Genomic DNA, 57,671 nt, shown 5'->3' on the forward strand with positions numbered 1-57,671 from the left:
TTCTCGGTCCGTCGGCCCTCTCGTCCGTCAGTCTTCCGACTTCGCGGACGGGAGCTTCTCCGAGATCAGGTTCATCACCGTGCTGTCGGCCAGTGTGGTGACGTCGCCGATGCTGCGGTTCTCGGCCACGTCGCGCAGGAGACGGCGCATGATCTTGCCGGAACGCGTCTTGGGCAGCTCGGGCACCACCAGGATCTGGCGCGGCTTGGCGATCGGCCCCAGGGTCTTGGCCACGTGGTTGCGCAGGTCGGCGGCGATGTCGTCGCTCTCCTCCGCGGTGCCGCGCAGGATCACGAACGACACGATCGCCTGGCCCGTCACCGGGTCGGTCGCGCCCACCACGGCCGCCTCGGCCACCTTCGGATGGCTGACCAGGGCGCTCTCCACCTCGGTGGTGGAGATGTTGTGGCCGGAGATCAGCATGACGTCGTCCACGCGGCCGAGCAGCCACAGGTCGCCGTCGTCGTCCTTCTTGGCGCCGTCGCCGGGGAAGTACATGCCCTCGAAGCGGCTCCAGTAGGTGTCGATGTAGCGCTGGTCGTCGCCCCAGATCGTGCGGAGCATGGAGGGCCACGGCTCGCGTACGGTCAGGAAGCCGCCCCCGCCGTTCGGGACACTCTGGCCCTGCTCGTCCACCACGTCGGCGACGATGCCGGGCAGCGGGCGCATCGCGGCGCCCGGCTTGGCGGCGGTCACGCCGGGCAGCGGGCTGATCATGATGGCGCCGGTCTCGGTCTGCCACCAGGTGTCCACGACCGGGCAGCGCTCGCCGCCGATGTGCTCCCGGTACCAGACGTACGCCTCGGGGTTGATCGGCTCGCCGACGGAGCCCAGGATGCGCAGGCTGGACATGTCGTACTTGGCGGGGATGTCGTCGCCCCACTTCATGAACGTCCGGATCGCCGTGGGAGCCGTGTACAGGATCGTGATCTTGTACTTTTGCACGATCTCCCAGAACCGGCCGCGGTGCGGGGTGTCCGGGGTGCCCTCGTAGATGACGCTGGTGGCGCCGTTGGCGAGGGGGCCGTACACGATGTAGGAGTGGCCGGTCACCCAGCCGATGTCGGCCGTGCACCAGTAGATGTCGGTCTCGGGCTTGAGGTCGAAGACGGCGTGGTGGGTCCAGGCCGTCTGCGTCAGGTAGCCGCCGGTGGTGTGCAGGATGCCCTTGGGGCGGCCGGTGGTGCCGCTGGTGTAGAGGATGTACAGCGGGTCCTCGGCGTCGTGCGGCTCGGGGGTGTGCTGGTCGCTCTGGCGTTCCACCAGGTCGTGCCACCAGACGTCCTTGCCGTTGGTGGCGACCTCCTGGCCGGTACGCCGTACGACGAGGACGTGCTCCACCTGCGGGCACTCGGCGACGGCCTCGTCCACGGTCGGCTTGAGCGCCGACGGCTTGCCCCGGCGGTAGCCGCCGTCGGCGGTGATGACCACCTTGGCGTCGGCGTCGTCGATCCGGCTCTTCAGCGCGCTGGCCGAGAACCCGCCGAACACCACCGAGTGGATCGCCCCGATGCGGGCACAGGCCAGCATCGCGATCGGCAGCTCGGGGATCATCGGCATGTAGATCGCGATCCGGTCGCCCTTGCTCACGCCCAGCTCGCGCAGGGCATTGGCGGCCTTGCTGACCTCGGTCTTCAGGTCGTTGTAGGTGAGGGTACGGGTGTCACCCTCCGGCTCGCCCTCCCAGTGGTAGGCGACCTTGTCGCCGCGTCCCTCTTCGACGTGGCGGTCTACGCAGTTGTAGGCGACGTTGAGCTCGCCGCCGACGAACCACTTGGCGAAGGGGGCGTTCCACTCGAGCGTCTTTTCCCAACGCTTGGTCCATGCCAGCCGGTCGGCCGCATGCTCCCAGAAGGCGAGACGGTCAGCGGCCGCCTCGCCGTATGAGGCTTCGGTCACGTTCGCGGCCGCCGCCAGGTCAGCCGGCGGTGCGAACCGGCGGTTCTCCTTCAGCAGGTTGGACAGCGCCTGGGGCTCGTTACCAGCGGTCTCCGGGGCCACCTCGTGCTCCTTCTATGGCCAGAATGGTTAGGTTCGTGTCCCACTTCACCAGCTCATGACCACGCGACACAAGAGGTCTAGACAGGTCCGTACCGTGGAGGTGGGTGGGGCTGGCTTATCTCGGCGCATTACGAACGCTATTGAAATGTTGCCATCCTGAAATCGGGAGAATGCTTTAAGGTCCTTTATGGGGGTGGTTTCTGGGGGTGCGTGCTTGGGTGCGGCTGCTTGTCCTGGTCGCGTTGCATGTGCCTTTATCTGTTGGCTCGGCCACCGTTCGGCCATGGCTCGGCCACTGAGAGCTACAACTCTGGTACTCCTCTCAACGACCTGACACCATGCCCCGCCTCCCTACCCGCAGTGATTTCCCCCTACGTTGCGACCTTGCGACCTTGCGACCTTCCGTACCGCCCGCGCCCCTGCGGCCTTCAAACACCAAACCTCCACCTCTCCCACCCCTCGCGGCCCCGCTCCAGCCCAGCCCCAGAGCGGCCCAAGCCCAGCTCCCACTCCAGCCCAGCCGCAGCCCCAGCCCCGCGCAGGCCCCCAGCGCAGCCCTGCCCCAGCGCCAGCCCCGCCCCAGCGCCAGCCCCGCCCCAGCGCCAGCCCGCCCCAGCGCAGCCCTGCTTCAGCCCAGCGCCAGCCCCGCGCCGGCCCGGCCCTCAGCGCAGCCCGCCCAGCGCAGCCCGGCCCCCAGCGCAGCCCGGCCCCCAGCGCAGCCCGGCCCCCAGCGCAGCCCGGCCCCCAGCGGGGCCCCGCCTCAGCGCGGCCCCGCTCCAGCCCAGCCCCGCCCCCACTCCAGCCCAGCCCGGCACCGGCCCCAGCCCGGCTCTCAGCCCAACGCAGCCTCGCGCCGCCCCAGCCTGGCCCTTAGCCCGGCCCTTAGCCCGGCCCTCAACCCAGCCCTCGTGCCAGCCCCGGCCCAGCGCGGCCCAGCTCCAGCCCGGCCCAGCGCGGTGCCACTCCAGCCCAGCCCTCATTCGGTCAGCCCCCATTCGGTCAGCCTCGCCCTCACTCGAGCCCCGCCCTGCTCCTGATCTGCTGCGTGTGGTCCTGCCGCAGACGCAAGACGCAGGTGCCGGCACAGACGCAGGTGCGGTGCTACCCGCAGGTGCGGTGCTACCTGCAGGCGCGGTGCTACCCGCAGGTAGGGTCAGTTCCCGTGAGTGACCCATTGGCCGTCATCGCCCAGTTGCCCGGCGTCTCCGAGGCGGTGGAAGAGGCTCGGCAGGCAGTCGACAAGCTGTACCGCCATCGCGTCCTGCGCAGGGCCAGCCCCGCCGTGTCCGCCGAGTCATCCCTGCGTGGCGCCCGGGCGTCGGCCGCGATCGAGGGTGTGGACGTACCGCTGGACGTGTTGCGCCGGGACGAAGCCCACGATCCGCTGGTCCAGGGAGCGTTGCGCGCGTCGGCGGAGATGGGCCGCATGGGCTCGACCTGGCGACGGGCTCCGAGGCAGGTGCTCGCGCGACTGCACGCCGTCGCGGCGACCGAGCTCACCTCCCAGGAGCAGCTTGGCCGCCCCCGCTCAGGAGACGAAGGCGGCGTCGCCGTCCCCGACCCGCTGTCCCTCGGCCCCGCTCCGAGCGCCGCCGACGCCGCGACCCGGATGGACGGCCTGTTCGACCTGCTGGAGCGCCCCACGAAGGCACCCGCGATTGTGCTGGCCGCCGTGGTACACGCGGAGCTGGTGGTGCTACGCCCGTTCGGTACGGCGGACGGGATCGTGGCGCGTTCGGCCGAGCGGCTGACTTTGGTCGAGTACGGACTGGATCCGAAGTCGCTGGTGGCCGTGGAGGTAGGGCATTCGGAGCTGCCGTACGGGGAGGCGCTGCGGGCGTACCTGGACGGGACGCCTGAGGGAGTGGCCGCCTGGGTACAACACTGTGCCTCCGCGGTAAGCCTGGGCGTACGCGAGACGGTAGCCGTCTGTGAGGCCATGCAGAGGGGCTGACGCGCCCGCTCCGGGAGAAAGTTGACATAGCTGACGGCGTCTCAGTCATGAGACGCCGTCCGCCGGTGCGTCACACCGGGTTACCAAGCGTGCACCTCTATCCGTCGGAACGGGTCAAGCCCGCCACGACGCGCCTCCCGCGGCTGGTCGCGCGTGGGTACCCGGTTGATGCACCCGGACATGTGGTCCGTATCACCTTTCTATGCCGGATCCGCCCTGATGGGAACCCCTCGGACCAAGACCTTTACTCAGCCGTGGACCACCCGTCGGCCATATGGGAACCGGCGCCTTCCCTGAGTCGGTTACCAACCTGTGACGATCACTCTGAGTGATCTCCTTTATGTGATCGTTATCGCGTGACGAAAAAACTTGGCGAAAATGCGAGATTGCTCCTCGACGAAACTCGAGTCGATCGGGCAGCATACGGAGGTATCGCCCCGAAACTGGAGCCCCTCGCACGGGATAGCTTTGCAAGTCTCTTGCCAGGCTCCGGTCCGGTGATGAAAGCTTTCTTCTGAAACGGGACCGGCTCTACCCCCCCGGAGCCGGACCGACAGGCGACCCCCGCTCTCCCCCCCGGCGGGGGTCGCCCCTTTTCCCCTCCATTGCGGCGCTCAGCCACCCACGCAAGGCACACCCCCACCACTCCCCGGCACCCGCAGCCCTCGGCACGCACCTTCCCCGCGTCCGGTTCCCGCGTCCGGTTCTTGTTTGCCTTGCCCTAGCCGCGCTCATCGGTCACGTCCTGCCGCACCTTGCCCGGCCACGCCCTGCGCTCGGCCACGCCCTGCGCCCGGCCACGCCCTGCCATGCGTGCCCGCCACGCCTGCCCCGCCACGCGCACCCTGCCACACCAGTCCTGCCACACCAGTCCCGCGACGCCCGCGTCGCCACGCCTGCCCCGCCACGCCCGCGTCGCCACGCCTGCCCCGCCACGCCCGCGTCGCCACGCCTGCCCCGCCACGCCCGCGTCGCCACGCCTGCCCCGCCACGTCCTGCCGCACCCCCGTCCTGCCGCACCCCCGTCCTGCCGCACCCCCGTCCCGCCGCGTCGGGTCCGCCCTCCCCAGGCACCGCAGCGACGCCCTTATCCACAGCCACCACCCCCACCCCGGCCACAATCCCCAGAATGCCGTTCGGCCCCTCGCCACCCCCACCCCATCCAACAAACTCGGACCTCCCAAGCCCGCGCACCCACGTCACGTCGCTTCCCGGGAGGCCAACATGCATCGCCCCTTGGTCATCACCGAAGACCACGCCCTACTCGACGACCTGGTCCGGATAGCGGCCGCGGCCGGCACGCAACTCGACGTGGCCCACGCCCCCGCCCACGCCCGCCCCTTCTGGAACCTCGCCCCACTCGTGGCCATAGGCGCCGACCAGGCAGAAGCCGTAGCCGCAACATCACCCCCACCCCGCGACCAAGTCCTCCTGGTGACCCAGGACACCGAAGACCCAGACACATGGCGAAAATGCGTGGCAGTAGGCGCCCAAACCGTCATGACCCTCCCGAGCGACGAACGCACCCTCGTGGACCTGTTCGCCGACGCCATGGAGCCCGACCCCCGTTCAGGATCCGTGATCTGCGTGATAGGCGGCAGAGGAGGAGCAGGGGCCAGCGTCCTAGCCGCCTGCCTGGCCCTGAGAGCCTCAGCCGACCACCTCCGCACACTGCTGGTGGACGCGGACCCCCTGGGCGGAGGCATAGACGCGCTACTCGGCCACGAGGAGGCGTCGGGCGCCCGCTGGGGCGACTTGGTGGCCAGGGAGGGCCGGATCAGCTCCAGCGCACTACAAGCGGCGCTTCCCGCGTTCGGAGACCTGGCCGTCCTGTCCTTCCACAGAGGCGAGGTCGGCCCGATCCCGGCTCAAGCCATGCGCTCAGTCCTGGAAGCAGGCAGGCGCGGCTTCGACCTCGTCGTCGTAGACCTCCCCCGACACCTGGACCCAGCCGCAAAGGAAGCCCTGACCAGGGCAAAAACAACCCTGACGGTAGCCACGGCAGACGTACGCGGCATCCTCTCAACAAGCCAGATCCTGTCCGAGATACGCAAACACACCGCCGACATCCGCGCGGTCGTCCGCCCAGGAGTCGTGGACGACGACACAGCCATGTCCTCCCTGGGCATCCCTTCGGCCGGCAACCTCCCCGACCAACCTCGCCTAACCGCCACCCTCAACCGAGGCGAACTCCCCAGACTGGGCCCCCGCACCGTACTCGGCGCCCTCTGCACCTCCCTCCTACAAGACCTCCTACCAGCCACATAACGAGCCGAGCCTTCACCCCAACGGGCCCCATCCACTGACCGACATGCGCCCTCACCCTCAACCTGGCCCTCAATCCCAAGCCGAGCTACCGATGGTCCCCTCCACACCGACTCCCGTTTCCCCAGACCTGGTAGAAGCCGTTCGCGTACGCCTGGCCCGAACCGGCGTCGAACCCACCGCCGCCCAAGTAGCAGTAGCCCTCAGAGCGGAGAAATCCGTCTACGGCGACGCGGAGATCCTCGCCGTAGCCCGAGCCCTATGCGCCGACCTCATCGGCGCGGGCCCCCTGGAACCACTCCTGACCCGCCCCGACGTAACGGACGTCCTGGTAAACGGCCCACGCGAGGTATGGATCGACGACGGCGCCGGCCTGCGCCGCACCCCGATCACGTTCGCGGACGATGGGGCCGTCCGCAGGCTGGCCCAACGCCTGGCAACCGCCGCAGGCAGACGCCTCGACGACGCTTCCCCGTACGTGGACGCACGCCTGCCAGGAGGAGTCCGCCTCCATGCCGTGCTCCCACCCATCGCCTCCGGCGGATCCTGCATCTCACTACGCCTGCCACCTCGCCGAACCTTCACCCTGGGGGACCTCGTCTCAGCGGGTACGATCACCCCACCCGCGATCCCGGTGCTCACCGCCATGGTCACCGCCAGACTCGCCTTCCTGGTCACGGGCGGCACCGGCACAGGCAAGACCACGCTCCTGTCCGCCCTGCTCTCCCTCGCGGACCCAGGAGAACGCCTCCTGCTGGTAGAGGACTCGGCGGAGCTCCGCCCTCTCCACCCCCACGTGGTCCGCCTGGAAACCCGCCCGGCCAACCTGGAGGGCGCCGGCGGGGTGAACTTGCGCGACCTGGTACGTCAGGCACTGAGAATGCGCCCGGACCGCCTGGTGGTCGGTGAGGTACGGGGAGCCGAAGTGGTCGACCTGCTGGCCGCCCTGAACACGGGTCACGAGGGGGGCTGCGGCACTTTGCACGCCAACACAGCGGCCGACGTACCGCCTCGCCTGGAGGCTCTCGGTTGCGCGGCGGGTTTGAGCAGAGAGGCCGTGCACAGCCAGTTGGCGGCGGCTCTCGACGCGGTCATCCATCTGACCCGCGGCCGCCCGGACGGCCGAAGGCGCATAGCCGAGATCTGCCTGCTCACCAGAACGCCGAGCGGCTTCGTCGAGTCGATCCCGGCCCTGACCTTCGACGCGCAGGGCCACACCCACCCCGGTCCCGGCTACGACGCCTTGGCGCACAGAGCAGCACGCTCATGAAGCTCCGAACCCACGATGGAGCACCCCACGACAAGGAAGAACAATGATCAGCGCGCTGATAGCCGCATTGTCCACAGCCTGCGCCATATGGCTGTGGACAGGCCCCGACAGGGCGACAACCCGCCTGACCAAACTTCTGCTGACCCGGAACAGCCCCAAACCACGATGGAAATCCCTGCCCGAACTCCTCAAGACCTCCACCGCCACCCCCGCCCGCCGCGCCGAGACCTGGCGACAGGCATCCATCGAACTGTGCCAGTCCCTGTCAGCGGAACTCTCCGCCGGCCGTACCCCGGGCGAATCCCTGATCAGAGCCTTGTCAGCAGTGGACTTCCCCGAGCCCGACCTCCTGCGCCCTGTCGTCGCGGCCGCACGGGACGGCGGCGACGTCTCCGTGGCCCTGACAGCAGCGGCCCCTCAACAAGGAGGCGAGGGTCTACGTCAATTGGCAGCCTGCTGGCAGGTCGGCACCATGGTAGGCGCGGGCATGGCCTCCCTGATCGACCGGGTAGCGCACACATTACGAGCCGCCCAAGCCCACCGCCAGGACGTCGCAGCACAACTGGCCGGCCCACGCACCACAGCCAGAATGCTCGCCCTACTCCCGGCCCTCGGCCTCCTCATGGCCGCAGCCCTGAACATGCATCCACTGACCTTCCTGTTCGGCAGCCTCCCCGGCCTCCTGTGCCTGACAACCGGAGTAGCACTCGACGCCTGCGGCCTGTGGTGGACCAACCACATGGCAACCCAAGCCCAACCCTGACCGCAACAACCACCCCGCCCCCCCCGCAAGGTGATCCGCACCGAACCCACCGGCAGTCCCAGCGCTACTTCACCCTTGGGACGCGTACGCCCGACACCCCGCACACGAGCACGATTCGGATCCGCCAATGCTCCAGTTCCTGGCCGCTCTATGCGCCGGCATATCCGCCTGGCTGTGGTTCTCACCACGAACCCCCGCAGAACGCCTCACCCGACTACGTCCAGCAAGCAGCAGCAGACCTCCTACAACCACCAGGCCCCCTCGCTCCCGCAACCCTCAAGACCGTCAAGACCGTCCAGACCCCCAAACACACACAACCCACCAACTCCCCGACGAAAACCAGCCCTCCACCCCAACCTGGCTCCACCCCAACCGTCACCGTCCTCACAAACTCACCCGCAAAACAATGCTCACCGCCACCGGCACCGGCCTGATGTCCGCGTTACTGATCGGCGGCAGCACCGGCGTCATCGCAGGCATCCTCACCACCTCGGCAACAGCTCTGCTCCTCCACAGAAAAGAACCCCAGCAACACCAGCACGACCGCCGCCGAATCACAGCCGACCTGCCTTTCGCCGCCGACCTGATGACAGCGTGCCTCCAAGCAGGACACCCAGTGAGCACTGCCACCCAGATCACCGCCTACGCACTGGGCGGCCCTCTGGGGGAACGCCTGACATGGGTGAGCAGCCAACTGCGCCTGGGCGCCGACCCAGAACCAACTTGGGCGTCCCTCGCCGCAGACCCCACCACGGGCCAACTGTCCCGAGCCATGAGCCGAGCAGCTCAAAGTGGCGCGCCTGTGGCCGACGTCCTGACCCGCCTTGCCGACGACGCCAGAGAAACGGCCAGGACCGCGGCCGTCGCCTCGGCAAGAAGCGTCGGCGTGAAAGCAGTCGCCCCGTTGGGCCTGTGCTTCCTGCCGGCCTTCGTCCTACTCGGCATCATCCCGATAGTGGCCGGCCTCGCCTCCACCATCGTGCTCCCCTAAACACCACGATCGAGTACGCAAGCAGAAAGTCGGCATGAAAAACCAACACAGGCACGAGAACCAAGAAACGGGCGTCGAAGTCGAACCAGGCACACAATTCGGCATAGGCACCGGGCGTACAGCAGGCAGCTGTGCCCGCCACCCCACCTACCGAACGAGCCGGCTCCGAAGCGTGGCCAGATCACCGTCCTCAAGCCCGCCCGCGCGAAGCTGCCCCTCCACATCCAACCCGTTCAACGCGCCGAGCAGCGCAGCCCGGGCAGTGGTGTTCTTACGAGCCAGAATGCCGCGAATCTCATCGGTCTGGTCATCATTTCCCACTTGGTTCGCCCATCGCCACCGTAAGGCCAACAAGAACCACACAGACGCCCTAAACACCGAATACGCAGCAGAAACCCAACCCATCCACAAGGCTCCACCCTGGCACCCCGCTTATCCACAGAACGCGATTCGGCCCCCCGCCCTCCATCCCGCCTAGGCAACCCTTGAACTCCCGCCGGCCAACCCCCCGGCTCCAACCTCTGGAGGCAAGATGCACAGTCCCGCCACCACGCCAGACGACATCAAAGCCATCCCAGCGCCCACTGCCACCACCACATCGAGCGCCCACCCAGCCAACCAATTCATCCGAAGCCCAACCTGCTCCCACCAACCCACAAAAGCTCAAACCACTCAAGCGCTCTCAACAAGAACCGCACGCAGCAAAGCAACCCACGGGCAAGCGACTCACAAGCAGGTGGGCCACGGGCAAGCCACTCACGGGCAAGCGACTCACCGGCAAGCGGGCCACGGGAAGGCGGGCTATGGGCAAGCCCACAGCAGCGAGCAGGCCCGCAATCAAGCGGCCCACGGGCAAGCGCACCGCAGCGAGCAGGGCCGCAGCGAGCAGGGCCGCAGTCAGTTGGACAGCAACCAACTGGACAGCAACCAACTGGGCAGCAGCCAACTGAACGGCAAGCAATTGGGCAACGATCGACACGTCAGCAATCGACGGGATAGCCGATCCCTCGACACAGGCACCGCGGAGCCATCGTCACTCACCCCGACCCATAGCCGACGAATCAAAAGCCTCCGGCCACGATCGAATAAATGGCTTCACTACGCTGCCATCAACCGTGAACGCGGCATGTCAACCGCCGAATACGCAGTAGGAACCATCGCAGCCTGCGCCTTTGCCGCACTTCTCTTCAAGATCGTGAGCAGTCCCGAAGTCCAAGAAATGCTGACATCACTAATCAACCGAGCACTCAACACCACCACGGGATGACACCCCGCCACGCGCGGATCTCCACGAGCAGCAAGCGGTCGGCATCGCGGGGCTCGGTGACGATCGAGACCGCCGCGATGCTGCCCGCCCTGATGGTCGTACTGGCCGCCGCTCTATGGGCAATCCAGGCCGTTGGCGTCCAACTCGAGTGTGTGGACGCCGCCCGAACCGCGGCCAGAGCCGCAGCCAGAGGCGAGCCCTTGGATCAGGTCCGCGAGTTCACCCGAACGGCCACCAGCTCGAACGCCGAGATAGCCATAACCCGCGACCCCGAATTCACAAAAGTGCAGATTACAGTCGAAGTACGCCCCTCCTGGGGCCACTCCCTACCGCCCGTCCGAGTATCAGCAACAGCCACCGCACAAACCGAACCATGACCCGCTACCACCGGACACCCATCACCGCCCCGCCATCGCCAGAACCTGGCCACCCATCTCTATCCACCGGGCAGCCCTGCGGCGGCTGGCCTGGCGATGTGCAACTCCAACCCGTACCCACCTGCCGGCCCCTCCCCGCCGCCGCCCAACTTCCTGCGACCGCCTGGCCCATGCCACAGATGGCCACCCCACCACCACTGCTCCGCGCCACTATTGCTCCACACCCCTGCAACCTCGAGCCTCCGCCGCCCGCGCACCTGCTACCCGCGCACCTGAGCACCTGCCACCCCACGTGTCCACCACCCCACGCTTTCGCCAGCCCACGCTTCGCTACTCCACCACCCCACGCTTTCGCCATCCGGCGCGCCCGCTACCCCCGCACCTGCTGATCCGCACCCACTGCTACGCGCAACCGCTGACCCGGGTCCCGCCTGACGACCAACCGATCCCTTCGAAGCACTGGAGAGTAATGATCAACTCCAAAGAGCGCGGCTCGGCCACGCTCTGGGGTGTGGCGCTCATGGGCCTGTTGATGGCGGTTGCCATGGCGCTCGCCACGGTGGGTTCCGTACGAGTGGCTCGCCATCGGGTCAGTGGTGCCGCCGACCTCAGTGCTCTCGCGGCTGCCAAGCTGGCGCTGATCGACCCGGAAGGCGCCTGCGACAGGGCCGCTCAACTGGCTGCGGAGAATGGCGTGGAGCTGACGCAATGCAAGGTCACCGAAGATATCGCCGATGTCTGGACAGCACTGCAGGTCTCTCTACCGTTATTAGGTTCCCGCACCGTTGTGGGCAGGTCACGGGCTGGCCCAGCCGACGGGAAACTTCCCGACCGAAAATGATCACTCATCGTCACCAGAACATTGACAATCATCATGGATCGCGACATTGCGTTATATACGCTCAGTTGCGAGCGGCATTTTCGGACGTCTCAGTAATGGTGGGGCGGTTGTGGCTCCTGCTGAGCAATGTCGCGATCGAGTTACGACTTCTTGGACGCGGTGTCCAAGAGTTGGATATCTCCCGTAAGGTTCCGCTTACCCTCGGTCCATGCCGTATGTGACAAAGGGCGTGGGAGAGCAGGAACACAGTCGCTAGGGTGCGGGTCCGGGGACGGTCGGTGACCGTATCGGCCGGGCTGGACTGCACTTCCGGTCGTCGCATGAACCCCCGAGGGTGCTCAAGCGGCGCGAGGCTCTCGACGGAGGGAAGCGTCGTGACGGTAGTCGGCAAAGTCGTCGCCGCCGCAGGGGTGATCGCGGCCGTATCCATCGCGCTCGGCGGCACCGCACAAGCGGCCACGGAAATGAGACGGGCCGACTACTCAAGCCATGTCAGCTCGTCCTGGCGAGCTGCGTCCACGGCTAGCTCTGAGCTGTTGGGGTGGGCCGGGTCCTCGGCTAACGCTGGACCATTGGAGTGGGCCGCGTCGTCAGTTCAGCCTGGCCTGTTGGAGTGGGCCGCGTCATCAGTTCAATCTGGACCGTTGGGGCGGGCTGCGTCATCAGTTCAGGGGAGGGGCTCTTCGAGTCAGGGGACGGGCTCTTCGGGGCAGATCACTTCCCCCTCCGACGGTCAGGTGGTTTCGAGCTCGTCTGTTGAGGTCTCGGCGCGTACGGGGCTGATGCAGTTGAAGGTGGGCCTGTACGTCGAAGGGCCCTCCACGCCGAGTCAGAAGGTCGCGGGGGGTGGGGCCAATCAAACGATCTCCGGCACGTTCGACGCGGGTGATGCCCCCAACGGGTCCTTCACCGTGATTCTCAGAGGAGAGATCACTGGGACGAGGTACGCGAGCAGCACGTTCACACTGCGCCGACCGGCCGAGGCGCCGGGGAACGTGGATGCGGGCAGGCAGGGCGCCGACAAGGTCCTTGTGACCTGGAGCAAGGGGTCCGAGCCGGACCTGCAGTCGTACGAGGTTTCCAACACGCAGTCCGGCGTTGTTGGAAGGCTGCCCGCTGACAGCGCGTGCGCGGGTTCCTCCTGCAAGGCGGTGCTCGCCGTGCCCTCCAGGGCGGTGGGGGAGAAGGTGGGGTTCACGGTCAAGGCGTTCAGGGGCGATGGCGACGGTGGGTCGATCGGGTCGGGTGACTCGGCGCCTGCGTACATCGCCTTCCCTGCCGCGCCCTCGGCCCAGCCGACGAAGACGACGACGACTCAGCGCGAGCAGACGCCCAAGAACGACAATGCCAGGGGCGTTGACGCGCTGCCGACGCTGCCCGCCAAGAAGCAGGCTCTCCCGTCGAGCAGGCCGACTCCGCGTAAGCCGACCAGTACGAAACTGCCGTCCAGCACGAAACTGCCGGACATACCCGACGCCGATCCAAGCGGCAACCTGCCGATTCCCTCCGGCGAGGAGCAGGGCGAGAACGGGGGGCTGGTGCCGGCGGACGCGAAAGACGAAACTGATTCGGCTCCTGTGCAGAGCGACGGGGTGAAGGCCCAGGCGAACGAGACACCGATCGGCAACATCGGCCAGTACGGTCTCTACGTTGCCGGAGGCATTCTTCTTCTGCTGCTCGGCGCTCATGCGGGTGCCTGGGCGAGGCGACGCGCGCTCGCCACCGCCCCAGACAGTCCCGCGCCGGTGCCTTCCACGGCCTCACTTGGTGGGGATGCCAGTACGCCGACTCCTGCGACGCAGGCAGCAAACCTCACCCCGGGGGTGCAGACTCAGCCGGCGAGTGGCACCGCCGCACATGGCACGACAGCGGCACGGCGACCCGCCGTCATCCTGGCAGTCGCCAAGACAAGGCTTCCCGAGCAGCCGTCGTCACGTGTCCCTGGACCGCATTCTCAAGTCTCCGAGCCGCATTCCCAAGGCCCCGGGCAGTCGTCTCCGTCTCGTGCTCCGGAGCAGCGCTCTCAAGTTTCCGGGCAGTTGTCCCCTGACTCCGAGCAGCGCTCTCAAGTCTCCGGGCGGTCGTCTCGTGCTCCGGAGCAGCACTCCCCAGTTTCCGGGCCGCCGTCCCACGCCTCCAGGCAGTGGTCTCGTACGCATGAGCAGTCCGCTCAGGGTTCCGAGCAGCCGTCGTCTCGTGTTCGTGAGCAGTTCTCTCGAACCGGCCAACCGCGACCAGAAGTCGAACGGCCGCACGGGGCCAGGAGGCAGTGGGAGGAGCAGGAGGCCGATCCGTCGGCGTACGGCGGTGCTGCAGCGGCGTACACCGGTGCTTCTCAGAGGCACATGGCGCCCTCGTCTGACCAGTTACACGGGGGAGTGTTCGGTGTGCTGCCGGGTGATATCGATGCGGATGCCGAGCGACGTGTTCAAGAAGGGCAAGTGGCACAGAACCCACATCAAGGGCCGGTTCACATCGCGCTGCCGAGTTCGGCGGTCACGAACGTTCCCGAGTCCTCCGCCGTGTCTGAGCCCTCCGCGTCAACGGTTGCGCCTGCCGTACACCTTGAGGAGCGCTGGGACGACTACCTCCCGCCATCGCCGAGATCGATGGAGGACAGCGGGTTCTGGGAGCGTCCTCAGCCTGGGGCAGCCGACTTCTGGGCCGCTGACGATGACGGCGTCATCGAGGGCATTGGCAATGGTGGTGCCAATGGGGAAAACACTGAGCGAGGTCATGCCGGTCGTCGTCATAGAGGCGGCGAAAGTTAGCAGTCCGTTCGCAGGGACAAACGCAAGTGCGACTTTGAGCGCGAGCTTTCGAGCGTCTGACGGTTGATGAGGGCTGGGCGTTGCTCGCAGGGGAGGGGAAGTCACGGCACGTCAGCCTGCGGTGCGTTGTGGCGCGTTGGCTGGTGGCGCGTTGGCCTGGGGTGCGTCGGCCCGGGACGCGTCAGTCTGGGGCACGTTGGCCAGCGGCGCGTCAGCCTGAGGCATGTCGGTCTGGGGCGCGTCGGTCTGTGGAGCGTGGTGGCTTGCGGTGTGTCGGCCTGTGATCCTGATTTCTGCAGGTTAAGCGGTGAGTTTCTGTGGGAGTGGGGTCTGGGTGGGTGTGTCGCCGGGGATCAGCGGATACGTGCTTTGGCGAGGGCATCCAGGCTCATGTAGCTGCGGGCTTCGGCCTATTCGTCGGTCGGCTCGGCCCGGTGGCGCTGTTCCAGCGGCCAGTCCGGGAAGTAGGAGTCGGAGTGCGGTTAGGGGATGGCTGGTTCGATTGAGCCTGCGCGGGTGTCCAGTCGCGGGTGCGGTAGCGGTGTGCCGGTTGGTCTGGTTGTTGCGGTGTTCGCAGTTGTAGGCGGCGCAGAGGCCGGCGGGCTCGGCTGACAGCGACGTCTCGGCATGGTCTGCCGCCGTGATTGCAACAAGTCTGGGTTACCGGTCTGGATTTGCTGCGCGGCCCACTGCTCAGGCGTCACACTGTTGTCTGCGGCCATCACGTGGTCTCCTTCGATCTTGAACTGCGCCTTTCGAAGGATCACGCGGTGGCCGTCGTTATTTCACGACGCCAATTTGCGGCCAGGCCAAACTCGTACAACCACTCCTGTGGACGCGACCGCGGCGGTTCGAGCGTCCGGTGTGGTGCGGCTTGGGGCGGGTTCGTGGTGCGGCATGTTCGGCCGTGCTTTGGGTTGGTGTGGTGTGGCTTGGGCGCGTCCGTGGTGGGCGTATTCGGTCGTGCTTGTGTGGGATGTGCGTTCGGTTGTGCTGTTGGGGTGGTGGTGTGGCGTGTCCGGGGGCGGTGGGCGTGTCCGGGGGCGGTGGGCTGGGTTGTTGGGTGGTGCGTTTGCGGGTGGGGTTCTTTGCGTAAGTGATGGGTTATTGCGGGGGGAGGAGTGTGTTGAGGAGGTGGATCGCGCCGCGTTTGTCTAGTGGTTCGTTGCCGTTTCCGCATTTGGGGGACTGGATGCAAGACGGGCAGCCTCGTTCGCATTCGCAGGACATGATCGCCTCGCGGGTGGCTGTCAGCCAGTCCGCGGCTCGGGCGTAGCCGCGTTCGGCGAAACCGGCGCCGCCTTCGTGGCCGTCGTACACGAAGACGGTAAGCAGGCCCGTGTCGGCGTGCAGTTCCGTGGAGACGCCGCCGATGTCCCAGCGGTCGCAGGTGGCGAAGAGTGGGAGCAGGCCGATGGCGGCGTGTTCGGCGGCGTGCGCGGCGCCGCCGAGGTCGATGCCCGCTTCGGCGAGAGGGGCCACCGCAGAGGCGGGCAGTGTCCACCAGACGGCGCGGGTACGGAGGGTGCGGGGCGGCAGGTCCAGGGGTTCGTCGCCGAGCATTTCGCCTGACTGGAGGCGTCTCATGAGGTAGGAGACGACTTGGCGGGTCACCTCCACCTCGCCGAAATGCAGTGTGCCTGGGCCCAGCGGTTGGGAGCGTTCGGTGGACAGGATGGTGATTTCGGTTATGTCCCGGGCGAACGTCGTGTAGTCGGGATTGGCGCGTGAGACCAGGGCCACTCCGGCTTCCAGGTCCAGGAGTTCCACCAGGAAGGTCTCTCCCTGGTGCAGGTAGATCGCGCCGGTGTGGACCGTGGTGTGAGCGGAAGGCTCGTCCACGCTGCCGAGGAGGCGGCCCGTAGCCGACTCCACCACCTGGATGGGGCTGCCTCCGCCGCCTCGGATGTCGGCGAGGTCGGTGGCTCGCTCGCGCCTGGTCCAGAACCAGCCCGCCGGGCGCCTTCTGAGCAGGCCCTGAGCCACCAGGTCCGCGAGGACCTTCGACGTGGTCGCGCCGAAGGTCGGCAGGTCGTCCTCGGTCAGCGGGATCTCGGCGGCCGCGGCGCACAGGTGGGGGCCCAGGACGTACGGGTTGTCCGGGTCGAGGACGATCGCCTCCACCGGGCGGCCGAACAGGGCCTCGGGGTGGTGCACGAGGTAGGTGTCCAGCGGGTCGTCTCTGGCGATCAGTACGGCGAGGGCGTCCTGGCCGTCCCGGCCCGCGCGGCCCGCCTGCTGCCAGAGGGAGGCGCGGGTGCCGGGCCAGCCCGTGATCAGTACGGCGTCCAGGCCCGAGACGTCGACGCCGAGTTCGAGGGCGTTCGTGGTGGCCAGGCCCATGATGGTGCCGGCTCGCAGGGCCTTTTCGAGAAGTCTGCGGTCTTCTGCGAGGTAGCCGGCTCGGTAGGCGGCGATCTTGTTGGGGAGGTCGGCCAGGCCGGGGTCTTGGGCGTCTGGGATCGCCCAGGTGAGGGGATGGGGAGAGGCTGGCCCGCCCGGAGGGGCTGCCTCTGATCCGACTTCCGCAGGTTCGGTCGCCGCAGGTTCGATTTCCGCGGGTTCGGTTGCTGTTGGTTTGGTTGCCGCAGGTTCGGTCTCCGGTGCTGCGGTTTTCGCGGGTCCGGTCTCCGGTGCTCCGGTTTCCAGCGGTTCGGTTTCGCGTGGTCGGGTCTCGCGCGGTCCGGATTCGAGTGGTTCGCTTTCCGGTGTTTTGGCCTCGGGTGCTTCAGTCTCGGGCGCTTCGGTTTCGCTTGTTCCCGTCTCGTGTGGTCGGGTTTCGTGCGGCCGTGTTTCGGGTGTTTCGGGCTCGTGTGGCCGGGTCTTGTGCGGCCGTGTTTCGGGTGCTTCGGCCTCGCGTGGTCGGGTCTTGTGCGGTTGGGTTTTGGGCTCGTGTGTGTTGGTTTTGCGTGGTGGGGCTGCTGGAGGTGTGAGGGTTTCGGGCAGGGCGGGGGTGGGTGGGAAGGGAGGGGAGATGGAGAAGGCTACGTCGGCCAGTTTGGCGCGGGCGGCCAGGGAGACCGTCTCAGCTCCACGGCGGGACCGTACGAAGGCGAGGGTGCGTACGTCGGCCAGGACGAGGTCCGCCAGGAGGTCCGCCGCCTCAGCCGTCGCCGTCCGGCGTACGGGAGCCCCACGCTCGCCCCGGAGTTCCGTCAGGGGCGGCTCCCACAGCGCGATGGTGGTCGAGCCCTTGGGCGAGGCGTCCACCGTCACCTCGTCCATCTCAAGCCCCGTCAGCCTCCTCGCGAACGCGCCGGGCTCGCTGGCCGTCGCCGAGGCCAGCAGGAACGTGGGGCGGGAGTTGTAGCGGGCGCAGGCGCGGCGCAGGCGGCGCAGGATCTGGGCGACGTGGGAGCCGAAGACGCCGCGGTAGCCATGGCACTCGTCCACGACGATCATGCGCAACCGGCGCAGGAACGAGGACCACTGCGCGTGGCGGGGGAGGATGCTGCGGTGCAGCATGTCGGGATTTGTTAGGACGTAGTTGGCGTGCTGGCGTATCCAGGTTCGTTCCTCGAAGGGCGTGTCGCCGTCGAAGCAGGCCGCGCGTACCGGGGTGATGCGCAGCTCACGCAGGCCGCGGAGCTGGTCGGCGGCCAGGGCCTTGGTCGGCGTCAGGTACAGGACCGTGCCGCCTTCGAGACAGGAGGCGATCGCCGGGGTGAGGTACGCCAGGGACTTCCCGGATGCCGTGCCTGTGGAAATGATCACGTTTCGGCCACGGTGTGCCAGGTCGGCGGCTTCGTACTGGTGAGGCCAGAGTCCTGTCACCCCGCGGTTCGCCAAGCGCGTAACAAGTACTTCAGGCGTCCATTTGGGCCAACAGACTTGACCGGCCTGACGTGCTGGAACATGCTCCACATGGGTGACACGCTCGTGACGTGCGGGAACGCCAAGCAGGTGGTGGAGGAGTGGACCTGCCTGTTGTGGGGAGGATCCGGAGGAAGTCACTGTTTCCAGTCTCGCATCGGTGGGCAGAGTCGCCGGGAATCGTGATTTCGTATAGACACAAGCCAGGCGCGTGGTTGAATGCCGCGCGTCAGGGTCGGACAGTCTGGGGCCACGCTCCAGGTTGCCAGGCCCGCAAGAGTACTTTCGCAGGCGAGGCGCTGGAGGATCTGTGGATCTGAAGTTGGATCACCGCACCGAAGACCGACTCACCATCGTGGAGGTCGAGGGTGAGATCGATGTCTACACGGCGCCGAGATTGCGTGAGCTCCTCATCGACCTGGTGAACAAGGGCAACTTCCACCTTCTTGTGAACATGGAGAAGGTCGACTTCCTCGACTCCACGGGCCTTGGCGTCCTGGTCGGGGGGCTCAAGCGGGTACGTGCGCACGACGGCTCCCTCGAGCTCGTCTGCACCCAGGAGCGCATCCTCAAGATCTTCCGGATCACCGGTCTGACCAAGGTCTTCGGGATCTACGCTTCGGTCGACGAGGCCAAGGAAGCTCACGGCAAAGACAAGTAGCATGGCTACCGTCGAGCTGACGTTCAGCGCCCTTCCCGCCCATGTGCGGACTGCAAGGCTGGTGGCGACGGCGATCGCTCGCCGCACCGGCGTGCAGGAATCACTGCTGGACGAAGTCAGGCTCGCTGTGGGTGAGGCGTGTTCCCGGGCGGTGGAGGCGCATCGCGCGCACTGTCCGGGCGAGCCCATCCGGATCGAGCTACGTGACGACTCCGGGCGCTTCGAGGTCACCGTCAGCGACCAAGCCCCCAGCGAAGAGATCAAGCAGGAACGACCGCTCGATCTCGGCATGCTCTCCGACTCGTTCATGTCCAACTTTGGGCTGGCGGTCATCGAGGGCCTGGCTGACGACGTCGAGGTGTTTCCCAGCCCCAAGGGAACCAACATTCGTATGAGCTGGCCTGCCACCGTCGGCGTCTGACCGATCGGCCGGCGGGTCGGCTCGGCCCGTGGTGATGCTCAGCCGTGGTGGTTGATCGTGCTGGGGTCGGAGGGTGGGCCGGCCCATGGGGTACTCAGCTGCGGTGGTTGATCGTGCTGGGGCCGGTGGTGGGTACTGCTGCTGGCGATGATGTCGGAGCGGCCGAGGGGCTGAGCTGGGCATAGGGCTTGGCACCCAGGTCGGTTGGTTGGCAGCGGAGGTTGTAGGCCGTTGAGGCCCGCGAACGGCGGTGTGCGCCGTCGAGGGTTGCGAGCGGTTGGGGTGAGAGTTCCGGCGGGGCAATGTGCGCGCTTGCGTGGCCAATGTGCGCGCTTGCGTGGCCTGCGTCGAGCTGTGCGGCTGCATGAGGTCGGTCATGGTTGCGTGGCCCGAGTGGGGTTGTGTGGCCTGGGTGGGGTTGTGTGCGGCTGCATGAGGCCCGGCGGGGTTGCGAGTGGCTAGCGTGACCAGGGCGGAGCCTTGAGCGGCTGAGTGCGGTTCAGCGGGGTTGTCAGCGGCTGGGTGGGTCCAGCCAGCGGGGGTTCACAAGCAGATGCGTGGTCCAGCGCGGGGTGAGCGGCTGGCTGGGGGCTGTGGGCCGCTACGGCATCCAGGGTTTCTTGGAGGCTGGCCAGGCTGGCACTGAGGTCGGTGTGATGGTCGGTCGACCGCTTGTCAGCCGACGATGCTCTGCGTCGCTGCTGCTCGTGTGGTCGGTCGCCCGCGTTGCCTGTGATGTCGGTGTTGTCGGAATCTGAACGATCTCTCGCTGCGTGTTGCCGGTCTGCGTCTTGTCGGCCGGCCGGTCTGCCTCGCCGTTAAGGATCCGTGCCGTCGTCGGGTTCGTGTCGCCTGACCGGGCAGGGGCGCTCTCAGCGCGGCTGACGGTGTCGCTGCCCAGCGCGCCACTTCAACGCCGCAAAGCCGCAGAGCCCGCCAAGCCCGCCAAGCCCGCCAAGCCCGCAGAGTCTAAATGCCTCAGTGCCTCAATGTGTCCGGCCTCAGGGTGTCGGGGGCGTCCGGTCACGGGGTGTCTGGGTGTGCTCGTATTCGGCGTGTCCCGCGGGCCCAACTGCAGTGCGTCCAAAACGGTCGGTGCATGGCCGATATCGGGTTGTGGCAGGGGTCCGGTGGGGGCGGCCATGAATTGGCAGGCCGGGAGATCACGTTCGTGTCCCGGGTTTGAGCACGGGATATGACGGAAGATCGCTTGCCCGATACGTAAGTGATCTTTACTTCTCCACAATTCCCATGTCATGATCTCTGCGATTTTGCCCGAAAGAAAGGTCACCTGTGCGATCTCCCCGATTAACCGTCAGCTCCTGGGTCTCGCTGCCGGCCGTTCTCGCCCTAGCCGCCTCGCTGACCGCCACACCGGCCTTCGCCCAAGTCGACTCTCCCGCCCCTGACACGAAACCCGGCCTGCCGAGCAACGCGAAGGTGGACACCTCCTTCCGGGCCGAATCCGCATCGCCGAAGGCTCAGTCCAAGGCCGAGGCGCAGGACACCGTCGCGGCCAACGGCCTCGTCGCCGCGTACGGCATGGACTCCACCACGGGAACGGTCGTCGCCGACAGTTCCGGCCTGAACAACAACGGCACCGCCCTGGACACGGCCTGGGTCAACGGCAAGTACGGCCGGGGCCTGTCCTTCAACGGCGGGACCAGCCTGGTGTCCATCGCCGACGCGCCATCGCTGCGCCTGACGAACACCCTGACCCTGTCCGCCTGGGTCCGGCCGTCCTCCGTGGACGGCTGGCGGACGGTGCTGTCCAAGGACTTCGACTCCGGCGACGGGGCGAGCTTCATGCTGTACGGCTCCAACTCGACCGCCCCCTCCGGATGGATGGTCGTCGACTACACGAGCTACGAAGCCGACGGCACCTCCGCCCTGCCCGTGAACACCTGGAGCCACCTGGCCACCACCTACGACGGGACCACGGCACGCCTGTACGTCAACGGCACGCAGGTGGGCCAGGTCCCGGTCACCGGCAACGTCGACATGGACGACGGCAACCTGCTCATCGGCGGCAACATCATCTGGGGCGAGTACTTCGCCGGGCTCATCGACGAGGTCCGGGTCTACAACCGGGCTCAGTCGGCCCAGGAGATCCAGACCGACATGAACACCGCTGTCCCGGCTCCCCCGCCGACGCAGACGACGGTCTCCCTGCCGCTGCTCTCGGACACCTACACCGCGACCTACACCGACTCGCAGCCCGCGCACACGGCGCTGTGGGCGGGTGGCTTCACCGCCGACGGCGTGATGGAGTTCGAGCGGACCTACCTGAAATTCGACACCGCGCAACTGGCCGGCAAGACGATCGTCGATGCGCAGCTTGAGCTCTTCAACTCCAGCTCCGGCGGCTGTGCGTCGCCGGGTCAGAGCCTGAAGGCCCAGCAGGTCACCGCGGCCTGGGACCAGAACACGCTCACCTGGGCGAACCAGCCTGCCGCCACTGCGACGGGCGAGGCGAGCGCGGGCGACCCCGCAGGCTGCGGAACCGTCAACGTGCCCTGGAACTGGACGGTGAAGTCGATCGCCGAGAGTTGGGCCGGCGGAACCGCGAACCACGGTCTGGTGGTGCGGGCCGCCATCGAGAACCCGGCGGGCCAGTCCTACGACCGCGCGTTCCACTCCTCGGAGCGCACGGGAACCGGCGTCCGGCCTCCCAAGCTCACGGTCACCTACACGGAGTCGGCCCCCGCCGAGCAGCAGGCCAAGCGGTCGGCTTCCCCCGTGCCGGTCCCGAAGGCGAAGTCGGGAGACTCGGCGCCCAAGCCGGAGAGGTCATCCGGTAGCTCGAGCCGCAACCTGCGATAGATAGTCACAGCAGCACGTTCGAAGCGCGGGTGGCCGTGGTCCGGCCGCCCGCACTCCGGATCAGGGCGGGTGGTCACGCCAGGCCACTCGCACACCGGATCGAATGCCCCTAGGGCGGGTGGTCATATCGGACCACCCGCCCGTATCGTCGTGCGCCGCCTCACCCTGGACCCTCCAGGCCCGAAAGCCTCCTCGCTCCCAAGTCATACGCCCTGCATAACCGAGTTCCGGTCGGACCGATTCCGAACCTTTCAGGGTCCGTAAACCTGGGGAAATTTCACTTGTCAGATCCCAAACCGGGTCACTGGCAGGGGATTACCAGACACTCGCACAATTAGCCGCCGCGAGAGCCTTCATATCCGCGGAGGGCCTGCGTAGACTCCCGGCACCGGCCAAGGTGATCCGGCGGAACGCGGATTCAACCGGAAGCGGCACCCATAACCCGGATGGTGCCGCAACACCCGCCGAGGAATTCTGCAGCACCGCCCGGGCGAGACGACCGGTCTTGCCGAGGAGAACGATGAGCAGGCACATGCTGGCAGCGGAGCCAGCGTCCAATCTGGTCCTGAGCGGTAACAATCTCACCATCGTGATCGTGGTCGCCGCGGTCGCACTGATCGCGCTGGCCGTCGCAGGCGGCCTGGTGCGCGAAGTGCTGTCCGCCGGCCAGGGCACCGAACGAATGCAGAACATCGCGCGCGCCGTCCAAGAGGGCGCCGCCGCCTATCTCACACGTCAGTTCCGCACGTTGGCGATCTTCGTCATCGTGATTCCCTTCCTGTTGCTCCTGCTACCAGGGGAAACAGACGTACGTGTCGGACGTTCGATCTTCTTCGTGGTCGGTGCGGTGTTCTCCGCCCTGACCGGGTTCATGGGCATGTGGCTGGCCGTGCGCGGGAACGTTCGCGTCGCCGCCGCGGCCAAGGAGTCGGGCGAGAAGCGCGCCATGCGCGTCGCGTTCAGGACCGGCGGCGTGGCCGGCATGTTCACGGTGGGCCTCGGCCTGCTGGGCGCGGCCGTCGTCGTCTTCGCCTACCAGGGGGACGCGCCCAGCGTGCTCGAAGGCTTCGGGTTCGGGGCGGCGCTGCTGGCCATGTTCATGCGGGTCGGCGGCGGCATCTTCACCAAGGCCGCCGACGTCGGCGCCGACCTGGTCGGCAAGGTCGAGCAGGGCATCCCCGAGGACGACCCGCGCAACGCCGCCACCATCGCCGACAACGTGGGCGACAACGTGGGTGACTGCGCGGGCATGGCCGCGGACCTGTTCGAGTCGTACGCGGTCATGCTGGTCGCCAGCCTCATCCTGGGCAAGGCGGCCTTCGGCGAGCAGGGGCTGATCTTCCCCCTCATCGTCCCGATGATCGGTGTGATCACGGCGATCATCGGCATCTTCATCACCGGGATGCGCAGCGGCGACCGCAACGGCATGGCCGCGATCAACCGCAGCTTCTTCATCTCGGCCGGCATCTCGGCGGTCCTCGTGATCGCGGCCGCGTTCTGGTACCTGCCGAGCAGCTTCGACGGCCTGACCGGCAGCAGCATCGTGAACTTCGACGGCGACCCCAGGCTCATCGCCATCGGCGCGGTGCTGATCGGCCTCGTGCTGGCCGGCGCCATCCAGCTGCTCACCGGCTACTTCACCGAGACCAACCGCCGTCCCGTACGCGAGATCGGCGAGAGCTCGGCCACCGGCCCCGCGACCGTCATCCTGGCCGGCATCAGCGTCGGTCTGGAGTCGGCGGTCTACTCCGCCCTGATCATCGGCGGCGCGGTCTACGGCGCGTTCCTGCTCGGTTTCGGGAACGTGACGATCGCGCTGTTCGCGGTGGCGCTGGCGGGCACAGGGCTGCTGACCACGGTGGGCGTCATCGTCTCCATGGACACCTTCGGTCCCGTCTCCGACAACGCCCAGGGCATCGCCGAGATGTCCGGCGACATCGAGGGCGAGGGCGCCCGCGTGCTGACCAGCCTGGACGCCGTGGGCAACACCACCAAGGCGATCACCAAGGGCATCGCCATCGCCACGGCCGTACTCGCGGCGACGGCACTGTTCGGCGCCTTCCGCACGGCCGTGGAGGGAGAGCTGGCCGTGGCCTCGGACGCGGTCAAGAGCGCGCTCGGCGGCTTCCAGAACTTCTCGCTCGGCATCGACCAGCCGAACGTCCTGGTCGGGCTGATCGTCGGCGCCGCGGTCGTGTTCCTGTTCTCCGGTCTGGCGATCATGGCGGTCGGGCGCGCCGCGATGCGGGTGGTCTTCGAGGTACGCGACCAGTTCCGCAACAAGCCCGGCATCATGGACGGCACCGAGGAGCCCGAGTACGGCCGCGTCGTGGACATCTGCACCCGCGACTCGCTCCGCGAGCTGGCCACGCCCGGCCTGCTGGCGGTCATGACGCCGATCGCGGTCGGGTTCGCGCTGGGGTACGCGCCGCTGGGCGCGTTCCTGGCCGGCGCCATCGCCTGCGGCACCCTGATGGCCGTCTTCCTGTCCAACTCCGGCGGCGCCTGGGACAACGCCAAGAAACTCGTCGAGGACGGTCACCACGGCGGCAAGGGCTCCGAGGCGCACGCCGCCACGGTCATCGGCGACACGGTCGGCGACCCGTTCAAGGACACGGCGGGTCCTGCCATCAACCCGCTGATCAAGGTGATGAACCTGGTGGCGCTGCTGGTGGCGCCGGCCGTGGTGATGTACGCGGCCAACCCGGCCCTGCGCATCGGCATCACCGTCGTGGCGGTGGGCGTGGTGGTCATCGCCATCGTGGTGTCCAAGCGTCGGCGGGTGGCCAACGAGCCGGCCAGCAACAACAACAACCGCGCGCACGAGCCCGTGGCGTCGTAGCGCCCACAGCTCGTCGATCGACAGGCGCCCGTTCCCTGCTCCCAGGGGACGGGCGCCTGCTCGTACCCCCCACAGCCCTCAGGAGCCAAGCAGGAGCCCCAGGGCCCCAGGAGGCGGTACCGGGCCACCCCGGTGGGAAACTGGGCTGCGTGAGCGATGACAAGCGGCCGAGCGGTGGGAAGACCCTGGGCCTGATTCTCCTGGCGATGGTCGCGGTCCTGGCCGTGCTCGTCGCGCTGTCCATCTGGGCGTCGAGGACGGGGTGAGCGCGTGAGTGTCTTTCAGCTGGGTGTCGAGGGCAGGGTGAGCGAGTGAGTGTCTTTCAGCTGGGCGTCGAGGACGGGATGAGCGCGTGCGTACTTTGATCGTGTTGCGGCACGCGAAAGCCGCCCAGGTCCCCGGCCTGGCCGACCGCGAACGACCCCTGACCGACCGGGGCGGGCGCGACGCCAAACGGCTGGGCGACGAGATCAGGGCGGCCGGCCTGGAGCCGGACGTGGTGTACTGCTCACCGGCGCTCAGGACCAAGCAGACCGCCGAATTCGCCTTCCCCGGCATGGAGATCAGCTACGAGCGCGACATCTACGAGGCGTACCCGCAGGAACTGCTGGAGATCGTCCGCCGCACGGACGCCGGCCTGAGCACGGTCGTGTTGTGCGGGCACAACCCGGGCGTGCACGAGCTGGCCCTGGGGCTGGCGGGGGGAGACTACACGTTCAGGCCGGGGGCGTTCGCGGTGATCCGGGTGGAGCAGGCGTGGGAGGACCTCTGGCCGGGCCAGGGGAGCCTCGTCACGCGCTGGGACCCCAAGGAGCACTGACCCGACCCCAAACTCACTGGGGAGCCAGCACGCCGTCCTCGGCGTCGGCCGCCTCCACCTCGTCCCGCGAGATCCCCAGCAGGTAGAGGATCGAGTCGAGGTACGGCGTGTTCACCGCCGTGTCCGCCGCCTGCCGCACCACGGGCTTGGCGTTGAACGCGATCCCCAGCCCGGCCGCCGCGATCATGTCCAGGTCGTTGGCCCCGTCGCCGATCGCCACGGTCTGGGAGATCGGCAGGTGGGCAGCGCGCGCGAACCGCTCCAGCGCCCGCGCCTTGCCCGGCCGGTCGACGATCTCGCCGACGACGCGCCCGGTGAGCCGGCCGTCGTTCACTTCGAGCGTGTTGGCGGCGGAGTAGTCGATGCCGAGCTCCTCCACCAGAGTGTCGGTGATCTGGGTGAAGCCGCCGCTGACGATGGCGAAGCGGTAGTCGAGCCGCTTGAGCGTGCGCACCAGCGTACGGGCGCCGGGCGTGAGCACGACCTCCTTGCGCACCCGCTCGATCACCTCGGCGGACTGCCCTTCGAGCAGGGCCACCCGGCGCTTGAGCGACTCGGCGAAGTCCAGCTCGCCGCGCATGGCCTCCTCGGTGACCCGGGCGACCTCCTCCAGGCAGCCGGCGTGGGCCGCGAGCAGCTCGATGACCTCGCCCTTGATGAGGGTGGAGTCGACGTCCATGACGATCAGCCGCTTGGCCCGGCGGGACAGGCCGGTGCGCTGCACGGCCACGTCCACCTTTTGGGCGGCGGCCTCGGCGGCCAACTCCACGCGCAGCGCGTCGGGGTCGGCACCGGACACGGACAGCTCGATGCAGGTGACGGGTGACTGGGCGAGGCGTTCGATGCGGTCGATGTTCGCGCCGGCGGCGGCGATGCGGCCGGCGATGCCCGCGATGGCGGCCGGCTCAAGCTTGGAGCCGAGCACGCTGACGGACAGGCGGCCGCGGCGGCGCGCCTCCTTGGCCTGCGATCCGGTGGAGAGCTCCACCTCCATGCCGAGGTCCTCGGCCACGCTCTCGACGGCGGTCCACATGGCGCCGAGCGTGGTGCCGGTGCCGGTCGGGGGACCGCCCGCGTACGCGACGAGCACGCCGAGAGTGAGCCGGCCTCGGATGACGACCTGCTCGATGTCCGCAACCGTCACGGGAAAGCGGGACAGGACGGAGAAGAGACGCGAAGTGACGCCCGGACGGTCGGGGCCGGTCAGTGTGATCAGGAGGGTGCGCTGGTCCACATCCGCCCACGGTACTGCGCCCGGACCGATGCTCGTGAAGCAGGTAGGCCATTCGGGCACGGGCGCAGTCGTTCGGGACTAGCGGACGACCTTGGTCTTGGCCGTCTTCACGAAGCCGTGCACGGGCACGCCGAGCCGGTCCAGCTCTTCCTTGCTCATGTTCTCAAAGCCCTGGTCAGCGCTGTAGGCGACGACGCCGAGCTTGGCCGTCAGGGTGCCCTTCGCCTTCTTGTCGACCTTCGTGGTGAAGGCCATGGCGACGGACTCGCCCTTCTCGACGACCTTGGGGGCGAGGCAGAAGAAGGCGCGGCCGTCAAGGGCGCACTCGGTGCCCTTGACGGTGGTGCCGAAGCGGATCCGCTTCAGGTCGACGCCCTTCGGGAACTCGCCGCCGATGAACCAGGCGTCGGCGTAGTGCGGGCCCTTGTTGGTGGCGTAAATCGTGTACGTGATCTTTGCGCCGGCCTTGACCTTCTTCGGTGCCTTCACCGTCACGTCGAAGGTGGAGAAGGGCTCGTCGGCCTTGACGGCGGCGGTGGTCGCCGTCGCGGCCGAGGCCGGAATGGCGGGAAGGAGCAGAGCGCCGGCCAGTAAGGCCAGTGACGCGACCTTGGGCAGGGAGTTAGACATTCGACTTCTCCGAGTCAGGAAAGAGGACACGGGGGCGTCACAGCACAAAGCCCCCGTAAATGCCCGCTGTTCCTATCACGAAACTAAAATCTAAGTAAAGACTATTACTTGAGTATCAAGTGCGTGTCGCCGAACTCGTGCCACAGATATCCCTTACGCAACGCCTCCTCGTAAGCCCGCGACAAGGCGGTTTCGCCCGCGATCGCGGTCAGCATGAGCAGATGACTGGAGCGCGGCTCGTGCATTCCGGTGATCAACCCGGTCACGGCCCGCACACCGACCTGAGGCGTCACGATGTGCCTCGTCCAGCCCCGCGAGGCCGTCACCTGCCCGCCGGCGTCCACCGCCGTCTCCAGGGCCCGCACGACGGTGGTCCCCGCCGCCACCACCCGGCCGCCGTTGCGCCTGGTCAGGTTCACCAGGTCCGCGGTGGCGGCCGGCACCTCGTACCGTTCGGCGTAGGGCGGCTCGTCCTTCTCCGGCGAGGCGACCCCCGTGTGCAGCGTGATCGGCGCGATCCCGATCCCGCGCGCCACCAGCTCCGTCACCAGGTCCGCGGTGAACGGCCGCGCCGCGCTCGGCATCTCCGCGCTGCCCGGCACGGTCGCGAACACGGTCTGGTAGGTCTCGATCGGCCAGTCCCGCGTCACGTACGAGTAGCGGATCGGCACCCCGTGCACCCGCAGGTACGCCTCCACCTCCCGGTCCAGCTCGGCCCGCCACAACCGCGGCGTCTCGCGCTCGATCAGCCGCAGCGTGGCCCGTCCCGGCATGGGCAGCCACTCGCCCGGCTCGCCACCGCCGTAGGGCTCGGACGCCTTGGCGGTACGGCGGCGCAGCTCGACCAGCCACGTGCCGTCCTGCCTGGCGGTCGAGAAGTGCACGGCCAGGCGGTCCAGCCGGACGGCCGCGGGCAGGGTCGCCGAGTTGTTCACCACGATCAGGTCGCCCGGGTCCAGCAGCCCCGGCAGGTCCTTGAAGTGGTGATGGCTCGGCTCCTCCTCGCCACGCGAGAGCATCAGGCGTACCGCGTCCCTGGCCATGCCCCTGGCCTCCGGCGGCTCCTGCGCCGACAGTCCCGGCGGCAGCGTGAAGTCCAGTGCGACGGTGGTCATTGCAGGCTCACCTTCCCGCTCGCGGGCCGGGAGGCGAGGAGGTCGTACAGTGCCGCCGCCACCTTGGCGGGATCCGCGGCGCCGGCGGCCTCCTCCGCGCCCACCGCGTCGGCGAGCATCCGGGTGTTCATCTCGCCGGGATCGACCCACCACACGCGCAGGTCGCGCTCCTCGGCGGACAACACGTTGGAGAGTTGTTCGAGCGCGGCCTTGGTGGCCCCGTAGCCGCCCCAGCCCTCGTACGCGCCGGTGGCGGCGTCGGAGGTGATGTTCACGATCGAGCCGCGGGCGGCACGCAGCGCGGGCAGCGTGGCCTGGACGAGGGCGAGCGGCGCGGTCACGTTCGTCTCCAGCAGCGCGCGGAAGGTGTCCAGCGGGTAGTCGCCCAGCGGCGGCAGCGGCGTCGCGCCCAGGTCGCTGGCGTTGTTGACCAGCAGGTCCAGCTCGGGCGCCGCGGCGGCCAGCCGCCGTACGTGCGCGGGGTCGCTCACGTCGCCGGGGACCGCCGTCGCCCCGAGCTCGTCGGCGATCCGTCCCAGTTCCTCCGCCCCACGGGCGGTGAGCACGAGTTTCCAGCCCGCGCCCGCCAGCGCCCTGGCCAGAGCCAGGCCGAGTCCGCGTGAGGCGCCGGTGATGATTGCGGTGTTCGTCATGTCACCGACGCTAGGTACGCGCCCCGCGCCGCACATCGGCCGCAGGGCCCGCCCCCGCCTGGGCATATCGTCCTAGGACCGGCGAACCCCAGGTCGCCGGGCTCTAGAGTGGGGCCGTGACCTCCGACCGAGACGAGATCCTGCAGGCGGTGAGCTCCGCGGTGCTCGCGGTCACCCGCCACCTGTCGGTCCGCGAGGTGCTGCAGGTCATCGTACGCTCGGCGCAGCGCCTCCTCGACGCCCGCTACGCCGCCCTGGGCGTGCCCGACGAGGACGGCTCGTTCGCCGAGTTCGTCGCCGAGGGCCTGACCGACAAGCAGTGGGACGCGATCGGCCCGCTGCCCAGGCAGCACGGCATGCTCGGCGCGATGTTGCGTGAGGGGACCCCGGTCAGGCTGCCCGACCTGCGCAAGGACGACAGGTTCGAGTGGTGGCCGAAGGCGCACCCGGTGATGAAGGACTTCCTCGGGGTGCCGATCCGCGACGGCGAGCAGGTGCTCGGCATCATCTTCCTGGCCAACAAGCGCACCGGCGGCGGCTTCACCCGGGAGGACCAGGAACTGCTCACGCTGTTCGCCGCGCACGCCGCGATCGCGCTGACCAACGCCAGGCTCTACGAGCACGGGCGCGAGCTGGCGATGCTGGAGGAGCGCAACCGGATGGCCAGGGAGTTGCACGACGCGGTCACCCAGAAGCTGTTCTCGCTCAGGCTCTCCGCCCAGGCCGCCGGCACGCTGCTGGACAAGGCCCCCGACAAGGCCGCCGCCGAGCTCGAACGCGTCCAGCGGCTGGCCGGCGAGGCGCTGTCGGAGCTTCGGGCGGTGATCGTCGAGCTGCGCCCGGCCGAGCTCGACCGGCACGGGTTGTCGGAGACGCTGCGCAAACACGTACGCCTGCTGGACCGGCTGCACCCGCCCGTGGTCGCGTTCGAGTGCGGCGATCTGCCGCCACTCGACCCCGCGGTCGAGGTGGCGATGCTGAGGGTGGCCCAGGAGGCGCTGCACAACGCGCTGCGGCACGCCGGCGCGCGGACGGTCTCCGTGCGCCTGGCCTACGAGGACGGCAAGGTCGGGTTGTGCGTGCGCGACGACGGCGACGGGTTCGAGCAGGCGGACTCGCGCGGGCTCGGGCTGATGTCGATGCGCGACAGGGCCGAGTCCGTCGGGGGCGTCCTGACAGTGGAGTCGGTGCCCGGCCGGGGGAGCACCGTGTGCGTGGAGGTGGGCGTGTGATCCGGGTGCTGATCGCCGACGATCATCCGGTCGTCCGGCAGGGGCTGCGTACGTTCCTCGACCTCCAGGACGACATCACGGTCGTCGGCGAGGCGGGCGACGGCGAGCAGGCCGTCGAACTGGTCGGTGAGCTGCGGCCCGACGTGTTGTTGCTGGACCTGAAGATGCCGGTGCTGGACGGCCTCGGCACGCTGGAGCGGCTCACCGGCGTCACCACCAGGATCGTGGTGCTGACCTCGGTGAGCGACCCCTCGGACGTGGGCCCGGCGATGCGGGCGGGCGCCGCCGGGTTCCTGTACAAGGACGTCGATCCGCTCGCGCTCGTCCAGGCCGTCCGCGCCGTGCACGGCGGCCAGGTGCTGCTGGCCCCCGAGGCGGCCGAGGCGATGCTGGCCTCCCCGTCCAACGGCGCCGCGCCCATGCCCGTGCCGCTGACCGAGCGGGAGCGCGAGGTGCTGGCGCTCATCGCGGCCGGCCGCTCCAACAGGGAGATCGCCAGGAGCCTGGCGGTGGCGGAGAAGACGGTCAAGACCCACGTCTCCAACGTGCTGATGAAGCTGGGAGTGCAGGACCGCACACAGGCCGCGCTGTACGCGGTACGTCACGGCCTGGCCTAGTTCCTGGCCGGCTCGAAGATCGCGTGGTGGGCCGCCACGAGCGCACGGCGTACCGCGTGGTCCAGCTCGCGCAGGGCTGCGCCGCGCACCGCGACCTGGCCCGCGGTCAGCCCCCGGTCGTCGGCCAGGTGCAGCACTCCGGCCAGCCGCGTGGCCAGCGTGGAGACCCGGTGCGCGCGGCCGGGATAGCCCGGCGCGAGCTCTCCGCCCGACACCTCCCGATCGGGACGGTTCTGTGCGGGACCTGCCACGGACGCCAGCGCCTCGGTGGCCGAGCGCATCGCGCCGGACAACTCCCGCTCGGCCTCCGCCAAGGAGGGCAGGTCATGGCGTACGGGCCCCGCGTCGTGCACTTCGAGCAGCACCCCGACGTAGGAGGAACCACGACGGTCAGGCTGGGGCACCAGGCCGAGGTTGCGGTCGGCGAGCACCACGATCACGGCCTGGCCGGCGTCCACCGCGGCCGAGTTGAACGGCGGCGGCCCCGACAACCCCAGCGGATCGCCGGGCGCGGGCAGTGCCAGCCGCAACTCGCGCAGTCCGTCGGAGCGCAGGTTTGCGAGGTATTTACGTAGGGGGACATCGCCCGCGACGGCGGGCCCGGCGGTGGCTTCCACGTGGTCAGCCGCCTCGTCGAGGCCCACGTGACCGGCCAGCCACGCGTTGCCCCAGGCGACCAGGGATGGACAGACAGTCGATTGAGGGCGCACCGATCCACGATAAGCGCTCGCCCTGCAATAGGTTTGTCCCGAGGGTGACTCCAAAGGGAGGTTCGGGGATGGGTGGTCAGGTGCTGCGGCTCCAGGACGTCGCCGTCAGGCGCGACGGAGCGGCCCTGCTGCGCGGCATCGACTGGACGGTCAACGAGGACGAGCGGTGGGTCGTCATCGGGCCGAACGGTGCGGGCAAGACCACGTTGCTGCAGGTCGCGGCCACGTTGTTGTATCCGAGTGAGGGCCTGGTCGAGGTGCTGGGAGAGCGGCTGGGGCAGGCGGACGTGTTCGACCTGCGGCCCAGGATCGGGCTGGCGAGCGCCGCGCTGGCCGAGCGCATCCCGCCGGAGGAGAAGGTCATCGACCTGGTGCTGACGGCCTCGTACGGGATCATGGGCCGCTGGACGGAGGAGTACGACTCCAACGACGTGACCAGGGCCGTCGAGCTGATCGACATGATGGGCGCGGCCCATTTGATCAGGCGGCGCTTCGGCACGTTGTCGGAGGGTGAGCGCAAGCGCGTGCAGATCGCCCGCTCGCTCATGCCCGACCCGGAGATCCTGCTGCTCGACGAGCCGGCGGCCGGGCTCGACCTGGGCGGCAGGGAGGATCTGGTACGCCGCCTGTCGGTGCTGGCCGGCGACTACCGCTCGCCGACGATGGTGCTGGTGACGCACCACGTGGAGGAGGTGCCCACCGGGTTCACGCACGGGCTGCTGCTGCGGCACGGCTCGGTGGTGGACCAGGGGCCGCTGGAGCACGTCATGACCTCGGACAACCTGTCGCAGACGTTCGGGGTGCCCCTCACACTTGAGCGTGGCGCGCAGGGCCGCTGGTACGCGCGTGCCCATTAGTTCGGCTTTTATGCCTATAAAAGCCGCCCAAACCTGAAACCGAATAGGATCTACGAAGTCGGTACCTTCGGCTTCGGAGCGTCGTCATGTCCGTCGAGCAGCTCATCGTCGCCATCGTCCTCGTCGCGGCGGTGGGCTTCGGGGTGGCGCGCACGATTCGCATCATTCCCCAGGCCACGGCCGCCATCATCGAGCGGCTCGGGCGCTACCATCGCACGCTGACACCGGGGCTGAACCTGGTGGTGCCCTTCATCGACCGCGTCAAGGACATGATCGACCTGCGCGAACAGGTGGTGTCGTTCCCGCCGCAGCCGGTGATCACCTCCGACAACCTGGTGGTGTCGATCGACACCGTCATCTACTTCCAGGTCACCAATCCGCAGGCGGCCACGTACGAGATCGCGAACTTCCTGATCGGCGTCGAGCAGCTCACCGTCACCACGCTGCGCAACGTGGTCGGCGGCATGGACCTGGAGCGCACGCTGACCTCCCGCGAGGACATCAACACCGCCCTGCGCGGCGTCCTGGACGAGGCCACCGGCAAGTGGGGCATCCGCGTCAACAGGGTCGAGCTGAAGGCCATCGACCCGCCCGTCTCCATACAGGATTCGATGGAGAAGCAGATGCGCGCCGACCGCGACAAGCGCGCGGCCGTGCTGATGGCGGAGGGGCAGCGGCAGGCCGCCATACTGGCCGCGGAGGGCGAGAAGCAGGCGTCGGTGTTGCGGGCGCGCGGCGACGCGGAGGCGGCCGTGCTGCGCGCGCAGGCGGAGGCCGAGGCCCAGGCGATGCGCGCCAAGGGGCAGGCGGACGCGATCGGCATGGTGTTCAAGGCCATCCACGAGAACAATCCCGACCAGAACCTGCTGGCCTACCACTACCTGCAGACCCTGCCGGAGATCGCCAAAGGCGACGCCAATAAGATTTGGATCGTCCCCTCTGAGATGGGCAAGGTCCTGGAGAGCCTGGGCGGCCTGTTCACTCCCCCCAAGGGGCAGCAGGACGACCGGTGAGAACCCCGCCCGCCGCGGCCCTTGACCGGGTTATTCGCGCGGCGGCAGCAGGAGGGCTTCTTGACCGGGTGGGAACTGGCGGTGTTGTGCGCCGTCGGCGTGGTGGCGGGCGCCATCAACGCGGTGGTCGGCTCCGGGTCCCTGATCACTTTCCCCACGCTGGTGGCGCTGGGCGTGGATCCCGTCACGGCCAACGTCTCCAACACGGTCGGCCTGGTGCCCGGCTCCCTCACCGCGGCCTACGGCTACCGCACCGAGCTCCAGGGCCAGCGTGACCGCCTGCTGCGCCTGGGCGCGGCCTCGGCGCTGGGCGCGCTGATCGGCGGGATCCTGCTGCTGTTCCTGGATCCCGACGTGTTCGAGTTCGTGGTCGTGGCGCTGATCGCGCTGGCCTGCGTACTGGTGCTCACGCAGCCCAGGCTGAACGCGTGGGTGGCCGCGCGGCGCGAGGAGGCGCACCCGCACGGCGGCGTGGCGCTGTGGCTGGGGGTGCTGGGCTCGGGCGTCTACGGCGGCTACTTCGGCGCCGCCCAGGGCGTGCTGCTGATCGGGTTGCTCGGCATCTTCCTGGACGACGGCCTGCAACGGGTCAACGCGGCCAAGAACGTGCTGGCACTGATCGTCAACGGCGTCGCGGCGGCCTTCTTCATCGTGGCGGCCGACGTGGACTGGCAGGCCGCGAGCGGCGTCGCGCTCGGCGCGATCGTCGGCGGATTCCTCGGGGCCAGGCTGGGGCGGCGCATCCCCGCCCCGCTCCTGCGCGGGGTCATCGTGGTGGTGGGGATAGCCGCGATTATCGTACTGGTGTACGGATAGTCAATCGCGGGTATAACCCTGGCATGAAAGGTGACCGGGTCGAAATCGTCATCGATGCGGGAGGGTCATCGCCGCGCACCTACGAGATCGTCGCCACCCGCGCGGGCCGCCGGGTCGAGGTGGCCAACCGGCGGGGGCTCGTCGAGGTGAGCGAGGTCACGCGCAGTGGCACGCCGGTGCGCACCGCCAGGTTCATGTCCAGCCGCATCCTCGCCCTCGTCGAGCACCCCGCCGACGAGGCCCAGCCCGCATAACGTCTAGCGGAAGTCCGCCGCGTGGTCCTCGGCCCACTGGCGGAAGGACAGCGCGGGGCGGCCGAGCAGCCGCTCCACGGTGTCCGTCGCCTTCTCGGGATGGGTCACGAAGCTCTCCCACGCCTTCAGCGCGCTCTGTACGAACTCCGGCTCCCCCCAGGCCGCCAGGAGCCGCTCACGGGCCTCCTCGACCGGCTGCTCCTCCCAGCGCACCTCGCGCCCGATCGCCTCGCCGATCGCCCGGACCTGCTCGGCCTGGGTCAGCTCCGCCGGGCCCGTGAGGTCGTAGGAGGCCCCGTTGTGCCCGGCCGAGGTGAGCGCGTGCACGGCCACCGCCGCGATGTCCTTCTCGTGGATCAGCGCCCTGGACGCCTGCCCGTACGGCCAGCGCACCACGCCGTCCCGCTTGATCTGCTCCGCCCAGCCCAGGGTGTTGGCCGAGAACCCGCCCGGCCGCAGGAAGGTCCAGCCGAGCCCGGAGGTCCTGATGAAGTGCTCGATGTCCCCGTAGTGGGTGGCGGCGTCCTCGCTGCCCGGCACGTACGCCGACAGGTAGACCACCCGGCGCGCGTGCCTGGCGATGGCCGAGACCACCTCGCCGGCGTTGCCCGTGGACATGCCCGGCCAGAGCAGGAAGACGCTCTCCACGTCCTTCAGCGCCGGCTCCAGCGTCTCGGGGACGGTCAGGTCGCCCTGCACGACCTCCACGCCCGCCTGGACCTTCTCGGGTTTCCTGGCGAACGCCCGCACCTCCAGCCCGGCCCGCGCGAGCTGGGACGCCACATGGCTGCCGACATTTCCGGTCGCACCGGTAACAAGAATCTTTCCCATGCCGACGACCGTAGGACCTCAACCAAGCTTCAGGTCAAGCCGGGCCGTACCTGGATCGTGCCGTCCCGCCTTGACCTCGACCAAGCTTCAGATCAGGCCGGGCCAGACCTGGATCGTGCCGTCGCGCCTTGACCTGGACCAAGCTTCAGGTCAGGCCGGGTCGTACCTGGATCGTGCCGTCGCGCCTGATCCGCGTCTCGAACACCGGCGCGGGCGCGGTCGCGGGCCCGTGTTTGACCGATCCGTCGGTCAGCCGGAACGTGCTGCTGTGCCACGGGCACACCACGCACGCCTCGCCGTCCTCCATGACGAGCCTGCCCTGGTGCAGCGGGCCCGCCAGGTGCGGGCACCGGTCGGCCAGCACGGTCACGCCGTCGCCCTGGCGCAGCACGAAGAGCTGGATGTAGCCCAGCCGCCTGGCCACCGGACGCCCGTCGGGCAGGTCCTTGATCGGGCACAGGTCGTGCCAGCCCAGCGGCACCAGGTGCGTCACCTGGGGCGCGTGGTTCGCGCCCGCCGCCTGCCGGTAGGCCAGGTGGCCGCCGAGATAGGCGCCGAGCCCGCCGACGGCCAGGCCGGTGAACGACAACAACTTGCCCGGCCGCTCCCGCCCGCGCAGGCGGGCCACCAGGGAGGCCGACAGCAGGCCGAGCGCGGCCAGGTTCGCCCCCATGTGGACGAAGCCCACCCGCTGCTGCTCGCGGTGCAACGAGGACCAGTCGGTCAGCCCGGCAGCCGCCGTGGGCAGCGCGTTGACCAGGCCCGTGGCCAGCAGCAGGCGAGCGGCCCGCGGGTCGGCGCCCGCCAGGTCAAGAACGGCCGTGGAGATCCAGCAGCCCAGGCTGACGGTGGCCAGCGGCGGATGCACCGGCTCACCGAGCGGCACGCCGTGCAGCAGGTCACGCAGGCGGCCCTGGCGTAGCCGCCGGCGTACGAGCTTGGCCAGCCCTCTGATCGGTTTGTCCATGGCCTTCGACTTTTCGAGCCGATCGGCGATGGCAACCGGCCCGGCGAAACCCCGCAACTGCCGACGTCTCGCTCGTACTGTCTCTTTCACGACAAGTCCCCTACCCCGGGCATGTGGGGATCACTCGGACAGGTGCCCCCTGGCCACGGACAGTTCGACCAGCTCCAGGGCGTACGCGCCCAGCGAGGGCGAGCCCTCCTGGATGATCGCCACCTTCTCCCTGACCTGTGCGGCCGTCACCTTGAACAGCGGCCACGTGCCGCCCTCGGTGTGATGGTTGGCCAGGATCGGGGCGAAACGGTCGAGCGCCTTGGCGAACCTCGCCTCCGGCGTCTTCCTGAACTCGAACTCGTCCCACAACTCCCGCATCCAGGCCCCCTGCTCGGCGGGCAGCAGGCCGAAGATGCGGTCGGCGGCGGCCCGCTCTGCCTCGGCCTGGGCACTGACCGCCACCTGGTCGTAGATGAAGGTGTCACCCGCGTCGATCTCTACCAGGTCGTGCACCAACAACATGGCCACCACCCGCTGCAGGTCCGTTCCGGGTGGGGCATGCTCTCCGAGGACCATGGCCAGGGTGCCCACGTACCAGGAGTGCTCGGCGGTGTTCTCCCGTCGCGAACCGTCGATGAGATGGTTGCGGCGGATGATCCGCTTCAACTTGTCGATCTCGATGGCGAAGGCGATCTGGGCGTTCAGGCGGTCCTCTTCTGGCGCGATAGTCACGCGCGACACCCTATTGTGCGGTGATCACCCCGGTTGGTGAAATCGTGACCGGAACTCCGTTGAACACTGCGTTACCACTTGGAATATCGATCGTGCTCTCGTCGGTGAGCGTGTTGGCGCTGACGCCCGCGTGCTCGGCCGCCACGCCCTGCGCGCTGCCCGCGTGACCCCACCCGTGCGGCAGGCTGACGACCCCGGGCATGATCGTGTCGGTGGCCTCGATCGGCACCGTGAGCTGGCCTTTCGCCGAGCGCACCACCGCCTCCCCGTCCAGTCCGAGCCGGGCCACGTCGGCCGGGTGGATCTGCAGCGTGCACGTGTTGCTGCCGCCGACCAGCGGGCCCACGTTGTGCATCCAGCTGTTGTTGGAGCGCAGATGGCGCCTTCCGATGAGAACGATCTCCGGCGGCTCCTCCTCCAGCTTGCCGCGCAGCCGCTCCACGTCCTCGATGAGTTCTGGCGGAGCCAGCTCGATCAGTCCCGAGGCCGTCTTGAGCACCTCGTCCAGCCGGGGCTCCAGGGCGCCGAGGTCCAGGCCGTGCGGGTTGTCCAGCAGCTTGCGCAGCGACATGTCGCCCTTGCCGGCCCACTCGCCGTACGGGCCGAGCCGCAACATGAGGTCCAGCCGCCGCTCGCCGCCCGTCTCGCCCTCCAGCAGGTCGCGCAGCTCCGCCACGTCCCGCCCCTCGACCCCGGAGCCGGACGTGTTCGTGGCCTTCGTGAGCAGGTCGTCGATGACGAACGTGTCCAGGTCCCCTTCGAGCCCCGAGGCGATCATCGCGAGCCTGGCCAGGATCTGCGACTCCGACGGGCGCTCCTCCAGCGGGAGCAGCGGCGGCGAGTAACGCGCGTAGTTGCGCACGGCGAACCCGAGCAGCGTGAAGTCGTAGTGCCCCGACTGCAGCACCCGGGGCGGGGGCAGGATGACGTTGGCGTGCTTGGTGGTCTCGTTCAGGTACGGATCCACGCTCACCATGAAGTCGAGCCGCCGGAAGGCCGCGTCCAGCCGGTCGCCGTGCGGCGCCGACAACACGGGGTTGCCCGCGACCGTGAGCAGGAACTTGATCTGGCCCTCGCCCGGCGTCTCGATCTCGTCGGCGAGCGTCGCCACGGGCAACTCGCCGTTCGCCTCCGGCAGGCCCCTGACCCGGCTCTTCCACCGCCCCACCGTGTACGGCCGCCGCCGCGCCGCGAACTCGGTGGCGGCCTTGGCGAACATGGCGCCGCCCGGCCTGTCGAGGTTGCCGGTGAGCACGTTCAGGACGTCGACCAGCCACTGGGCCAGCGTGCCGAACTCGGCCGTGCACGTGCCGATCCTGGCGTAGACGGCGGCCGTGGGCGCCCCGGCCAGCTCCCTGGCCAGCCGCGTGACCGTCTCGGCGGGCACTCCGGTACGCCTGGCCACGACCTCCGGCGGGAAGTGCTTGGCCGCCTCGCGCACCTCGGCCAGCCCGTTGACCTCCTGCCTCGGCCTGGCCAGGTCCTCGGCGAACAGGGTGTGCACGATGCCGAACAGCAGGTACGCGTCCGTACCCGGGCGCAGGAACAGGTGCTCGTCGGCCAGCGCGGCGGTGCGCGTGCGGCGCGGATCGACCACGACGAGCCGGCCGCCGCGCCCGCGCAGGGCCTTGAGCCTGCCGGGGAAGTCGGGCGCGGTGCACAGGGAGCCGTTGGACTCCAGCGGGTTGGCGCCCAGCATCAGCAGGTAGTCGGTCCTGTCCAGGTCGGGCACCGGGATGTTCAGCGGATGGCCGAACATGAGCCCGCTGGCCACGTGCTTGGGCATCTGGTCGGCGGTGCTGGCCGAGAAGACGTTGCGGGTGCCGAGCGACTTGATCAGCGGCGCCGCGTACAGGGCGCCCGCCATGGTGTGGGCGCTGGGGTTGCCGAGGTAGACGGCGGTGGAGGCGCGGTCGGCGATCCGGTCGAGCCCCTCCTTGACGGCGGCGAACGCCTCCTCCCAGCCGACCTCGCGCCAGAGGTCGCCCTCCCTGATCAGCGGCTTGCGCAGCCGGTCGGGGTCCTCGTCGAGGCGGCCGAGGCTGGCCCCCTTCGGGCAGATGAACCCCTTGCTGAACGGGTCGTCCCTGTCGCCGCGCACGCTGGTCACGTGGCCGCCCTCGTCGAGGGTGAGGGTCAGGCCGCAGACGGCTTCGCAGAGGGGACAGGTCCGGTGGACGGTCGAGGTCATCACGTCTCCTGAGTTCGCCGGCTGAACTCATCTTCGCGCGGACCGCGTACATGGGGAAGGCCCGGAAATCGGGTGCATGGACAAGCCCCGGAGCCCCCGCGGCCTCCGGGGCTTGCACCCCAAGGGAATGTCCCGTTTTCCCTAGGTCCTCAGCCCATCTGGGGCAGTGCCACCTCGGTACGCAGATCAGGCGGCTCCTCAAGATCGGGCCTCAGCGAGACCCAGGCCCGCCGGCCGTACAGGCGGTCCAGCCCCGGAGAGATCGCGCCCGGCGCCTCCTCGCGCCTGACGATCTCCACGATCAGGAACTGGGCACGCTTGCGGTGCCGGTAGACGTTCACGGCGCGAGCCCAGCAGGCCGCCGCGATCTCCTCGCTGTAGGCCTCGAACTCCTCGGCGCTGATGCCGGCCCTGACCATGATCAGCGCCTTCTCGCCGGACACCGTCGGCGTGATCCAGAGCACCAGCGGGATGCGGCCTGCCCTGGTGTGCATGGTGGTCTCCAGGCAGACCCGCTGCAGGCGGTGCCTGGAGACCACGCACCAGAAGTGGGCCGTGACCCAGTTGCGGCCGACCCTGGTGGCGGCCGGCACCGAGATGGCGCTGGTCAGCAGGATGAAGGGCCACCACCGCCCCTCCTGCGCCGCGCTCAGCAGGGTCAGGATGAACAGCGCCAGCACGCCGAGCAGGAGCAGCTCGGCGCGGGCGCGCCAGAGTCTGACCAGCACGCCCCCGCTGCCCGCGCCGGGAAGGTCCTCGTTGGCCGGGTAGATCTGGTTACGTGGATTCCTCGACATGTCAGGACACCTCCTCGGTCACTTTGCGTGGTAGACGGAGCTGGTCGAAGCGTGGGTCCCGGTAGCGGCGAGAGCCGAACCCCGTCTTGGTCACGGTCCAGCCCATCCGATAGGCGAATTCGTCAGGCTCCACGCAGATCTCGTAGTCGGCCGAGGCGATCAGGTCCTGGATCCAGGACTTGATTCGGCTGAGCCCCTTGGTACCTTGTGAGTACATAGAAGACCCCTTTCGCGGCATTTAAGGTGGCTTCTTTGCCGGTCCGACGGCTGATGACCGGTCTCGCCGCAGGGTGGCAGCCCTTATGCGGCACCTGGTGGTCAGCCTCGGCCCGGCTTTTTTCATGCTCGTACGAGCGACGTCGCGCGGTGTGGCTCAGGCGATGACGAAATCCTTCCGGCAAGTGGCCTCCCTGGGGCTGAGTTTCGTTTCCGGGACGGCGACGTTGCCGGCGAGGCGGCCCTGGCACGGGCGCGCGAATGCGGGGGAAAGGCTCGATGTGCTGGGCCGTGTCGTCATGTCCGGCCTCCTCGTCACTCGATGACCCCTCAGGATCTGATCGTCCCCCTAGGCCGACGATGCTGCAAGCCGTCAAGCAAGGAAGTTTTGAATTTCTTCGCGCCTTGCGGTGCAACTTGCACGACAAGCCTCTGTGTCCTTGCCCATACCGTCGCTCCATGAGAGCGTTCTGGCAAGGCTGTGCGGCACTACACATGCAACTTGCAGTGTAAGATTGGGCGAACGGCCCAAGAAGCCGGGTTCCAAACGGTCCGTTCCGGCTACACCTTCATTCCCGAGAAGGAGAGTGGACGGTGCCATCGCAGCAGGGCAGTCCAACAGTACGAAGGCTCCGGCTGGGCCAGGAGCTACGCCTGCTCCGGGAGCGCAGAAAGCTCACCGGTGCCAAGGCCGCCAGAGAGCTCGGCTGGTCGCCGAGCAAGGTGAGCCGCATCGAGGCCGCCAAGACCATGCCCAGCGCCGACGACGTCAAAGCGCTCGCCAAGCTCTACCGCGTTGACGGGGAGAAAGTTGACGAGCTCTTCGGCTTCCTCCGGGATGCGGAACAGCGGGGGTGGTGGGAGGATTACGAGGACGCCCTACCTGAGGAGTACACGAAATTCCTCGGGCTCGAGGCCGAGGCGACATTCCAGCGCAACTGGGAACCCCAGCTCGTGCCTGGCCTGCTGCAGACTGAGGACTATGCCAGGGAAGTGATCCTGGCGACTCGTGGCATCGCGCGCATCACGCACAGTGGCGTCAGGAGTCGAGTCGAGGCCCGCCTCGACAGGCAGCAGCGCGTGCTGCATCGGAATGATCCATGTGTTCTGACCATGGTGCTCGACGAGGCGGCGCTGATGCGGCGCTTCGGTGAGCCGTCGGTCATGCGTGAGCAGATGGAGCATCTCCTGGAGCTCTCACTCCAGCCGCACGTGAGTGTCCAAGTCCTCACTCTGGACGCACTTCACCCGGTTAACACCGGTGCGTTTGTTCATCTGAAGTTTTCGGCTTTTGATGATGTTGTGTACCTAGAGCAGCTGTATACTGCCGACTTCGTCGATGATCTCGAAAGGGTGGCTGGATACGAGACGGCCTTCGACCACATTCGGTCAGAGGCTTTGGATGAGGACGAGTCGCGCGTCCTTATTCAGCGCAAAGCCATGCTTTGGCGACGATAGCGACAAAACCTCAAAAAAAGGGCCAATGGTGCCCCTTTACGTATTTGGGACGAAAATGTACAACCATATTGAGACCGCGGCTTGGCGGAAGAGCAGCGCCTGCAACGGGTCGGCGGCATGTGTCGAGGTCGCCCCCCTGGCCGACGGCAATGTCGCGCTCCGGGACAGCAAGGAGCAGGACGGCCCGGTCCTGGTCTTCACGCCTGCGGAGTGGGCGGCGTTCACGGCGGGCGTCCGCGGTGGCGAGTTCGACCTTAACGCCCTCGCGACCAGCGCTTAAAAGAACGGCCCTGGCACGTTGTCAGCACAACGATCAGGGCCGTTCCCGCCGAAGGTCCTGCGTGCCTCAGCCGCACGGACCGCTTTCTCACAGGCCGACGACGGCCTGCGTGTCGTGGCTCCACGAAACATACCCGGGGACCTGGCATGGACGATTATCTGCCAATGCCGAGATCTGTGAATCGGCAATATAAGTTCCGCAACCTCGAAGAGCTGCATCAGGCTCTTCTCAGCGTCGAGCAGGCACTCGACACGGCCGCACGGCGGTTATATCGGGTGCAAATAGAGACGAACGATCTACGCATCATTACGTGCGCGGACCTGCGCACGGCACTGACGGACGACGCGGCCCACAACGTGGCGCTGATCGTGGATAAGGACGATTACCACCTCACCATCCGCGCGAACCTCAGAAAGTTGACCATCAAGGTCGTAGGTTACGGCCAGGTGCCGTCCGCGCTGGTGAAGTCGGTGGATCGTGAGTTCCGGCTCCACAGCCGGCCCGGTGACAGCCTTCGGTGGCCGGCACGCGCGTGGAACTGGTTCCGCGCCCAGGTCTGGGCGGGCATGCTGGCCCAGGTGCTGGGCGGCATCGTGATCCTCTTGATCACCCCGCAGATCGTTGCCTGGCTGAAGGGCCTCAGCTGATCCCGCGCGGCGCGGCCCCGCGACGGGGGCGCGCCGCCCGGCGTATCAGGACCGGCTCGCGCCCAGGCGCCGTGCGACGCGTTCTCGGTCGTAGCGCATCATCTTCCGGTCATGCGGGGAGCGGGGTGCGGCGGCGTACGAGGAAGATTGAGCTGACGCCGGCGAGTACGGCCAGGCCCGCCATGGCGGCGGAGGTGGTCAGGGAGGCCGAGGCCGCGGAGGCGATGCTCCGGTCCAGGGAGATGAAGAGCGTTCCGATGGCGGAGACGCCGATGACCTGGCCGAGTTGCATCACGGTGAGCAGGGCGCCGCTGGCGTCGGCCGCGTACGCGCCGTCCACCTGCTCGGTCGCCATGTTCGTCACCGCGACCTGCACGCCGAGCCCCGCGCCGATGAGGGCGCTCATGATCGCGTACGCGAGCCCGCCATCGGCGGCGAGCCCGAGGCCGATGTAGGCCGGAGCGGCCACCACGTAGCCGAAGGGCACCAGGGGGCGTTGCAGGCGCGCGGGCAGGCGTGGCCAGGCGAGTCCCACCAGACCGAAGGTCAGCGCGCACGGCACGAGCATCATGCCGGAGGCCAGCGGCGTCATGTGCAGGTCGCCCTGTAGGTGCAGGGCGGAGGTGAACAGGAAGGCGCCCCAGGTGGCGGGGCCGAACAGCAGGACCGCGAGGCCGGGCCGCATGCCGGGTGCGCGTAGCACCCGCGCGTCCACCAGAGGGCGGCCGCCCCGTGCGGTGACCCAGCGCTCGATCCGGACGAACGCGGCGAACGTCAGCACGCTCAGGCCCATCGAGAGCCAGCCCCACAGGGGCCAGCCGAGGTCGCGGCCGAGCACCAGCGGGACCACGAAGAGCAGCACGGCCGCCGACAGGGTCACCAGGCCCAGCGGGTCGAGCCCGGTACGGCCGCCGCCCTGGTCGGCGGGCAGCACCCGGACACCGGCCACCAGGAGCAGCAGCCCGACGGGCACCAGCACCAGGAACAACACCCGCCAGCCCAGGCCGAAGCCCAGCAGAATCCCGCCGAGTGCCTGGCCGGCCACGATGCCACCGCTGATCACCAGCGACCACAGGCCGATCGCCCGCCCACGGGCCGCGCCCTGGTAGTTGCGCTGGATCAACGTCAGCACCTGCGGCATCATCATCGCGGCCCCGGCGCCCTGCAACAGCCGGAAGCCCACCAGCCAGCCCGTCGAGGGCGCCAGGCCCGCGGCGAGCGTGGTGAGCGTGAAAAGCGCCAGGCCGCCCAGGAACGCGCGGCGATAGCCGAACAGGTCGCCGACCCTGGCGCCAGTGATCAACAGGACGGCATAGACAATGGTGTAACCGGCGACGATCATCTGCAGCCCGGCGCCCGACGAGTGCAGGTCGGCCTCGATGGTCGGGGTGGCCACGTTGACGATGTTGACGTTCAGGATGGCCAGGAACTGCCCCACGAGGATGATCGTCAGGAGCAGGCCGCTGGCCTTGGGAGTTGCTTCCCGCGTCGTGGTGCGCGCAGGAGGGGAGAACGCGGCGGTTTGCGACATGCTGACCAGTCTGCCGCGCTTGCGGTACCAGTAACGAGAGCCCCTTTATACTGGTACTGGCGATAACTGGATAAATGTCGCCTTATGCCCCCATAGTGGAGAAATGGTGATGGCAGAAGCAAGGCGCACCGACCTGTCGGCGTTCCTGCGCTCCCGCCGCGAGCGGATCACCCCGGACATGGTCGAGCTCGCGCCGGGCCCGCGCAGAAGGACCCCGGGGCTGCGCCGCGAGGAGGTCGCGCAGCTCGCGGGTGTGGGCGTGACCTGGTACACGTGGCTGGAGCAGGGGCGGCCGATCAACGCCAGCACGCAGGTGCTGGACGCGATCGCGCGCACGCTCAGGCTGGACAGCGCCGAGCGGCACCACCTCTACCGGCTGGCCGGCCAGTCCGCCGACCCGATCCCGGTGGACTCGGGCCAGGTGACGCCGGAGATGCAGCAGATACTCGACCGGCTCGGCGACATGCCCGCCTGCGTGTCCAACAGCCGGTGTGACGCCCTGGCCTGGAACGACGCCTACGCGCTGCTGTTCCCCGAACTGGTCGCCGCGCCCGAAGGGGAGCGCAACTCACTCTGGCAGCTCTGCCTGCACCCTTCGCCCACGACGCGGCTGCTGGCGCGCGATGAGGAACTGGGGCGGACCGTGGCCGTCTTCAGGGGAGCCTACAGCCGGCACGCCGACGATCCCTGCTGGCAGGACTTCGTGCGCCGGCTCAGCTCCGAGAGCGCGGTGTTCGCCCGGCTCTGGGCGCGCCAGGACGTGGCCGACCCGGGGCCGCGGATCAAGGGCTACAAGAACGCGGAGCTCGGGGTTCTGCGCTTCAGCACGACCAGCCTGACGGCGGGGCCGGAGATCCGGCTGATCGTCTACACGCCCATGGACGACAAGACTCGTGCTGCTATGTCCAAATTGGTTGGTAGTCGGGGTACTGCGCGGTAGTCAGTCCCACATGGCATGCTCGATCCCTGTAAGTCAGGAATCGAGCGAAAGTGCGACAAATGAGACTCCCCCGTGCCCTCCCGGTCTTCGCCGTGGTCGCATCGCTGGTGGCGTGTTCGTCGGCACAGGAGCCGGAGCCGGAACCGCGGCGGGTGGAGCAGCGGGCCAGCGCCTCACCCAAGGAGAAGCCGACGCCGGAGCGCGAGCCGTACACGATCTCCTTCGGCGGGGACGTGCACTTCGAGGGGATGTTGCGGGCGCGGCTGAACAACCCGCGCACGGCGCTCGGGCCGATCGCGAACGTGTTCCGCAAGGCCGACCTGGCGATGGTGAACCTGGAGACGGCGATCACCACGGGCGGGACGCCCGCGCCCGGCAAGCAGTACACCTTCAGGGCGCCGCCCAGCGCGCTCACCGCGTTGAAGGCCGCCGGGGTGGACGTCGCCTCCATGGCCAACAACCACGGCATGGACTACATGGAGACCGGGCTGGCCGACTCGCTGGCGGCGGCCAAGAAGAGCAGGTTCCCCGTGGTGGGGATCGGGGCGGACGCGGCGCAGGCGTACCGGCCCTTCAGAAAGACCGTGAACGGCAACCGCGTCGCGATCATCGGCGCCACGCAGGTGCTGGACGCGGAGTTCATCTCCGCGTGGACGGCCACCTCCGAGCAGGGCGGGCTGGCCTCGGCGAAGGATGAGACGGCTCTGCTGCGCGCGGTACGGCAGGCGCGCAAGAACTCCGACACCGTGATCGTCCACCTGCACTGGGGCACCGAGCTGCAGAAGTGCCCCAACGAGGCACAGCTCTCACTGGCGCCCAAGCTGGTCAAGGCGGGGGCCGACGTGGTGGTCGGCGGGCACGCGCACATCCTGCTCGGCGGCGGCTACCTCGACAACGCCTACGTGCATTACGGCATGGGCAACTTCGTCTTCTACAACTCCACGCCGGGCACGACCGGCAGGACCGGCGTGCTGACGCTGACGATCAACGGGCGGAAGGTGCTCAAGGACACCTGGACCCCGGCCACCATCCAGGGGGGCATCCCGGTGCCGATGACGGGGTCGGCCAGGACCCAGGCGGTGGCCGACTGGAAGGCCCTGCGCTCCTGCGCCGGACTGGCCGCGCGGCCCTGATCGACCTATCCTGTTGGACATATCGTCTAATAGGGGGTCGAGATGCAGAGGGCGTTCGGCGGGCGGCTGGTGGTGGTCACCGGGGCCGGGGCGGGGATCGGGCTGGCGACGGCGCGGGCGTTCGCGGCGCATGGGGCTGAGGTGATTTGCGCGGATATCGAGATGGATGCCGCCAAACGGGCCGCTGACGCTATTGGGAGAGAGCTGGGTGGTACGGCGTACGGGGTTCAGGTTGATGTGGCGAATGCCGACCAGATGGAGGATTTTTCGCGAAATATCATCTCTGAATATGGCGTGCCGGACATTGTGGTGAACAATGCCGGGATCGTGGTCGCCGGCGCGTTCCTCGACCACAGTCTCGAAGACTGGCGCAGGACCATCGACGTCAACCTCTGGGGCGTCATCCACGGCTGCCGCCTCTTCGGCGCGGCCATGGCCGAACGCGGCGAAGGCGGGCACATCGTCAACGTCGCCTCCCTGGCCGCCTTCGCGCCCTCCAGGGTGTTGCCCGCGTACTCGACGTCGAAGGCCGCCGTGAAGATGCTCAGCGACTGCCTCAGGGGGGAACTGGCCGGTCGGGGGGTCGGGGTCAGCGTCGTCTGCCCGGGGTTCGTCTCGACGGGCATCGCCGGGCGTACCACGTACACCGACGGCGGGCTGCGCGAGCGGGCCGTCAGGGCGCTGGCATGGCGCGGATATCCGGCCGAACGCGTGGCTGCGCACATTCTGCGTGCCGTGCACAGAAACGAGGCTGTTGTGCCGGTGAACTTGGAGGGGAAAATCGGCTATGCCCTGTCCCGGATTTCGCCCCGCCTGATGCGCGGGCTGGCCCGGGTTGGCGCAGCTCCGAGAAATCCGTAAATTGGCAGGTAATGATCGCCCATACAGGAGAAGATGAATCCGTGTCTTCGCCGCAAATGGACGACGAGTGCGTCCAACCCAGAGCCCTCAGGCGGCAGCCCGCACAGCGCCGCAGCGCCCGCCGCGTCGAGCGCATGCTCGACGCCTGCGCCGTACTGCTCGACGAGACCGGATACGAGGCCCTGTCCACCACCCGCATAGCCGAGCGGGCGGCCGTGGCCATCGGATCGGTCTACCAGTTCTTCCCCGACAAGCGGGCCATCACCCAGGAGCTCACCAGGCGTAACGTCGAGGAGTTCGTCCGCAGGGTCGATCGCACGTTCCTCGAAGAGGAATACCGCGGCTGGGAGGAAGCCGTGGATGTGATCATCGACATCTACGTGGACATGCACAGGACGGTCCCGGGCTTCAAGAGCCTGCACTTCGGCGATGCCGTGGACCTCAACCTGCTCGACTCCGACTCCGAGAACAACACGGTGATCGCGGGGCGGCTGCGCGGGCTGTTCCTGAAGGAGTTCGGGCTGGCCGACAGCGACGAGCTCGACCTGGCCGTGCTCGTGGCCGTCGAGGCGGGCGACGCGGTGCTGAAACTGGCCTTCCGCCGCGACCCCGACGGCACCCCCGAGATGATCGACGCCGCCAAGCATCTGATCAGAGGATTCCTGGCCCGCCAGCTCAAATCCTGGTCCCCGCGCTGAGGTTCTTCGCGGGAAGGGCTCCGAGCCGCGACTCCTCGCGAGAATGGCCCCGAGTCGGGGCTCCTCGCGGGAAGGGCCCCAGTCGCGGCTCCTCGTGGAAAGGGCCCCGCGCCGAGTGGGGTCGGGTCAGCGTTCGCCGGACTCCCACAGTTCCCTGAGCGGGTCGGCCAGCCAGGCCGGCACGTCACGGAGCCAGGACTTGCGGTGCTCGCGCGTGCCGAGTGCCGTGCCGAGCGCCGTGGCGGGCACCTGCCGCAGCCGTGGCGCGACGGGGGTGCGCAGGCACGGGGCGGGGAAGGAGACCGGACGGGCATCCCTGTTCTCGCGGACGTGCAGGCGCGCCTCCAGCGCCCGGAGGTTCCGCTCGGCGGTCTCGATGGCCTCCAGCCGGGCCGACAGATATCCGGCCACACCGGGAACGAGGGCCGACAACACGACGGCACAGGCCAGCGTGAAGGTCAGATGCCTGGACATGCCCATCACAGTCCCTCCGCTCGCGTGGCGGCAAAGCGACCGGTTTATCCCCCGCGAGCTGCGCGAACACGCGTACTGTGAGCAGGTTTGAACGCGACGTTACCGAATTTGAACGGGACCGGCGATGTGAAATGACCGGGCAAAGAACCGGGTGGCTCGGTAGTCTCGCGGTGTGGCGCATGTGACCCGTGAGCACCTTGATCGTCTGCTGGAGCAGGCCCTGCTGGCCGACGACCACAGTTCCTTGGCCAGCCGGCTGTACGACGTCGCGCTCGACTACTCCACCGGCGATGTCTCCAGGGCTTCCATCCTGGTCCTCGCCGCCGAGGAGTGGCGAGCCGCCGGCCAGCCCGCCCGTGCGATGGAGTGTTTCCAGCGCGCGGTCGAGGACGGCGGCGAGGCGGGTTTCGACCCGCGTGCCGGCATCGCCGACACGCTCTTCGAACTCGACAGACCGGATGAGGCCAGGGAGGTCATCGAGACGATACGCGCGGAGGGCAACGTCTCCACGGCGACCGCGCACACGATCGCCGAGACTCTGGTCGCCTATGGAGACCTCCAAGGAGGGCTCGAATGGGCGACGCAGGCCGCCCTGCGGTGTGACGAGAACGATCCAGAGCAGGTGGCGCTGCTGCGTACCCGCTACCGCATCAGGGTCGATCTCGGGCTCCCCGAGGACGAGTTGGACGAACTCGTCTCCTGAGCCCAGCCTCAGGAGACGACCGCGCGTCCGCTGAGCCCGCCGCTTCCGGCAGGGCTCCCTGAGGAGTACCCGCAGATGATCTCCTGAGTACTCGCAGGTGATCCCCTGAGGGCCCGCGGGCGATTCCCCGAAGGCCCGCAGGCGCTTTCGCCGGAGGGGTCGCGGCCGGGCGACCGCGGCCCCTCCGGCTGTGGGAATCCGGGCGCGGCAGGCACGACCCGCGCCCGGACGTAAATGGCTCATCGCAGTTCGAGACCCTCAACGAGCGCGCCGAACCCGGAGATCGCGGGAGCGCCGCCCGGCAGCTTCGAGGTGCTCTCCACGCCCTCCACCGCCTTGGGCAGCAGGGTGCCGATCAGGTTCTCGCTGACCATGTTGACGGGCTGCTGCAGGTCCATCGGCGACTGGACCCCGCTGCCCTGGACGCGGTTGTGGTAGGGCTCCTGGCCGAGTGTCATCATGCCCGGCAGCTTGTCCTGCAGCGGCGTACGCGGAAGCTGCGGCAGCGACGGCAGCCCCGGCATGCCGGCCACGGTGGACAGATCCGCCATGCCGATCGGACCCGGCGCCATGGGGAACAGCGCGGGCGAGGAGGAGGCCAGCGAGGGCATGCCCCAGTTGGCCGCGATGCCACCGATGTCCGCCGCGCCCAGCACCTCCTTGCCGGTCGCCAGACCGGTCAGGCCGAGGCGCCTGGCCAGCTCGCCGGCGGCCATCGCCAGCGCGTTGCTCTCCTCGGTGATCATGCGGCTGCTGCCCGGCCCTCCGGAGCCCTCACCGAGACCCTGGCCGACGCGCAGGTTGGGAGGCTCGCAGCCGGGTGAAGAGGCCGTGGCGGGTGAAAGCAGCGCGGTCTCGGTGCAACTGTCGGCCGTGGAAGGGCCTGCGAACAGCCAGCTGACACCGGCGGTCAGAGCGGCCACCGCGATCATGCTCCGGATCTTCTGGAATGACACTCGTCCCCCTGATCGGTTTCGGTGATCTGACGAACGCCGAACGTAGTCGCCGGGGCGGCGGGGGTGCGGGCTCCTTGTCCGAAGCTGGGGCGAACCTTACCGAGCGGCGGACCCGATGACCCTGCCATGACACGCCGAGGCCCGGAGATCGCCTGGATCTCCGGGCCTCGAAAAGCGAATCAGGATCCGCGGTTGATGAGCAGTTCGTCGTCGCCCAGCTCGACCAGGACCTGGTCGCCGTCCACGACCTCACCCGACAACACCGCCTTGGCCAGCTTGTCGCCGATGGCGGACTGGACCAGGCGGCGCAGCGGGCGGGCGCCGTACAGCGGGTCGTAGCCGGTCAGCGCCAGCCACTCGCGGGCCGCCGGCGTGACCTCCAGCGTCAGCCTGCGGTCGGCCAGGCGCTGGGCCAGGCGTTCGACCTGCAGATCCACGATCTGCGCCAGCTCCTCCGAACCGAGCGCGTCGAACAGGATCACGTCGTCGAGCCGGTTGAGGAACTCCGGCTTGAACGAGCTGCGCACCGCCCCCATGACCGCCTCGCGCTTCGCGCCGTTCTCCAGCTTGGGATCGACGAGGAACTGCGAGCCGATGTTGGAGGTGAGGATCAGGATCGTGTTGCGGAAGTCGACCGTGCGGCCCTGCCCGTCGGTCAGCCGTCCGTCGTCGAGCACCTGCAACAGGATGTCGAACACCTCGGGATGGGCCTTCTCGACCTCGTCGAGCAGCACCACGGTGTACGGCCGCCGCCTGACGGCCTCGGTGAGCTGCCCGCCCTCCTCGTAGCCGACATAGCCGGGAGGCGCGCCGACGAGCCTGGCCACGCTGTGCTTCTCGGAGTACTCGCTCATGTCGATGCGGGTCATCGCCCGCTCGTCGTCGAACAGGAAGTCCGCCAGCGCCTTGGCCAGCTCCGTCTTGCCCACCCCTGTCGGGCCGAGGAACAGGAACGAGCCCGTCGGCCTGTCGGGGTCGGCGATGCCCGCACGCGTACGGCGTACGGCGTCGGACACGGCCTGTACGGCCCGCTGCTGCCCGATGAGGCGCCGGCCCAGCTCCTCCTCCATGCGCAGCAGCTTGGCGGTCTCCGCCTCCAGCAGCCGCCCGGACGGAATGCCGGTCCACGACGAGATCACCTCGGCGATGTCGTCGGCCCCGACCTCCTCCTTGACCATGGCGTTGTCGGGCGGCGCGGCCTCGGAGGCGGCCTTGAGCGCCTGCTCCAGCTTGGGCACCTCGGCGTACATCAGCCGCGAGGCCGCCTCGAAGTCGCCGTCGCGCTGGGCCCGCTCGGCCGCGCCCCGCGTGTCGTCGAGCTGCTTCTTCAGCTCGCCGACCTTGTTGAGCCCGGCCTTCTCGTGCTCCCAGCGGCCGACCAGGGCGTTGAGCTCCTCCTGGCGGTCGGCCAGCTCCTGGCGGAGCCGGTCGAGCCGCTGGACGCTGGCCTCGTCGGTCTCCTTCGACAGGGCCAGCTCCTCCATCTTCATCCGGTCCACGTTGCGCTGGAGCTGGTCGATCTCCACCGGACGGGAGTCGATCTCCATGCGCAGCCGCGAGGCGGCCTCGTCCACCAGGTCGATGGCCTTGTCGGGCAGGAAGCGGCTGGTGATGTAGCGGTCGGACAACGAGGCGGCGGCCACCAGCGCGCTGTCGGCGATCTGCACCTGGTGGTGGGCCTCGTAGCGGCCCTTGAGCCCGCGCAGGATCGCGATCGTGTCCTCGACCGTGGGCTCGCCCACGTAGACCTGCTGGAAGCGGCGCTCCAGCGCGGGGTCCTTCTCGATGCGCTCGCGGTACTCGTCCAGCGTGGTCGCGCCGATCATGCGCAGCTCGCCGCGCGCCAGCATGGGCTTGAGCATGTTGCCGGCGTCCATCGCGCCCTCGGCGGCTCCCGCGCCGACGACGGTGTGTAGTTCGTCGATGAAGGTGACGATCTGCCCGTCGCTCTCCTTGATCTCGGAGAGCACGGCCTTGAGCCGCTCCTCGAACTCGCCCCGGTACTTCGCGCCGGCCACCATCGCGCCCAGGTCGAGCGAGATCAGCCGCTTGCCGCGCAGCGACTCCGGCACGTCGCCGGCCACGATGCGCTGGGCCAGGCCCTCGACGACCGCGGTCTTGCCGACGCCGGGCTCGCCGATGAGCACGGGGTTGTTCTTGGTGCGGCGGCTGAGCACCTGCACCACGCGGCGGATCTCGGTGTCGCGGCCGATCACCGGGTCGAGCCTGCCGCCCCTGGCGTGCTCGGTCAGGTCGACGCCGTACTTCTCCAGCGCCTGGTAGGTGTCCTCAGGGGTCTCGCTGGTGACGCGGGCGTTGCCGCGTACCTTCTCGAACGCGTCGAGCAGCGCCTGCGGCGTGGCGCCCTGCGACCTGAGCAGCTCGGCCGACTGGCCGCCGTCGGCGGCCAGGCCGACCAGCAGGTGCTCGGTGGAGACGTAGAGGTCTTCCAGGCGGTTGGCGTGCTGGGCGGCGGTGTTCATCACGGTCAGGAGCTGGCGCGAACTCGACGGCGCCCCCACCGTCGAGCCCTGCGCCTTGGGCAGCGACGCGAGCTGCTCCTCCGTGCGTGCCCGCAGCGTGCGCCAGTCGGCGCCGACGGCTTCGAGCAGCGGTACGGCGGTGCCGCCCGTCTGGGAGAGCAGCGTGGTCATCAGGTGAGCGGGAGAGATCTCGGGGTTGCCCTCGGCGGCGGCGCGCCGCATGGCACCCGAGAGCGCTTCCTGGCTCTTCTGGGTGAGCTTGTAGTCCATGTCTTTCCTAGGCCCCCGGTGGCAGCTCGTAACGGATCAGCGCTCTGACCATCCGCATCTCGGCGCGCAGGCGGACAACCTCCTCACGCAGCCGAAGAGCTTCGTTCTCGAGTTCGAGGATCCGTTTGATCCCCGCGAGGTTTATGCCCTCTTCCTGGGAGAGCCGCTGCACCTCGCGGAGCTGGATGATGTCTCTCGTGGAGTAGAGGCGGCCGCGCCCCGCCGTACGTCCAGGACTGACCAGCCCGAGCCGGTCGTACTGGCGCAGCGTCTGCGGGTGCAGACCCGACAGCTGCGCGGCCACCGAGATCACATAGACAGGGGTGTCGTCTGAGAGGTCGAAATAATTGGCGTCCATCGGCTACTACTCGCTTCTGGCTCGCTGAATGAGCTCTGCGCGCGGGTCCTCGTCCGCGTGCGCGGTGTTGAACTCGTTGAGCAGCTCACGCGACTTGTCGTCGAGCGTCTTCGGCACGACCACCTCGACGCTGGCGAGCAGGTCGCCCTTGGTGCCGTCCTTGCGGGCGACGCCCCTGCCGCGCACGCGGAACGTGCGCCCGTTGGGCGTGCCCGCGGGAATGCGCAGCGTGACCGGCATGCCCTTGAGCGTCGGCACCTTGATCTCAGCCCCCAGAGCGGCCTCCGTGAACGTCACCGGCACCGTGATCGTCAGGTTTTCACCCGTCCTGCCGAACACGGCGTGCGCCTTGACGTTCGTCTGGATGTAGAGGTCGCCGGCCGGGCCGCCGTTCTCGCCCGGCGCGCCCTTGGCCTTGAGCTTGACCCGCTGGCCGTCGGCCACCCCCGCGGGAATGCGCGCCTGGATGGTGCGCGTGCTCTTGGCCCGCCCGCTGCCGTCGCACACGGGGCAGGGGTTGTCCACGATCAGCCCGCGGCCCTTGCAGTCGCGGCACGGCTCGGAGAAGGCGAAGTTGCCCAGGTTGCGGCTGGCCGCTCCGGTGCCCTCACAGGTCGGGCAGACCCTCGGGGTCGTGCCCGCCTTGGCGCCGGTGCCGGTGCACGCGGCGCAGGCGGCGGAGCTGGTCAGCCTGAGCGACACGGTGGTGCCCTCGACCGCTTCGGTGAACGTCAGCGTCACCTCGGACTCGATGTCCTGGCCACGCCGGGGCCTGGTGGCGTTGGTGGTGCGGCCGGTGCCGCCCCGGTTGAACAGCCCGCCGAACAGGTCGCCGAGCCGCTCACCCGCGCCTCCGCCGGCGCCCTGCTGCTGGCCGGTGCCGCCGAACAGGTCACCGAAGTCGAACGGGAAGCCGCCACCGCCAGGACGCTGGCCGCCCACCCCGGATCCGAACAGCGTGCGCGCGTCGTCGTACTCCTTGCGGCGCTTGCCGTCCGACAGGACGTCGTAAGCCTCGGAGACCTCCTTGAACTTGGTCTCCTTGGTCGAGTCGCCCTGGTTGGTGTCAGGGTGGTACTGCCTGGCCAGCTTCCGGTACGCCTTCTTGATCTCGTCGGCGGTGGCGGTCTTGGGCACACCAAGGACGGCGTAGTAGTCCTTTTCCAGGTAGTCCTTGGTGCTCATCTACGGCCCCTCGTCCTTGGCTCAGTTGTCGTCGTCATTGGACGCGGCAGGGGCGTCCTCGGGTTCGGCGACGGCCACCCGCGCCGGGCGAAGCACCCTGTCACCCATCCGGTATCCAGGCTGCAACACTTCGACGGCCGTTGGCTCGGTCACGTCCGGCGAATAACTGTGCATCAGGGCTTCGTGGACGGTCGGGTCGAACGGCTCGCCCTTCTGCCCGTACGCGCTGAGGCCCAGCTTGGTGAGCGCCGACTCCAGCGACTCCGCCACCTTCGCGAAGCCGCCGGTCAGCTCACCGTGATCGCGTGCCCTGCCGATGTCGTCGAGCACGGGCAGGAGCTCCGACAGCACCCCGGCGACGGCCTGCTCGCGAACCGCGGCACGGTCGCGTTCGACGCGCCTGCGGTAGTTCACGTATTCGGCCTGGAGACGCTGCAGGTCGGCGGTCCGCTCGGCGAGCTGGACCTCCAGCTCGCCGTCGCCCGCGGGCGCCTGCGGGGCCGCCTGCTGGGCGGCTGCGGGCTCCGTGGGCGTGGGCTCCCTGACCTGGCCCGTCTCGGGGTCGATCTTGCGGTTGTCGCGGATCACCGGCTCCTCTTGCCCGTTGTCACGCGGCGGCATCACTTGTCCTTCTTCGGCTGGTCGTCGTCCACGATCTCGGCCTCGACCACGTCGTCGTCGGCCTTCTGGCCCTCACCGGCGTCGGCCGTGGCGTCGCCCTGCGGGGCGCCCTCGGGGCCGGCCTGCTGGCCCTGGCTCTGAGCGTAGATCGCCGAACCCATCTTCTGGCTGACCGTGGCGAGCTTCTCCGCGTTGGTGCGGATGACGTCGGTGTCGGTGCCCTCCAGAGCCTTCTTCAGCTCGGCCAGGGCCTCGTTGACCTCGGTCTTGATCTCGCCGGGGACCTTGTCGTCGTTCTCGCGCAGGAACTTCTCCGTCTGGTAGGCCAGACCGTCCGCGTTGTTGCGGACCTCGGCCTCCTCGCGGCGCTTCTTGTCGTCCTCGGCGTAGGACTCGGCCTCGCGCATCATGCGCTCGATGTCGTCCTTCGGCAGCGCGGAGCCGCCGGTGATCGTCATCGTCTGCTCCTTGCCCGTGCCCAGGTCCTTGGCGGAGACGTTGACGATGCCGTTGGCGTCGATGTCGAAGGTGACCTCGATCTGCGGGATGCCGCGCGGCGCCGGCGCGATGCCGGTCAGCTCGAAGGTGGCCAGCTTCTTGTTGTAGGAGGCGATCTCGCGCTCACCCTGGAAGACCTGGATCTGCACCGACGGCTGGTTGTCCTCGGCCGTGGTGAAGACCTCGGAGCGCTTCGTCGGGATCGTCGTGTTGCGCTCGATGATCTTCGTGAAGATGCCGCCCTTGGTCTCGATGCCCAGCGACAGCGGGGTCACGTCGAGCAGCAGGACGTCCTTGACCTCACCCTTGAGCACGCCGGCCTGGAGAGCGGCGCCGATGGCGACGACCTCGTCCGGGTTGACGCCCTTGTTGGGCTCCTTGCCGCCGGTCAGCTCCTTGACCAGCTCGGAGACGGCGGGCATACGGGTCGAGCCGCCCACGAGCACCACGTGCGCGATGTCGGCGACCTTGATGCCGGCGTCCTTGATGACCTGGTGGAACGGGCCCTTGGTCCGCTCGAGCAGGTCGGCCGTCAGGCGCTGGAACTCACTGCGGGTGAGCTTCTCGTCGAGGTGCAGCGGGCCCTCGGAGGAGGCCGTGATGTAGGGCAGGTTGATGTTGGTCTCGGACTGGCTGGACAGCTCGATCTTGGCCTTCTCGGCCGCCTCGCGCAGGCGCTGGAGCGCCATCTTGTCCTTGGCCAGGTCGACGCCGTGCGCGTTCTGGAAGCGCTTGACGAGCTCGTCCACGACGCGCTGGTCCCAGTCGTCACCGCCGAGGTGGTTGTCACCGGAGGTGGCCTTGACCTCGACGAAGCCGTGGCCGTCCTCCTGGCCGACGTCGAGCAGCGACACGTCGAAGGTGCCGCCACCGAGGTCGAAGACCAGGATCGTCTGGTCCTGCTCCTTGTCGAGCCCGTAGGCGAGGGCCGCCGCGGTCGGCTCGTTGATGATGCGCAGCACGTTGAGGCCCGCGACCGTGCCGGCCTCCTTGGTGGCCTGGCGCTGGGCGTCGTTGAAGTAGGCGGGAACGGTGACCACCGCGTCGGTGATCTTCTCGCCCAGGTACGCCTCGGCGTCCTGCTTGAGCTTCTGCAGCACGAAGGCGCTGATCTGCTGCGGCGAGAACTTCTTGCCGTCGATCTCCTGGGACCAGTTGGTGCCCATCTCCCGCTTCACCGAGCGGATCGTGCGGTCCACGTTGGTGACGGCCTGCCGCTTGGCGACCTCACCGACGAGGACCTCACCGTTCTTGGCGAAGGCGACCACGGACGGCGTGGTCCGCGAACCCTGCGCGTTGGCGATGACGGTGGGCTCACCGCCTTCGAGGATCGAGACGACGGAGTTGGTCGTCCCCAGGTCGATACCTACCGCACGTGCCATGAGTACGTCCTTGTAGTCAAAGTTGAGTCGATTGGACTCAACCTATGGATGCGTGTCGTCTTTGTCAAACGACTTGAGCCTACTCGACTCAACCTCAATGAGCGCGCCCGCATTCCCGACGAAACGACAAGAACGGGCGTGATAGTCCACACCAGGCGTAACGGGACAACCAGCTCGGCGGTTCCTGGAGAAAGGGCGGACCCCCGGCACGGTGGGTGCGTGTCCGGGGGTCCGCGGGGGAGATGGTCCTAGAGCGGGGTGTTCATGTCGGTGTGGATCTGGGCCGGGGTGAGTGCCCGGTCGTAGACGCGTACCTCGTCGATGAGGCCCTCGAAGTACTCGCCCCAGAGGCTGTTGCCGCCGATGCGCAACACGCCGTCGTCGGTGCGGATGGGGCCGTCGGTGACACGCTGGCCCACCTGGGTGCCGTTGACGTACAGGCGCAGGGTGGTGCCGT

50 protein-coding genes and 1 pseudogene (1 of these 51 cut by a window edge) are annotated in these 57,671 nt (G+C 68.5%); 28 read left to right on the plus strand and 23 right to left on the minus strand.

Annotated elements, in window-relative coordinates; genetic code table 11:
• Positions 1-27: 27 nt before the first annotated feature.
• On the minus strand, positions 28-2,001 hold the full coding sequence (acs, locus tag AB0I81_RS11055; protein ID WP_360653594.1) for an acetate--CoA ligase: 1,974 nt from the start codon (positions 1,999-2,001) through the stop codon (positions 28-30).
• Positions 2,002-3,163: 1,162 nt separating this feature from the next.
• Between acs and AB0I81_RS11060 the strand changes: the two genes are divergently transcribed.
• Positions 3,164-3,955 (plus strand): oxidoreductase, encoded by a 792-nt coding sequence (locus tag AB0I81_RS11060; protein WP_360653597.1) that lies wholly within the window; start codon positions 3,164-3,166, stop codon positions 3,953-3,955.
• A 721-nt stretch (positions 3,956-4,676) separates the two neighbouring features.
• On the opposite strand, the gene AB0I81_RS11065 is transcribed toward AB0I81_RS11060, so the two are convergent.
• Positions 4,677-4,877, minus strand: coding sequence for a hypothetical protein (locus tag AB0I81_RS11065; protein ID WP_360653599.1), 201 nt, complete (start codon positions 4,875-4,877; stop codon positions 4,677-4,679).
• A 314-nt stretch (positions 4,878-5,191) separates the two neighbouring features.
• Between AB0I81_RS11065 and ssd the strand changes: the two genes are divergently transcribed.
• The 7 genes from ssd (at position 5,192) to AB0I81_RS11100 (ending at position 11,729) form a co-directional block, all read left to right on the plus strand.
• On the plus strand, positions 5,192-6,223 hold the full coding sequence (gene ssd / locus AB0I81_RS11070) for a septum site-determining protein Ssd (protein WP_360653602.1): 1,032 nt from the start codon (positions 5,192-5,194) through the stop codon (positions 6,221-6,223).
• A gap of 91 nt (positions 6,224-6,314) precedes the next feature.
• Positions 6,315-7,490 (plus strand): TadA family conjugal transfer-associated ATPase, encoded by a 1,176-nt coding sequence (locus AB0I81_RS11075; RefSeq protein ID WP_360653605.1) that lies wholly within the window; start codon positions 6,315-6,317, stop codon positions 7,488-7,490.
• Between the two features lie 43 nt (positions 7,491-7,533).
• Entirely contained in the window at positions 7,534-8,253 is a 720-nt protein-coding gene (locus tag AB0I81_RS11080; RefSeq protein WP_360653608.1) for a type II secretion system F family protein, read from the plus strand.
• Positions 8,254-8,659: 406 nt separating this feature from the next.
• Entirely contained in the window at positions 8,660-9,244 is a 585-nt protein-coding gene (locus tag AB0I81_RS11085) for a type II secretion system F family protein (RefSeq protein ID WP_360653611.1), read from the plus strand.
• Positions 9,245-10,145: 901 nt separating this feature from the next.
• A complete protein-coding gene (locus tag AB0I81_RS11090; RefSeq protein ID WP_360653614.1) occupies positions 10,146-10,511 on the plus strand; it encodes a DUF4244 domain-containing protein in 366 nt (121 codons plus the stop codon).
• Positions 10,508-10,888: a TadE family type IV pilus minor pilin gene (locus AB0I81_RS11095; RefSeq protein WP_360653617.1), complete on the plus strand. Its 381-nt coding sequence runs from the start codon at positions 10,508-10,510 to the stop codon at positions 10,886-10,888. The genes AB0I81_RS11090 and AB0I81_RS11095 overlap by 4 nt, the downstream gene beginning before the upstream one ends.
• A 469-nt stretch (positions 10,889-11,357) precedes the next feature.
• Complete coding sequence (locus tag AB0I81_RS11100; protein ID WP_360653620.1) at positions 11,358-11,729, plus strand: Rv3654c family TadE-like protein; 372 nt, start codon at positions 11,358-11,360, stop codon at positions 11,727-11,729.
• Positions 11,730-15,604: 3,875 nt separating this feature from the next.
• Here the strand turns inward: AB0I81_RS11100 and AB0I81_RS11105 are convergent.
• Positions 15,605-18,214: a DEAD/DEAH box helicase gene (locus AB0I81_RS11105; RefSeq protein WP_360653622.1), complete on the minus strand. Its 2,610-nt coding sequence runs from the start codon at positions 18,212-18,214 to the stop codon at positions 15,605-15,607.
• A 409-nt stretch (positions 18,215-18,623) separates the two neighbouring features.
• Here AB0I81_RS11105 and AB0I81_RS11110 point away from each other — a divergent pair, with 409 nt between their 5' ends.
• From AB0I81_RS11110 to AB0I81_RS11130, 5 genes are all read left to right on the plus strand, one after another.
• The gene (locus AB0I81_RS11110) at positions 18,624-18,974 is read left to right on the plus strand and encodes an STAS domain-containing protein (RefSeq protein WP_043629845.1); all 351 of its coding nucleotides are present in this window, start codon (positions 18,624-18,626) and stop codon (positions 18,972-18,974) included.
• Between the two features lies 1 nt (position 18,975).
• Positions 18,976-19,395 (plus strand): ATP-binding protein, encoded by a 420-nt coding sequence (locus AB0I81_RS11115; RefSeq protein ID WP_360653625.1) that lies wholly within the window; start codon positions 18,976-18,978, stop codon positions 19,393-19,395.
• A gap of 1,293 nt (positions 19,396-20,688) precedes the next feature.
• Positions 20,689-22,218 carry a LamG-like jellyroll fold domain-containing protein gene (locus tag AB0I81_RS11120; protein WP_360653628.1) on the plus strand — a complete coding sequence of 510 codons (1,530 nt, stop codon included), beginning with the start codon at positions 20,689-20,691 and terminating at the stop codon, positions 22,216-22,218.
• Between the two features lie 520 nt (positions 22,219-22,738).
• A complete protein-coding gene (locus tag AB0I81_RS11125) occupies positions 22,739-25,060 on the plus strand; it encodes a sodium-translocating pyrophosphatase (RefSeq protein WP_360653631.1) in 2,322 nt (773 codons plus the stop codon).
• A 352-nt stretch (positions 25,061-25,412) separates the two neighbouring features.
• Positions 25,413-25,880, plus strand: a complete 468-nt coding sequence (locus tag AB0I81_RS11130; protein WP_360653634.1) for a histidine phosphatase family protein — start codon at positions 25,413-25,415, stop codon at positions 25,878-25,880.
• 13 nt (positions 25,881-25,893) lie between these two features.
• Here the strand turns inward: AB0I81_RS11130 and serB are convergent, their stop codons facing one another.
• The 4 genes from serB to AB0I81_RS11150 all read right to left on the minus strand — a co-directional run bounded on the left by serB (position 25,894) and on the right by AB0I81_RS11150 (position 29,512).
• Entirely contained in the window at positions 25,894-27,114 is a 1,221-nt protein-coding gene (serB, locus tag AB0I81_RS11135) for a phosphoserine phosphatase SerB (RefSeq protein ID WP_360653637.1), read from the minus strand.
• A 78-nt stretch (positions 27,115-27,192) separates the two neighbouring features.
• Positions 27,193-27,744: a hypothetical protein gene (locus AB0I81_RS11140; protein WP_360653640.1), complete on the minus strand. Its 552-nt coding sequence runs from the start codon at positions 27,742-27,744 to the stop codon at positions 27,193-27,195.
• Between the two features lie 104 nt (positions 27,745-27,848).
• Positions 27,849-28,859, minus strand: coding sequence for an S-adenosylmethionine:tRNA ribosyltransferase-isomerase (locus AB0I81_RS11145; protein ID WP_360653643.1), 1,011 nt, complete (start codon positions 28,857-28,859; stop codon positions 27,849-27,851).
• Positions 28,856-29,512, minus strand: a complete 657-nt coding sequence (locus AB0I81_RS11150; RefSeq protein WP_360653646.1) for an SDR family oxidoreductase — start codon at positions 29,510-29,512, stop codon at positions 28,856-28,858. Before AB0I81_RS11150 ends, AB0I81_RS11145 begins: the two co-directional genes overlap by 4 nt.
• Before the next feature lie 116 nt (positions 29,513-29,628).
• On the opposite strand from AB0I81_RS11150, the gene AB0I81_RS11155 reads away from it, so the two are divergent.
• Positions 29,629-30,744 carry a GAF domain-containing sensor histidine kinase gene (locus AB0I81_RS11155; RefSeq protein ID WP_360653649.1) on the plus strand — a complete coding sequence of 372 codons (1,116 nt, stop codon included), beginning with the start codon at positions 29,629-29,631 and terminating at the stop codon, positions 30,742-30,744.
• A complete protein-coding gene (locus tag AB0I81_RS11160; protein WP_360653652.1) occupies positions 30,741-31,361 on the plus strand; it encodes a response regulator transcription factor in 621 nt (206 codons plus the stop codon). Before AB0I81_RS11155 ends, AB0I81_RS11160 begins: the two co-directional genes overlap by 4 nt.
• Here the strand turns inward: AB0I81_RS11160 and AB0I81_RS11165 are convergent.
• Complete coding sequence (locus AB0I81_RS11165; protein WP_360653655.1) at positions 31,358-32,071, minus strand: hypothetical protein; 714 nt, start codon at positions 32,069-32,071, stop codon at positions 31,358-31,360. The genes AB0I81_RS11160 and AB0I81_RS11165 overlap by 4 nt on opposite strands.
• 68 nt (positions 32,072-32,139) lie before the next feature.
• On the opposite strand from AB0I81_RS11165, the gene AB0I81_RS11170 reads away from it, so the two are divergent.
• From AB0I81_RS11170 to AB0I81_RS11185, 4 genes are all read left to right on the plus strand, one after another.
• Positions 32,140-32,928, plus strand: a complete 789-nt coding sequence (locus AB0I81_RS11170; protein ID WP_360653658.1) for an ABC transporter ATP-binding protein — start codon at positions 32,140-32,142, stop codon at positions 32,926-32,928.
• Between the two features lie 86 nt (positions 32,929-33,014).
• The gene (locus AB0I81_RS11175; RefSeq protein WP_360653661.1) at positions 33,015-33,941 is read left to right on the plus strand and encodes an SPFH domain-containing protein; all 927 of its coding nucleotides are present in this window, start codon (positions 33,015-33,017) and stop codon (positions 33,939-33,941) included.
• Between the two features lie 60 nt (positions 33,942-34,001).
• Positions 34,002-34,757 carry a sulfite exporter TauE/SafE family protein gene (locus AB0I81_RS11180; protein ID WP_360653664.1) on the plus strand — a complete coding sequence of 252 codons (756 nt, stop codon included), beginning with the start codon at positions 34,002-34,004 and terminating at the stop codon, positions 34,755-34,757.
• A 23-nt stretch (positions 34,758-34,780) separates the two neighbouring features.
• Positions 34,781-35,011, plus strand: coding sequence for a hypothetical protein (locus AB0I81_RS11185; RefSeq protein ID WP_360653667.1), 231 nt, complete (start codon positions 34,781-34,783; stop codon positions 35,009-35,011).
• A gap of 3 nt (positions 35,012-35,014) precedes the next feature.
• Here the strand turns inward: AB0I81_RS11185 and AB0I81_RS11190 are convergent, their stop codons facing one another.
• The 6 genes from AB0I81_RS11190 to AB0I81_RS11215 form a co-directional block, all read right to left on the minus strand.
• On the minus strand, positions 35,015-35,842 hold the full coding sequence (locus AB0I81_RS11190) for an NAD(P)H-binding protein (protein ID WP_360653670.1): 828 nt from the start codon (positions 35,840-35,842) through the stop codon (positions 35,015-35,017).
• 145 nt (positions 35,843-35,987) lie between these two features.
• Positions 35,988-36,809 carry a Rieske 2Fe-2S domain-containing protein gene (locus AB0I81_RS11195; RefSeq protein WP_360653673.1) on the minus strand — a complete coding sequence of 274 codons (822 nt, stop codon included), beginning with the start codon at positions 36,807-36,809 and terminating at the stop codon, positions 35,988-35,990.
• A 120-nt stretch (positions 36,810-36,929) separates the two neighbouring features.
• The gene (locus tag AB0I81_RS11200) at positions 36,930-37,541 is read right to left on the minus strand and encodes an HD domain-containing protein (RefSeq protein ID WP_360653676.1); all 612 of its coding nucleotides are present in this window, start codon (positions 37,539-37,541) and stop codon (positions 36,930-36,932) included.
• A 1-nt stretch (position 37,542) separates the two neighbouring features.
• Positions 37,543-39,723 carry a molybdopterin-dependent oxidoreductase gene (locus tag AB0I81_RS11205; protein ID WP_360653679.1) on the minus strand — a complete coding sequence of 727 codons (2,181 nt, stop codon included), beginning with the start codon at positions 39,721-39,723 and terminating at the stop codon, positions 37,543-37,545.
• 149 nt (positions 39,724-39,872) lie between these two features.
• Complete coding sequence (locus AB0I81_RS11210; protein WP_360653682.1) at positions 39,873-40,520, minus strand: hypothetical protein; 648 nt, start codon at positions 40,518-40,520, stop codon at positions 39,873-39,875.
• Position 40,521: 1 nt separating this feature from the next.
• On the minus strand, positions 40,522-40,737 hold the full coding sequence (locus AB0I81_RS11215; RefSeq protein ID WP_360653685.1) for a hypothetical protein: 216 nt from the start codon (positions 40,735-40,737) through the stop codon (positions 40,522-40,524).
• Between the two features lie 85 nt (positions 40,738-40,822).
• On the opposite strand from AB0I81_RS11215, the gene AB0I81_RS11220 reads away from it, so the two are divergent.
• From AB0I81_RS11220 to AB0I81_RS11235, 4 genes are all read left to right on the plus strand, one after another.
• The gene (locus AB0I81_RS11220) at positions 40,823-41,062 is read left to right on the plus strand and encodes a hypothetical protein (RefSeq protein WP_360653687.1); all 240 of its coding nucleotides are present in this window, start codon (positions 40,823-40,825) and stop codon (positions 41,060-41,062) included.
• A gap of 268 nt (positions 41,063-41,330) precedes the next feature.
• The gene (locus AB0I81_RS11225; RefSeq protein WP_360653689.1) at positions 41,331-42,194 is read left to right on the plus strand and encodes a helix-turn-helix transcriptional regulator; all 864 of its coding nucleotides are present in this window, start codon (positions 41,331-41,333) and stop codon (positions 42,192-42,194) included.
• Positions 42,195-42,249: 55 nt separating this feature from the next.
• Entirely contained in the window at positions 42,250-42,474 is a 225-nt protein-coding gene (locus AB0I81_RS11230) for a DUF397 domain-containing protein (RefSeq protein ID WP_360653692.1), read from the plus strand.
• 146 nt (positions 42,475-42,620) lie between these two features.
• Positions 42,621-43,121, plus strand: coding sequence for a hypothetical protein (locus AB0I81_RS11235; protein ID WP_360653695.1), 501 nt, complete (start codon positions 42,621-42,623; stop codon positions 43,119-43,121).
• Positions 43,122-43,230: 109 nt separating this feature from the next.
• Here AB0I81_RS11235 and AB0I81_RS11240 read toward each other — a convergent pair whose 3' ends face one another.
• Positions 43,231-44,652 (minus strand): MFS transporter, encoded by a 1,422-nt coding sequence (locus AB0I81_RS11240; RefSeq protein ID WP_360653698.1) that lies wholly within the window; start codon positions 44,650-44,652, stop codon positions 43,231-43,233.
• A 109-nt stretch (positions 44,653-44,761) separates the two neighbouring features.
• On the opposite strand from AB0I81_RS11240, the gene AB0I81_RS11245 reads away from it, so the two are divergent.
• From AB0I81_RS11245 to AB0I81_RS11260, 4 genes are all read left to right on the plus strand, one after another.
• Positions 44,762-45,592: a helix-turn-helix transcriptional regulator gene (locus AB0I81_RS11245; RefSeq protein ID WP_360653701.1), complete on the plus strand. Its 831-nt coding sequence runs from the start codon at positions 44,762-44,764 to the stop codon at positions 45,590-45,592.
• A 59-nt stretch (positions 45,593-45,651) separates the two neighbouring features.
• Positions 45,652-46,725, plus strand: coding sequence for a CapA family protein (locus AB0I81_RS11250; RefSeq protein WP_360653704.1), 1,074 nt, complete (start codon positions 45,652-45,654; stop codon positions 46,723-46,725).
• 42 nt (positions 46,726-46,767) lie between these two features.
• Complete coding sequence (locus AB0I81_RS11255) at positions 46,768-47,586, plus strand: SDR family NAD(P)-dependent oxidoreductase (RefSeq protein ID WP_360653706.1); 819 nt, start codon at positions 46,768-46,770, stop codon at positions 47,584-47,586.
• 134 nt (positions 47,587-47,720) lie between these two features.
• A complete protein-coding gene (locus AB0I81_RS11260; RefSeq protein WP_360653930.1) occupies positions 47,721-48,284 on the plus strand; it encodes a TetR family transcriptional regulator in 564 nt (187 codons plus the stop codon).
• A gap of 126 nt (positions 48,285-48,410) precedes the next feature.
• Here the strand turns inward: AB0I81_RS11260 and AB0I81_RS11265 are convergent, their stop codons facing one another.
• Positions 48,411-48,758 (minus strand): hypothetical protein, encoded by a 348-nt coding sequence (locus tag AB0I81_RS11265; protein ID WP_360653709.1) that lies wholly within the window; start codon positions 48,756-48,758, stop codon positions 48,411-48,413.
• 172 nt (positions 48,759-48,930) lie between these two features.
• Here AB0I81_RS11265 and AB0I81_RS11270 point away from each other — a divergent pair, with 172 nt between their 5' ends.
• Positions 48,931-49,461, plus strand: a complete 531-nt coding sequence (locus AB0I81_RS11270; RefSeq protein ID WP_360653711.1) for a tetratricopeptide repeat protein — start codon at positions 48,931-48,933, stop codon at positions 49,459-49,461.
• A 239-nt stretch (positions 49,462-49,700) separates the two neighbouring features.
• On the opposite strand, the gene AB0I81_RS11275 is transcribed toward AB0I81_RS11270, so the two are convergent.
• The 7 genes and pseudogenes from AB0I81_RS11275 to AB0I81_RS11305 all read right to left on the minus strand — a co-directional run.
• Positions 49,701-50,393 (minus strand): hypothetical protein, encoded by a 693-nt coding sequence (locus AB0I81_RS11275; protein ID WP_360653714.1) that lies wholly within the window; start codon positions 50,391-50,393, stop codon positions 49,701-49,703.
• Positions 50,394-50,596: 203 nt separating this feature from the next.
• Positions 50,597-53,170: an ATP-dependent chaperone ClpB gene (gene clpB, locus AB0I81_RS11280; RefSeq protein WP_360653717.1), complete on the minus strand. Its 2,574-nt coding sequence runs from the start codon at positions 53,168-53,170 to the stop codon at positions 50,597-50,599.
• Between the two features lie 76 nt (positions 53,171-53,246).
• Positions 53,247-53,528 (minus strand): annotated as a pseudogene (locus AB0I81_RS11285) (helix-turn-helix transcriptional regulator); the annotation flags it as partial.
• A gap of 6 nt (positions 53,529-53,534) precedes the next feature.
• Positions 53,535-54,713: a molecular chaperone DnaJ gene (gene dnaJ / locus AB0I81_RS11290; RefSeq protein WP_360653720.1), complete on the minus strand. Its 1,179-nt coding sequence runs from the start codon at positions 54,711-54,713 to the stop codon at positions 53,535-53,537.
• A 21-nt stretch (positions 54,714-54,734) separates the two neighbouring features.
• Positions 54,735-55,334, minus strand: a complete 600-nt coding sequence (gene grpE, locus AB0I81_RS11295) for a nucleotide exchange factor GrpE (RefSeq protein WP_360653723.1) — start codon at positions 55,332-55,334, stop codon at positions 54,735-54,737.
• Positions 55,334-57,214, minus strand: a complete 1,881-nt coding sequence (dnaK, locus tag AB0I81_RS11300; RefSeq protein ID WP_360653726.1) for a molecular chaperone DnaK — start codon at positions 57,212-57,214, stop codon at positions 55,334-55,336. The genes grpE and dnaK overlap by 1 nt, the downstream gene beginning before the upstream one ends.
• A 248-nt stretch (positions 57,215-57,462) precedes the next feature.
• On the minus strand, positions 57,463-57,671 hold the 3' end of the coding sequence (locus tag AB0I81_RS11305) for a LamG-like jellyroll fold domain-containing protein (RefSeq protein WP_360653729.1). 2,623 nt of this gene lie beyond the right edge of the window; 209 of the gene's 2,832 nt are visible here — the last part of the coding sequence; the start codon falls outside the window, past its right edge; its stop codon occupies positions 57,463-57,465.

Origin of the sequence: Nonomuraea sp. NPDC050404 (assembly GCF_040655495.1) — a bacterium.
In the GTDB taxonomy this organism is placed as follows: Bacteria; Actinomycetota; Actinomycetes; order Streptosporangiales; family Streptosporangiaceae; genus Nonomuraea.

Coding starts and splice junctions, on each gene's coding strand:
- AB0I81_RS11080 (WP_360653608.1), top strand. CDS start 7,534: ATGATCAGCGCGCTGATAGCCGCATTGTCCACAGCCTGCGCCATATGG.
- AB0I81_RS11125 (WP_360653631.1), top strand. CDS start 22,739: ATGAGCAGGCACATGCTGGCAGCGGAGCCAGCGTCCAATCTGGTCCTG.
- AB0I81_RS11100 (WP_360653620.1), top strand. CDS start 11,358: ATGATCAACTCCAAAGAGCGCGGCTCGGCCACGCTCTGGGGTGTGGCG.
- AB0I81_RS11185 (WP_360653667.1), top strand. CDS start 34,781: ATGAAAGGTGACCGGGTCGAAATCGTCATCGATGCGGGAGGGTCATCG.
- AB0I81_RS11075 (WP_360653605.1), top strand. CDS start 6,315: ATGGTCCCCTCCACACCGACTCCCGTTTCCCCAGACCTGGTAGAAGCC.
- AB0I81_RS11255 (WP_360653706.1), top strand. CDS start 46,768: ATGCAGAGGGCGTTCGGCGGGCGGCTGGTGGTGGTCACCGGGGCCGGG.
- grpE (WP_360653723.1), bottom strand. CDS start 55,334: ATGCCGCCGCGTGACAACGGGCAAGAGGAGCCGGTGATCCGCGACAAC.
- AB0I81_RS11175 (WP_360653661.1), top strand. CDS start 33,015: ATGTCCGTCGAGCAGCTCATCGTCGCCATCGTCCTCGTCGCGGCGGTG.
- AB0I81_RS11240 (WP_360653698.1), bottom strand. CDS start 44,652: ATGTCGCAAACCGCCGCGTTCTCCCCTCCTGCGCGCACCACGACGCGG.
- AB0I81_RS11215 (WP_360653685.1), bottom strand. CDS start 40,737: ATGTACTCACAAGGTACCAAGGGGCTCAGCCGAATCAAGTCCTGGATC.
- AB0I81_RS11085 (WP_360653611.1), top strand. CDS start 8,660: ATGCTCACCGCCACCGGCACCGGCCTGATGTCCGCGTTACTGATCGGC.
- AB0I81_RS11150 (WP_360653646.1), bottom strand. CDS start 29,512: ATGACGAACACCGCAATCATCACCGGCGCCTCACGCGGACTCGGCCTG.
- AB0I81_RS11220 (WP_360653687.1), top strand. CDS start 40,823: ATGCGGCACCTGGTGGTCAGCCTCGGCCCGGCTTTTTTCATGCTCGTA.
- AB0I81_RS11230 (WP_360653692.1), top strand. CDS start 42,250: ATGTACAACCATATTGAGACCGCGGCTTGGCGGAAGAGCAGCGCCTGC.
- dnaJ (WP_360653720.1), bottom strand. CDS start 54,713: ATGAGCACCAAGGACTACCTGGAAAAGGACTACTACGCCGTCCTTGGT.
- AB0I81_RS11260 (WP_360653930.1), top strand. CDS start 47,721: ATGCTCGACGCCTGCGCCGTACTGCTCGACGAGACCGGATACGAGGCC.
- AB0I81_RS11250 (WP_360653704.1), top strand. CDS start 45,652: ATGAGACTCCCCCGTGCCCTCCCGGTCTTCGCCGTGGTCGCATCGCTG.
- AB0I81_RS11210 (WP_360653682.1), bottom strand. CDS start 40,520: ATGTCGAGGAATCCACGTAACCAGATCTACCCGGCCAACGAGGACCTT.
- AB0I81_RS11265 (WP_360653709.1), bottom strand. CDS start 48,758: ATGTCCAGGCATCTGACCTTCACGCTGGCCTGTGCCGTCGTGTTGTCG.
- dnaK (WP_360653726.1), bottom strand. CDS start 57,214: ATGGCACGTGCGGTAGGTATCGACCTGGGGACGACCAACTCCGTCGTC.
- AB0I81_RS11205 (WP_360653679.1), bottom strand. CDS start 39,723: ATGACCTCGACCGTCCACCGGACCTGTCCCCTCTGCGAAGCCGTCTGC.
- clpB (WP_360653717.1), bottom strand. CDS start 53,170: ATGGACTACAAGCTCACCCAGAAGAGCCAGGAAGCGCTCTCGGGTGCC.
- AB0I81_RS11245 (WP_360653701.1), top strand. CDS start 44,762: ATGGCAGAAGCAAGGCGCACCGACCTGTCGGCGTTCCTGCGCTCCCGC.
- AB0I81_RS11095 (WP_360653617.1), top strand. CDS start 10,508: ATGACACCCCGCCACGCGCGGATCTCCACGAGCAGCAAGCGGTCGGCA.
- AB0I81_RS11140 (WP_360653640.1), bottom strand. CDS start 27,744: ATGTCTAACTCCCTGCCCAAGGTCGCGTCACTGGCCTTACTGGCCGGC.
- AB0I81_RS11275 (WP_360653714.1), bottom strand. CDS start 50,393: ATGATCGCGGTGGCCGCTCTGACCGCCGGTGTCAGCTGGCTGTTCGCA.
- AB0I81_RS11115 (WP_360653625.1), top strand. CDS start 18,976: ATGGCTACCGTCGAGCTGACGTTCAGCGCCCTTCCCGCCCATGTGCGG.
- AB0I81_RS11195 (WP_360653673.1), bottom strand. CDS start 36,809: ATGGACAAACCGATCAGAGGGCTGGCCAAGCTCGTACGCCGGCGGCTA.
- AB0I81_RS11190 (WP_360653670.1), bottom strand. CDS start 35,842: ATGGGAAAGATTCTTGTTACCGGTGCGACCGGAAATGTCGGCAGCCAT.
- AB0I81_RS11145 (WP_360653643.1), bottom strand. CDS start 28,859: ATGACCACCGTCGCACTGGACTTCACGCTGCCGCCGGGACTGTCGGCG.
- AB0I81_RS11170 (WP_360653658.1), top strand. CDS start 32,140: ATGGGTGGTCAGGTGCTGCGGCTCCAGGACGTCGCCGTCAGGCGCGAC.
- AB0I81_RS11235 (WP_360653695.1), top strand. CDS start 42,621: ATGGACGATTATCTGCCAATGCCGAGATCTGTGAATCGGCAATATAAG.